48 protein-coding genes, 1 tRNA gene and 2 pseudogenes (2 of these 51 running past the window's edge) are annotated in these 56725 nt (G+C 70.7%); 31 read left to right on the forward strand and 20 right to left on the reverse strand.

The features are described 5' to 3' along the window. The 3 genes from OG568_RS32265 to OG568_RS32275 all read right to left on the reverse strand — a co-directional run. Positions 1-965, reverse strand: partial view of a heavy metal translocating P-type ATPase gene (locus OG568_RS32265; RefSeq protein WP_329534083.1) — the 5' end (the start) only. The gene continues 1318 nt to the left of window position 1, outside the view; 965 of the gene's 2283 nt are visible here — the first part of the coding sequence; its start codon is at positions 963-965; its stop codon lies off the left edge, out of view. 164 nt (positions 966-1129) lie between these two features. Then, positions 1130-1369 (reverse strand): heavy-metal-associated domain-containing protein, encoded by a 240-nt coding sequence (locus OG568_RS32270; protein WP_266582571.1) that lies wholly within the window; start codon positions 1367-1369, stop codon positions 1130-1132. 64 nt (positions 1370-1433) lie between these two features. After that, positions 1434-2384, reverse strand: a complete 951-nt coding sequence (locus OG568_RS32275) for a PrsW family intramembrane metalloprotease (RefSeq protein WP_329534084.1) — start codon at positions 2382-2384, stop codon at positions 1434-1436. A 226-nt stretch (positions 2385-2610) separates the two neighbouring features. Here OG568_RS32275 and OG568_RS32280 point away from each other — a divergent pair, with 226 nt between their 5' ends. Further along, positions 2611-3645, forward strand: coding sequence for a zinc-dependent alcohol dehydrogenase family protein (locus tag OG568_RS32280; RefSeq protein ID WP_329534085.1), 1035 nt, complete (start codon positions 2611-2613; stop codon positions 3643-3645). Positions 3646-3718: 73 nt separating this feature from the next. Here the strand turns inward: OG568_RS32280 and OG568_RS32285 are convergent, their stop codons facing one another. Together OG568_RS32285 and OG568_RS32290 are read right to left on the reverse strand one after the other, a co-directional pair. Further along, positions 3719-3916, reverse strand: a complete 198-nt coding sequence (locus tag OG568_RS32285) for a helix-turn-helix transcriptional regulator (RefSeq protein ID WP_266413799.1) — start codon at positions 3914-3916, stop codon at positions 3719-3721. A 531-nt stretch (positions 3917-4447) separates the two neighbouring features. After that, positions 4448-5377 (reverse strand): sugar phosphate isomerase/epimerase family protein, encoded by a 930-nt coding sequence (locus OG568_RS32290; protein ID WP_329534086.1) that lies wholly within the window; start codon positions 5375-5377, stop codon positions 4448-4450. Positions 5378-5500: 123 nt separating this feature from the next. On the opposite strand from OG568_RS32290, the gene iolC reads away from it, so the two are divergent. From iolC to mmsA, 5 genes are read left to right on the forward strand one after another with little or no spacing between them, the layout of a single operon-like run. Then, entirely contained in the window at positions 5501-6514 is a 1014-nt protein-coding gene (gene iolC, locus OG568_RS32295) for a 5-dehydro-2-deoxygluconokinase (RefSeq protein ID WP_329534087.1), read from the forward strand. Further along, on the forward strand, positions 6511-7458 hold the full coding sequence (locus tag OG568_RS32300; protein ID WP_329534088.1) for a Cgl0159 family (beta/alpha)8-fold protein: 948 nt from the start codon (positions 6511-6513) through the stop codon (positions 7456-7458). The genes iolC and OG568_RS32300 overlap by 4 nt, the downstream gene beginning before the upstream one ends. A 7-nt stretch (positions 7459-7465) precedes the next feature. Then, positions 7466-8326 (forward strand): 5-deoxy-glucuronate isomerase, encoded by an 861-nt coding sequence (iolB, locus tag OG568_RS32305; RefSeq protein ID WP_329534089.1) that lies wholly within the window; start codon positions 7466-7468, stop codon positions 8324-8326. Next, positions 8323-10206: a 3D-(3,5/4)-trihydroxycyclohexane-1,2-dione acylhydrolase (decyclizing) gene (gene iolD, locus OG568_RS32310; RefSeq protein WP_329534090.1), complete on the forward strand. Its 1884-nt coding sequence runs from the start codon at positions 8323-8325 to the stop codon at positions 10204-10206. Before iolB ends, iolD begins: the two co-directional genes overlap by 4 nt. A 14-nt stretch (positions 10207-10220) precedes the next feature. Then, positions 10221-11723 carry a CoA-acylating methylmalonate-semialdehyde dehydrogenase gene (gene mmsA / locus OG568_RS32315; protein WP_266582563.1) on the forward strand — a complete coding sequence of 501 codons (1503 nt, stop codon included), beginning with the start codon at positions 10221-10223 and terminating at the stop codon, positions 11721-11723. Positions 11724-11781: 58 nt separating this feature from the next. Here the strand turns inward: mmsA and OG568_RS32320 are convergent, their stop codons facing one another. Continuing rightward, the gene (locus OG568_RS32320; protein WP_329534091.1) at positions 11782-12753 is read right to left on the reverse strand and encodes a hypothetical protein; all 972 of its coding nucleotides are present in this window, start codon (positions 12751-12753) and stop codon (positions 11782-11784) included. A 314-nt stretch (positions 12754-13067) separates the two neighbouring features. Between OG568_RS32320 and OG568_RS32325 the strand changes: the two genes are divergently transcribed. From OG568_RS32325 to OG568_RS32340, 4 genes are all read left to right on the forward strand, one after another. Beyond that, positions 13068-14477 (forward strand): APC family permease, encoded by a 1410-nt coding sequence (locus tag OG568_RS32325; protein WP_266582562.1) that lies wholly within the window; start codon positions 13068-13070, stop codon positions 14475-14477. Positions 14478-14650: 173 nt separating this feature from the next. Further along, a complete protein-coding gene (locus tag OG568_RS32330) occupies positions 14651-17308 on the forward strand; it encodes an alpha/beta fold hydrolase (RefSeq protein WP_329534092.1) in 2658 nt (885 codons plus the stop codon). Then, positions 17305-18168, forward strand: coding sequence for an ABC transporter permease (locus OG568_RS32335; protein WP_329534093.1), 864 nt, complete (start codon positions 17305-17307; stop codon positions 18166-18168). Before OG568_RS32330 ends, OG568_RS32335 begins: the two co-directional genes overlap by 4 nt. 163 nt (positions 18169-18331) lie before the next feature. Continuing rightward, the gene (locus OG568_RS32340; protein WP_329534094.1) at positions 18332-19927 is read left to right on the forward strand and encodes a vWA domain-containing protein; all 1596 of its coding nucleotides are present in this window, start codon (positions 18332-18334) and stop codon (positions 19925-19927) included. Between the two features lie 178 nt (positions 19928-20105). Here the strand turns inward: OG568_RS32340 and OG568_RS32345 are convergent, their stop codons facing one another. Together OG568_RS32345 and OG568_RS32350 are read right to left on the reverse strand one after the other, a co-directional pair. After that, the gene (locus OG568_RS32345; protein ID WP_266413815.1) at positions 20106-20513 is read right to left on the reverse strand and encodes a rodlin; all 408 of its coding nucleotides are present in this window, start codon (positions 20511-20513) and stop codon (positions 20106-20108) included. A 251-nt stretch (positions 20514-20764) separates the two neighbouring features. Then, on the reverse strand, positions 20765-21175 hold the full coding sequence (locus tag OG568_RS32350; RefSeq protein ID WP_266413816.1) for a rodlin: 411 nt from the start codon (positions 21173-21175) through the stop codon (positions 20765-20767). Positions 21176-21574: 399 nt separating this feature from the next. On the opposite strand from OG568_RS32350, the gene OG568_RS32355 reads away from it, so the two are divergent. The 4 genes from OG568_RS32355 (at position 21575) to OG568_RS32370 (ending at position 24390) form a co-directional block, all read left to right on the forward strand. Then, a complete protein-coding gene (locus tag OG568_RS32355; protein WP_443075286.1) occupies positions 21575-21832 on the forward strand; it encodes a chaplin in 258 nt (85 codons plus the stop codon). A gap of 136 nt (positions 21833-21968) precedes the next feature. Next, positions 21969-22799: a chaplin family protein gene (locus OG568_RS32360; RefSeq protein WP_443077798.1), complete on the forward strand. Its 831-nt coding sequence runs from the start codon at positions 21969-21971 to the stop codon at positions 22797-22799. A 494-nt stretch (positions 22800-23293) separates the two neighbouring features. Continuing rightward, positions 23294-23533: a chaplin gene (locus tag OG568_RS32365; protein ID WP_266413818.1), complete on the forward strand. Its 240-nt coding sequence runs from the start codon at positions 23294-23296 to the stop codon at positions 23531-23533. A 554-nt stretch (positions 23534-24087) separates the two neighbouring features. After that, positions 24088-24390, forward strand: a complete 303-nt coding sequence (locus OG568_RS32370) for a hypothetical protein (protein ID WP_266582558.1) — start codon at positions 24088-24090, stop codon at positions 24388-24390. 46 nt (positions 24391-24436) lie between these two features. Here OG568_RS32370 and OG568_RS32375 read toward each other — a convergent pair. After that, positions 24437-24541: pseudogene (locus OG568_RS32375) on the reverse strand (IS5/IS1182 family transposase); the annotation flags it as partial. Between the two features lie 41 nt (positions 24542-24582). Here OG568_RS32375 and OG568_RS61505 point away from each other — a divergent pair. From OG568_RS61505 to OG568_RS32410, 8 genes are all read left to right on the forward strand, one after another. Next, entirely contained in the window at positions 24583-24798 is a 216-nt protein-coding gene (locus OG568_RS61505; RefSeq protein ID WP_443077799.1) for a chaplin family protein, read from the forward strand. Positions 24799-24841: 43 nt separating this feature from the next. Beyond that, positions 24842-25339, forward strand: a complete 498-nt coding sequence (locus OG568_RS32380; RefSeq protein WP_266582557.1) for a DUF5949 family protein — start codon at positions 24842-24844, stop codon at positions 25337-25339. Further along, a complete protein-coding gene (locus tag OG568_RS32385) occupies positions 25339-25950 on the forward strand; it encodes a vitamin K epoxide reductase family protein (RefSeq protein WP_329534095.1) in 612 nt (203 codons plus the stop codon). Before OG568_RS32380 ends, OG568_RS32385 begins: the two co-directional genes overlap by 1 nt. Positions 25951-26051: 101 nt before the next feature. Beyond that, positions 26052-26570: a hypothetical protein gene (locus tag OG568_RS32390; protein ID WP_329534096.1), complete on the forward strand. Its 519-nt coding sequence runs from the start codon at positions 26052-26054 to the stop codon at positions 26568-26570. A 262-nt stretch (positions 26571-26832) separates the two neighbouring features. Then, entirely contained in the window at positions 26833-27420 is a 588-nt protein-coding gene (locus OG568_RS32395) for a hypothetical protein (protein WP_329534097.1), read from the forward strand. A gap of 30 nt (positions 27421-27450) precedes the next feature. Next, positions 27451-28209 carry a YcnI family copper-binding membrane protein gene (locus tag OG568_RS32400; protein WP_266413826.1) on the forward strand — a complete coding sequence of 253 codons (759 nt, stop codon included), beginning with the start codon at positions 27451-27453 and terminating at the stop codon, positions 28207-28209. A gap of 233 nt (positions 28210-28442) precedes the next feature. Further along, the gene (locus tag OG568_RS32405; protein WP_329534098.1) at positions 28443-29138 is read left to right on the forward strand and encodes a hypothetical protein; all 696 of its coding nucleotides are present in this window, start codon (positions 28443-28445) and stop codon (positions 29136-29138) included. Between the two features lie 119 nt (positions 29139-29257). After that, positions 29258-29848, forward strand: a complete 591-nt coding sequence (locus OG568_RS32410) for a sigma-70 family RNA polymerase sigma factor (RefSeq protein ID WP_266413829.1) — start codon at positions 29258-29260, stop codon at positions 29846-29848. A 124-nt stretch (positions 29849-29972) separates the two neighbouring features. Here OG568_RS32410 and OG568_RS32415 read toward each other — a convergent pair whose 3' ends face one another. The 4 genes from OG568_RS32415 to OG568_RS32430 form a co-directional block, all read right to left on the reverse strand. Next, positions 29973-31382, reverse strand: coding sequence for a Cys-Gln thioester bond-forming surface protein (locus OG568_RS32415; RefSeq protein WP_329534099.1), 1410 nt, complete (start codon positions 31380-31382; stop codon positions 29973-29975). Between the two features lie 274 nt (positions 31383-31656). Then, positions 31657-32124, reverse strand: coding sequence for a single-stranded DNA-binding protein (locus OG568_RS32420; RefSeq protein ID WP_266687370.1), 468 nt, complete (start codon positions 32122-32124; stop codon positions 31657-31659). Between the two features lie 195 nt (positions 32125-32319). After that, entirely contained in the window at positions 32320-34545 is a 2226-nt protein-coding gene (locus tag OG568_RS32425) for a YfjP family GTPase (protein ID WP_329534100.1), read from the reverse strand. A 5-nt stretch (positions 34546-34550) separates the two neighbouring features. Then, positions 34551-36158, reverse strand: a complete 1608-nt coding sequence (locus tag OG568_RS32430) for a dynamin family protein (RefSeq protein ID WP_329534101.1) — start codon at positions 36156-36158, stop codon at positions 34551-34553. A gap of 310 nt (positions 36159-36468) precedes the next feature. Between OG568_RS32430 and OG568_RS32435 the strand changes: the two genes are divergently transcribed. After that, positions 36469-36544 (forward strand) — tRNA-Arg (locus tag OG568_RS32435). Between the two features lie 423 nt (positions 36545-36967). On the opposite strand, the gene OG568_RS32445 is transcribed toward OG568_RS32435, so the two are convergent. From OG568_RS32445 to OG568_RS32460, 4 genes are all read right to left on the reverse strand, one after another. Beyond that, positions 36968-38044 carry a zinc-dependent alcohol dehydrogenase family protein gene (locus tag OG568_RS32445; protein ID WP_329534102.1) on the reverse strand — a complete coding sequence of 359 codons (1077 nt, stop codon included), beginning with the start codon at positions 38042-38044 and terminating at the stop codon, positions 36968-36970. Positions 38045-38772: 728 nt separating this feature from the next. Continuing rightward, positions 38773-39585, reverse strand: a complete 813-nt coding sequence (locus OG568_RS32450; protein WP_329534103.1) for a class I SAM-dependent methyltransferase — start codon at positions 39583-39585, stop codon at positions 38773-38775. Positions 39586-39760: 175 nt separating this feature from the next. Beyond that, complete coding sequence (locus tag OG568_RS32455) at positions 39761-40585, reverse strand: WecB/TagA/CpsF family glycosyltransferase (protein WP_329534104.1); 825 nt, start codon at positions 40583-40585, stop codon at positions 39761-39763. A gap of 17 nt (positions 40586-40602) precedes the next feature. After that, positions 40603-41619, reverse strand: coding sequence for a glycosyltransferase family 4 protein (locus OG568_RS32460; protein WP_329534105.1), 1017 nt, complete (start codon positions 41617-41619; stop codon positions 40603-40605). 398 nt (positions 41620-42017) lie between these two features. On the opposite strand from OG568_RS32460, the gene OG568_RS32465 reads away from it, so the two are divergent. The 5 genes from OG568_RS32465 (at position 42018) to OG568_RS32485 (ending at position 48156) form a co-directional block, all read left to right on the forward strand. After that, positions 42018-43307: an O-antigen ligase family protein gene (locus OG568_RS32465; RefSeq protein ID WP_329534106.1), complete on the forward strand. Its 1290-nt coding sequence runs from the start codon at positions 42018-42020 to the stop codon at positions 43305-43307. 225 nt (positions 43308-43532) lie between these two features. Next, on the forward strand, positions 43533-44579 hold the full coding sequence (gene gmd, locus OG568_RS32470; protein WP_329534107.1) for a GDP-mannose 4,6-dehydratase: 1047 nt from the start codon (positions 43533-43535) through the stop codon (positions 44577-44579). A 12-nt stretch (positions 44580-44591) separates the two neighbouring features. Further along, complete coding sequence (locus OG568_RS32475; RefSeq protein WP_329534108.1) at positions 44592-45983, forward strand: lipopolysaccharide biosynthesis protein; 1392 nt, start codon at positions 44592-44594, stop codon at positions 45981-45983. A gap of 53 nt (positions 45984-46036) precedes the next feature. Next, positions 46037-47200 carry a DegT/DnrJ/EryC1/StrS family aminotransferase gene (locus OG568_RS32480; protein ID WP_329534109.1) on the forward strand — a complete coding sequence of 388 codons (1164 nt, stop codon included), beginning with the start codon at positions 46037-46039 and terminating at the stop codon, positions 47198-47200. Between the two features lie 8 nt (positions 47201-47208). Continuing rightward, positions 47209-48156, forward strand: a complete 948-nt coding sequence (locus OG568_RS32485; protein ID WP_329536520.1) for a GDP-L-fucose synthase family protein — start codon at positions 47209-47211, stop codon at positions 48154-48156. Here OG568_RS32485 and OG568_RS32490 read toward each other — a convergent pair. Then, positions 48153-48977: a glycosyltransferase gene (locus OG568_RS32490; protein WP_329534110.1), complete on the reverse strand. Its 825-nt coding sequence runs from the start codon at positions 48975-48977 to the stop codon at positions 48153-48155. The genes OG568_RS32485 and OG568_RS32490 overlap by 4 nt on opposite strands. A 253-nt stretch (positions 48978-49230) precedes the next feature. Here OG568_RS32490 and wecC point away from each other — a divergent pair. Then, a pseudogene (wecC, locus tag OG568_RS32495) lies at positions 49231-50409 on the forward strand (UDP-N-acetyl-D-mannosamine dehydrogenase); the annotation flags it as partial. Here the strand turns inward: wecC and wecB are convergent. Continuing rightward, positions 50311-51639 carry a non-hydrolyzing UDP-N-acetylglucosamine 2-epimerase gene (gene wecB, locus OG568_RS32500; RefSeq protein ID WP_443077800.1) on the reverse strand — a complete coding sequence of 443 codons (1329 nt, stop codon included), beginning with the start codon at positions 51637-51639 and terminating at the stop codon, positions 50311-50313. The pseudogene wecC and the gene wecB sit on opposite strands and share 99 nt — an antisense overlap. Before the next feature lie 263 nt (positions 51640-51902). Between wecB and OG568_RS32505 the strand changes: the two genes are divergently transcribed. Both OG568_RS32505 and asnB read left to right on the forward strand, forming a co-directional pair. Then, the gene (locus OG568_RS32505; RefSeq protein ID WP_329534112.1) at positions 51903-54200 is read left to right on the forward strand and encodes a bi-domain-containing oxidoreductase; all 2298 of its coding nucleotides are present in this window, start codon (positions 51903-51905) and stop codon (positions 54198-54200) included. After that, complete coding sequence (gene asnB / locus OG568_RS32510) at positions 54200-56116, forward strand: asparagine synthase (glutamine-hydrolyzing) (RefSeq protein ID WP_329534113.1); 1917 nt, start codon at positions 54200-54202, stop codon at positions 56114-56116. The genes OG568_RS32505 and asnB overlap by 1 nt, the downstream gene beginning before the upstream one ends. Here asnB and OG568_RS32515 read toward each other — a convergent pair. Next, positions 56092-56725, reverse strand: the 3' portion of a protein-coding gene (locus OG568_RS32515; RefSeq protein WP_329534114.1) for a hypothetical protein. Its footprint extends 629 nt past the window's final position; the window shows 634 of its 1263 coding nt (coding positions 630-1263); its start codon lies beyond the right edge, outside the window; it ends in the stop codon at positions 56092-56094. The genes asnB and OG568_RS32515 overlap by 25 nt on opposite strands.

Consider the following 56725-nt stretch of genomic DNA (forward strand, 5'->3'; position numbering starts at 1 on the left):
ACCGTCACGTCCACCGGCACCGACTCGCCCGTCAGCATGGAGGCGTCGACGGCGGAGGAACCCTCCACCACCGTTCCGTCGGTGGCGATCTTCTCGCCGGGCCGTACGACGAAACGGTCGCCCGTCGCCAGCCTCGAGACCGGGATACGGACCTCGCGGCCGCCCCGTAGCACCACGACGTCCTTGGCCCCCAGCTCCATCAGCGCCCGCAGCGCGGCTCCGGCCCGCCGCTTGGAGCGGGCCTCCAGGTAGCGGCCGAGGAGGATGAACGCGACGACACCCGCGGCGACTTCGAGATAGATCGTCGAGGACCCCTCCGTACGCGAGACGGTGAGGTCGAAGCCGTGCCGCATGCCCGGCATGCCCGCGTGTCCCCAGAACAGCGCCCACAGCGACCAGCCGAAGGCGGCGAGCGTGCCGACCGAGACGAGGGTGTCCATGGTGGCCGCGCCGTGCCGCGCGTTGGTGAACGCGGCCCGGTGGAAGGGCAGCGCGCCCCAGACCACGACGGGCGCGGCGAGCGTCAGCGAGAGCCACTGCCAGTTGTCGAACTGCAGCGCCGGGACCATCGACATCAGGACGACGGGGAGGGCGAGCAGGGCCGAGACGACGAGCCGTTCGCGCAGGGAGACGAGTTCGGGGTCCACGCCGGCGTCGGCATCGGTGGCCGCTTCGGGTGTCTCGGGGCGCGGCGGCGGGGGTTCCGCGGCCGTGTATCCCGTCTTCACCACGGTGGCGATGAGGTCGGCGACCTGTACCCCCACCGGGTAGGAGACCTTGGCCTTCTCCGTCGCGAAGTTGACCGTGGCGGTGACGCCGTCCATGCGGTTGAGCTTCTTCTCGACGCGGGCCGCACAGGAGGCGCAGGTCATTCCGCCGATGGTGAGTTCCACCTCGGACGGGGCGGCTGTCGCGGTGGCCGGGCTCGTCTCGGCTATGGCCTGCTCGGGTACTGCGATGGTCATGGTCGGGCTCCAGGGAATGAGCCGGGCCGTACGGAGCCAGTATCAGCTGGTCGGTACGGCCCGGTGTGGAGAGCTGCGTGAAGCGCTGGGTGGCGCGGGGCGAACGGGTGGCGCGGGGAACTGGAAGGCGTGGGAGAACGACTGGTGAGTGTGAGGCCGGTGACTCAGGCCTTGCCGGCGAGCTCGAAGCCCGCCTCGTCGACGGCGGCGCGCACGGCCTCCTCGTCGAGCGGTGCCGCGGAGACCACGGTCACCTCGCCGGTGGCGGCGACGGCCTTCACCGAGGTGACACCGGCGATCTCGGAGATCTCGCCGGAGACGGAGCCCTCACAGTGCCCGCAGCTCATTCCGCTCACCTGGTAGACGGTCGTGACGGAAGCCGGGATGTCGGTCTGCGCGGTCATGGCGTACTCCTCGTCGAGGCGTGTGGGGTCTGGGTGACTCTCTCAGATACCCAACACTATACCCCTAGGGGGTATTTCTCCAAGCGAAGTCGCGGCGTGTCAGCGAACGCACCCAGCCGACCCCCGCGAGCGCGACAAGGACCAGGCCACCCACCGAGAACAGCGTGAAGAGATGTTTCTGCTCGTCGGTGGGCCCCGGCAGGTACCCCAGTCCGAACAGCGTCCGGTCGAGCCCCGTCGTGGTCAGCCGCGCGACCAACCAGAGCGCGATGCCGTGTGTCGAGTCCCACAGGGCGTGCAGCATCGACACGCCGAGGTAGGCGCCCGCCACCGGGCCGGCGTACTGGAAGCGTCCGTGCGGGGAGCGGTGTGCGAGCAGCACCGCTCCCGTGATCGCCGTCCACAGGCTGTGCCCGAAGGGCGCGAGCGGCCCGCGCAGGATCTCCGTCTCCAGCAGTGCGCGCAGATCCAGTCCCCTGAGGGAGGCGGCGGCGTTGAACGCGTACCCCGCGCTCTCCAGCGCCGCGAAGCCGAAGCCGACGCTCGCGCCGAGCACGAGACCGGCCCGCAGTCCGCGGATGCGGGGGTGGCGGCGCAGGACGAACACCAGCGCGGCCAGCTTCGCCGCCTCCTCGATCAGCCCGACGCCGACGCACCTCGACAGTGAGGGGTGGAGCAGGTGGTTCTCCATCGCCGAGGCGCCCAGCGCCCCGAGGGTCCCGCCGGCCAGGAAGCAGCCGAGGATCACCTGGACGCCGAGGTCGCGGCCGTGGCGCTCGTATGCCCAGAGCGTGAAGACGACGGGCGCGAGGAAGCTGCCGAGCAGGATCAGGGTGGGCAACGGCGTGGTGTTCCTCGTCGTGTACGTGACGATCGCCGTCAGCGTCCAGAGCGCGAGCCCGCCGCCCAGGCAGCGTCGCCACAGTCCGGTGCGGATCTGGGGGTACGACGGCGGGGGCTGCTGGGGTCCGGGAATGCGGGCCCGGGGCGCGCCGGGCGGCTGATTCTGGGTCACGGCTTGCCCCTTGGGCTCGGTCTGATTTAACCGAACCTTATGGCAAATGTCCGTAATGTCGCAGTATGGCGTACCCCGCCCCGGCCGGAGTGTGCCGGCCGCGCTCGATGGTCGGGGCGCCGTGTGTGGTCGGGGGGCGGAAGATCGCGATCGGGACCGGAACGACGTCGGCGCGCGGATAGCGTTCGTTCCGGAAGGGCGATCTTCGGGCGGAGGGGCGGGACGGATGCGAGCAGTGGTGTTCGAGCGGTACGAGGAGCCGGCCGAGGTGCGCGAGGTGGCGGACCCGGTGCCCGAGGAGCACGGGGTGGTGGTGCGGGTCGAGGCCACCGGGCTGTGCCGCAGCGACTGGCACGGCTGGATGGGGCACGACCCGGACATCACACTGCCGCATGTGCCGGGCCATGAACTCGCGGGGACCGTGGAGGCGGTCGGCGCGCGGGTGACCGGATGGCGCCCCGGCGACCGGGTCACCGTCCCGTTCGTCTGCGCCTGCGGAACCTGTCCCTCCTGCGCGGCGGGTGACCAGCAGGTGTGCGAGCGTCAGACCCAGCCAGGGTTCACCCACTGGGGGTCCTTCGCCCAGTACGTGGCGCTCGACCACGCCGAGGTGAACCTGGTGGCGGTGCCGGACGGGCTGTCCTTCGCGACGGCGGCGTCGCTGGGGTGCCGGTTCGCCACGGCGTTCCGCGCGGTGGTCGCGCAGGGCCGGGTGGCGGCGGGGGAGTGGGTCGCGGTGCACGGCTGCGGAGGCGTGGGGCTGTCGGCGGTGATGATCGCGGCGGCGGCCGGGGCGCGGGTCGTGGCCGTGGACCTCTCGCCCCGGGCCCTGGACCTGGCACGGAAGTTCGGCGCGGCGGAGGTCGTGGACGCCTCGCGGGTCGGGGACACGGCGGCGGCCGTCCGGGAGCTGACCGGCGGCGGCGCCCACCTCTCCCTCGACGCGCTCGGTTCCCCGGTCACCTGCGCGGCCTCGGTGAACGGTCTGCGCCGCCGGGGGCGCCACGTCCAGGTCGGTCTGCTGCCCCAGGATCCCGCCGTTCCGATGGCCCGTGTGATCGGACTCGAACTCGAACTCCTGGGCAGCCACGGCATGCAGGCGCACGCCTACCGCCGCATGCTCGAACTGGTCCGCGCCGGGGTGCTCCGCCCCGACCTCCTGGTCACCTCCGCCATCCCGCTGGACGCGGCCCCGGCGGCCCTGGCGGCGATGGGGACGGCACCGGGGTCAGGGGTGACGGTCATCGAACCGTGGAGTTGAGCCCGGACGGGGACCTGTGCCCCGCACCCGAGGGGCGGGGCGCAGCTCGTGGCCCCGGCGGCCGGGACAGGCCCTACTCTCTTCGGCCGCGGTTTCCCGGACGGGAGGCGACCCAGGCGCGGACGGTGTCCGCGTACCAGTAGGGCTTTCCGCTCTCCACGTGGTCGGGCGGGGGCAGCAGTCCGTGCTTGCGGTACGACCGCACGGTGTCCGGCTGCACCTTGATGTGCGCCGCGATCTCCTTGTACGACCAGAGCCTACGGTCGGTCATGAGTGCACCTCCCTGCGCGCACCGCGGCGGCGGCCGGGGGGTGGCCGTCGGGGGAGCCGGGCGCTGCGCTGGCGATCACAAAGCCTGCGTCCGTTGAACGACGCAGAGTGATCGCGGGACAGGGGCTGTTGGCGAGGTGTGACGCAAGAACCGCGTGCACGAGACATGTGTGACAGGGCGGTGGTTTTTGTGACACGCGTGACGCATTCGTGCCGGGGGACCGCGGTGACCCGTTCGGGGTCGGGGGGCTGCCGTGACTCAGAAGATGCCCGCCGGCCGCCCCTCGTGTTCGCCGACGGCCGCGACGGCCCACGCGGGTGATGCGCAGGGGCTGTTCGAAGGCCGGCGACAGGGTCGCCGCGCCGGAAGGCCCGCCGAGCCCCGGGCTCTCGACGGGCCCCACGGCCCCCCGCGGAGGGTCAGGCTCCGCGGGACATCAGGAAGCGGTCACGTTCTACAGGGCCTCGGCGAGTGGTCATGCTCCGCAGGGCCTCAACAAGCGGTCGCGCTCCGCAGGATCTCGATGAGCGGTCAGGCTCCGCAGGACCTCAAAAACGCCCGGGTGCGCTGGGCGATCGGCAGTGGCTTGTCCGGCGGGCACGGGTACATGTCCTGCTCGACGATGGCGAAGAGCTCGACGTCGAGCTTCTGGGCGGCGGCGAGGACGGGCTCCAACGCCGGTACGCCGGACGGCGGTTCGCACATCACGCCCTTGGCCACGGCGGGCCCGAACGGCACCTCGTTCGCCCGCACCTCGGCCAGGATCAGCGGATCCACCTGCTTGAGGTGGAGGTAGCCGATGCGCTCCCCGTAGGTCTCGATGAGCTTGACGTTGTCGCCGCCGCAGTACGCGTAGTGGCCGGTGTCCAGGCACAGCGACACCAGCGAGGAGTCGGTGGCGTCGAGGAAGCGCGTGACGTTCTCCTCGCTGTCGATGTGCGTGTCGGCGTGCGGGTGGACGACGATCTTCAGTCCGTAGCGCTCCCGCACCTCATGGGCGAGGCGCTCGGTCTGAGCGGTCAGATTGCGCCACTGCGTCGGCGTCAGCGTGCTGTCCTCCAGGACCGCGCCCGTCTTGTCGTCCCGCCAGAACGCCGGGATGACGACCAGGTGCTCGGCGCCCATCGCCTGGGTGAGCGTGGCGATGTCCGAGACGTGTGCCCAGGTGGCGTCCCACACCTCGGGACCCCGGTGCAGCCCGGTGAAGACGGTGCCGGCCGACACGTTGAGCCCGCGTCGCGCGGTCTCCGCCTCGAGCACGGCCGGATCCGTGGGCAGATAACCGTAGGGGCCCAGCTCGATCCACTCGTACCCGGACCGGGAGACCTCGTCGAGGAAGCGCTGCCAGGGCACCTGCTGAGGGTCGTCGGGAAACCAGACGCCCCACGAGTCAGGAGCCGAACCGATCCGGATGCGGGACAGTGAGGGCTGAGGTGATGTCTGCGGTGACAACGACGTCATGGGCGTCAGCTTCCGGCCGACGCGCGGGAGGTGTCAAGGCCTGGTCCGAATGTCCGGACAAACTGTTGACAGGGCTCCCCGCGCGGCGCTAGACCTTGGGGGAGCCGAAGCGAAGGGAACTCGATGGCGTACGACCTGATCACCATGGGGCGGATCGGTGTGGACCTCTACCCGTTGCAGACGGGGGTCCCGCTGGCCCAGGTGACGTCCTTCGGGAAGTTCCTGGGCGGCTCGGCGACGAACGTCGCGGTGGCCGCGTCCCGGCTGGGACGGCGTACGGCGGTGATCACGCGCACCGGTGACGACCCCTTCGGCGCGTACATCCACGAGGCACTGCGCGGCTTCGGCGTGGACGACCGCTGGGTCACCCCGGTCGCCGGGCTGCCCACCCCGGTGACGTTCTGCGAGATCTTCCCGCCCGACGACTTCCCGCTGTACTTCTACCGGCAGCCCAAGGCCCCGGACCTGGAGATCGACGCGCACGACCTCGACCTGGACGCGGTCCGCGAGGCGCGCGTCTTCTGGGTGACCGGGACCGGCCTGAGCGAGGAGCCCAGCCGGACGGCGACGCTCGCCGCGCTCGCCCACCGCGCCAAGTCCGCGACGACGGTCTTCGACCTCGACTGGCGGCCCATGTTCTGGAACAGCACAGCCTGGAACAGCACAGACCGGAAGGGCACAGCCGGGAAGGGCACAGCCCGGAAGTCTCCCGAGGACTCCGCCCGAGCCTTCTACGCCGAGGCCCTGCGCCACACCACCGTCGCCGTCGGCAACCTCGACGAGGTCGAGATCGCCACCGGTGTCCGCGAACCGCACGCGGCGGCCACGGCCCTCCTCGAGGCGGGCGTCGAACTCGCCGTCGTCAAGCAGGGCCCCAAGGGTGTCCTCGCCGTCCACCGCGACGGCACGTCGGCCGAGGTCCCGCCCCTCCCGGTGACGGTCCTCAACGGCCTCGGTGCCGGTGACGCCTTCGGCGGCTCCCTCTGCCACGGCCTGCTCGCCGGCTGGGACCTGGAACGGATCATGCGGCACGCCAACGCGGCCGGTGCCATCGTCGCCTCCCGGCTGGAGTGCTCCTCCGCGATGCCGACCCCCGAAGAGGTCGAGGACGCGCTCACGGCGGGAGCGGTCCGATGAGGGCGGGCCGCGTGGGACACGAGGGCGGCGACGCCGTCGTGACCCCGGCGCCCGCCCCGCCGCGGGCGGTCGACACGGGGGAGCTCGTCCGGCTCCGCACCCATCACCCCGAAGCCGTCGCCGAGGCCGCCGCGCGCCGCCCCCGCCGTCCCCTCGTGGGCGACAGCGGGCGGCTGATGATCGTCGCCGCGGACCATCCGGCCCGCGGAGCGCTCGCCGTCGGCGACCGCAAGTTCGCCATGGCGAACCGTGCCGACCTGCTGGAGAGGCTCTGCGTCGCGCTCTCCCGCCCCGGCGTCGACGGCGTCCTCGCGACCGCCGACATCCTCGACGACCTGCTGCTCCTGGGCGCCCTCGACCACAAGGTGGTCCTCGGCTCGATGAACCGCGGCGGCCTCCAGGGCGCGTCCTACGAGCTGGACGACCGTTTCACCGGCCACCGTCCGCAGGACATCGAACGGCTCGGCTTCGACGCGGGCAAGCTGCTGCTGCGCATCGACTACGACGATCCGGGCTCGCTCGACACCCTCGAGTCCACGGCCCGCGCGATCGACGCGATGGCGGAGCGTCACCTCCCGGTCTTCGTCGAGCCGTTCCTCAGCCGCCGCACCCCCGAGGGCCGGCTGGTCAACGACCTGAGTGCCGAGGCCGTCATCAAGTCCATCGCCATCGCCAGTGGTCTGGGCGGCAGTTCGGCCTACACCTGGCTGAAGGTTCCCGTCACCGACAACCCGGACGACATGGCCCGGGTCATGGAGACCTCCACCCTGCCGGCCGTACTGCTCGGCGGCGATGTCGGCGAGGACCAGGAGAGCGCGTACGAGAAGTGGCGCGGCGCGCTCCAACTGCCCACCGTGCAGGGGCTGGTCGTCGGCCGCTCGCTGCTCTACCCGGCCGACGGGGACGTGACCGCCGCGGTGGACACCGCCGTAGGACTGCTGTGAGGACCCGATGACGGACCCCAGGACGCACTCGGCGACGGACGCGACCCGGAGCGAGGGCCTGTACGTGCCCAAGGGCGCCACCGCGGGCGGGCTGTACGCCGTCGACATCGACCCCAAGCGGGCCGGCTGGACCCACAGCAGCCTGCGCGTGGTCGAACTCGGACCGGGCGGCACACACACCTTCACGACCGGCGACAGCGAGTGGATCGTGCTTCCGCTCAACGGCGCCTGTACCGTGCGCATAGAGGACGAAGAGTTCCAAATCCTGGGCAGGGAAAGCGTGTTCGCGGGAGTCTCCGACTTCGCGTACGTGCCCCGTGACGCCCGGGCCCAGATCGCCTCCGGTGCGGGAGGCCGCTTCGCCCTGGCAGGAGCGAAGTGCGAGCGCCAACTCCCCGCCCGCTACGGCCCCGCGCCGGAGGTCCCCGTCGAAGACCGAGGCAGTGGCAACTGCGCACGTCAGGTGCGCAATTTCGCCTCCGCCGACGCCTTCGAGTGCGACAAGCTCATCGCCGTCGAGGTCATCACCCCCGGCGGCAACTGGTCCTCGTACCCGCCGCACAAGCACGACGAGCACCGTCCCGGTGTCGAGTCGCAGCTGGAGGAGATCTACTACTTCGAGATCGACGGCCCGAACGGATTCGGCTATCAGCGCGTATTCCCTTCGCGCGAGGGCGGATCCGACGTCCTCGCCGAGGTCCGCACCGGCGATGCCGTCCTCGTCCCCGACGGATGGCACGGCCCGTCCATCGCCCAGCCCGGCCACACCATGTACTACCTGAACGTGATGGCCGGACCGGGCGAGGACAGGGAGTGGCGGATCTGCTTCCACCCGGGACACCTAGAAAGCACAGAGGGATACCGATGACCTCAACGACGAGGCTGACGGTCGCACAGGCGCTGGTGCGCTTCCTGGCCGCCCAGTACACGGAGCGGGACGGTGAGCGGCGGCGGCTGATCGGCGCGACCTGGGGCATTTTCGGTCACGGCAACGTCGCCGGACTCGGCCAGGCACTGATCGAGTACGCCGACGAGATGCCGTACCACCAGGGCCGTAACGAGCAGTCGATGGTGCACGCGGCGGTCGGCTACGCACGCCAGTCCAACCGGCTGTCGGCGCACGCCGTGACCACTTCCATCGGACCCGGCGCCACCAACCTCGTCACCGGCGCGGCGCTCGCGACGATCAACCACCTCCCGGTGCTCCTGCTGCCCGGTGACATCTTCGCGACCCGCCCCGCCGACCCGGTCCTGCAGCAGCTCGAAGTCCCCTACGCGGGCGATGTGTCGGTCAACGACTGTCTGCGCCCGGTGTCGAAGTACTTCGACCGGGTCACCCGGCCCGAGGCGCTCATCCCGGCCGCCCTGCAGGCCATGCGTGTGCTGACCGACCCGGTCGAGACCGGCGCCGTCACGCTCGCGCTGCCGCAGGACGTGCAGGCGGAGGCCTACGACTGGCCGGAGGAGTTCTTCCGGGAGCGGACCTGGACCGTGCGCCGCCCGGCGGCCGACGCCTCCGAGCTGGCCGCCGCCGTCACGGCGATCCGCGAGGCCCGGCGCCCGCTGATCGTCGCCGGCGGCGGGGTGCACCACAGCCGTGCCGAGGACGTGCTCGCCGAACTCGCCACCGCCACCGGCATCCCCGTCGCCTCCACGCAGGCGGGCAAGGGATCACTGAAGTGGGACCACCCGCAGGACGTCGGCGGCGTGGGCCACACCGGCACGGCGACCGCGGACGAGCTCGCCCGCACCGCCGACCTGGTGATCGGCGTCGGTACCCGCTACACCGACTTCACCACCGCCTCCGGCACCCTCTTCACCGCCTCGAACGTCCGCTTCCTGAACCTCAACATCGCGCCGTACGACGGTCACAAGCTGTCGGGGATCCCGCTGATCGCGGACGCGCGGGCCGGCCTGGAGGCACTCACCGAGGCGCTGCTGCTGCACGGGCACCGCGTGGAACCCGCGTACGCCACCGAGTACACGGACGACAAGGAGCGCTGGGAGTACCGCGTCGACGCGGCGTACGAGGCCGAGGACATCGACATCCGGCCCACCCAGCCGCAGGTCCTCGGCGTCCTCGACGAGCTCGTCACCGAGGACGACATCCTGATCAACGCGGCCGGCTCGCTCCCCGGTGACCTGCACAAACTGTGGCGGGCCCGGTCGCGCGACCAGTACCACGTCGAGTACGGCTACTCGTGCATGGGCTACGAGATCCCGGCCGCGATCGGCGTCCGGATGGCGGCCCCCGACCGGCCCGTGTGGGCGCTGGTCGGCGACGGCACCTACCTGATGATGCCGACCGAGATCGTCACCGCCGTACAGGAGGGCGTCGCGATCAAGGTCCTCATACTCCAGAACCACGGATACGCCTCCATCGGCGGCCTCTCCGAGTCGGTGGGCGGCGAGCGGTACGGCACCGCGTACCGCTACCGCTCCGAGGACGGTGCGTACACGGGGGCGCCGCTGCCCGTCGATCTCGCCGCCAACGCGGCCAGCCTCGGCATGCGGGTGCTGCGCGCGAAGACCGTCCGTGACCTGCGGGCGGCCCTTGCCGAGGCGCGCGCCGCGGACACTCCCACATGTGTCTACGTGGAGACCGAAACGGCAGACACTGTGTCGGGCGCGCCCCCGGCCCAAGCCTGGTGGGATGTACCTGTGGCCGAGACCGCGACCCGATCGTCGGCGGTCAAAGCACGTGAGGAGTACGACCGGCACGTCGCCGCCCGACGCCGCCATCTGTGAAGGAGTTTTTGGCCATGACGAAGACCGTCAACCACTGGATCGGTGGCAAGACCGTCGAGGGTGCGTCGGGTACGTACGGGCCGGTCACCGACCCGGCGACCGGCGCCGTGACCACACAGGTCGCCTTCGCGACCGTCGACGAGGTGGACGCCGCGGTCGCCGCGGCCAAGGACGCGTACGCGACCTGGGGCCAGTCCTCGCTGGCCAAGCGGTCCACGATCCTCTTCAAGTTCCGGGCGCTGCTCGACGCGAACCGGGACGCGATCGCCGAGCTGATCACCGCCGAGCACGGCAAGGTGCACTCGGACGCGCTCGGTGAGGTGGCGCGCGGTCTGGAGATCGTCGACCTGGCGTGCGGGATCACCGTGCAGCTGAAGGGCGAGCTGTCGACCGAGGTGGCCTCCAAGGTCGACGTGGCCTCGATCCGGCAGCCGCTGGGCGTCGTCGCGGGCATCACGCCGTTCAACTTCCCGGCCATGGTGCCGATGTGGATGTTCCCCATCGCCATCGCGTGCGGCAACACCTTCGTGCTGAAGCCGTCCGAGAAGGACCCGTCGGCCGCCATGAAGGTCGCCGAGCTGCTCGCCGAGGCCGGTCTGCCCGACGGTGTCTTCAACGTCGTCCACGGTGACAAGGTGGCCGTGGACCGCCTCCTGGAGCACCCGGACGTCAAGGCGGTGTCCTTCGTCGGCTCGACCCCGATCGCCCGCTACATCCACACCACGGCCTCCGCGAACGGCAAGCGCGTGCAGGCCCTCGGCGGCGCCAAGAACCACATGCTGGTCCTCCCGGACGCCGACCTGGACGCGGCCGCCGACGCCGCCGTGTCGGCCGCCTACGGTTCCGCCGGCGAGCGCTGCATGGCGATCTCCGCCGTCGTCGCGGTCGGCTCGGTCGGCGACGTGCTGGTGGAGAAGATCCGCGAGCGCGCCGAGAAGATCAAGATCGGCCCCGGCAACGACCCGACCTCCGAGATGGGTCCGCTGATCACGGCCGTGCACCGCGACAAGGTGGCGTCCTACGTCAAGGGCGCGGCGGCGCAGGGCTCCGAGGTCGTCCTGGACGGCACCGGGTACACGGTCGAGGGGTACGAGGACGGCCACTGGATCGGCCTCTCGCTGCTCGACAGGGTGCCGGTGACCTCGGACGCGTACAAGGACGAGATCTTCGGCCCGGTGCTGTGCGTGCTGCGCGTGGACACCTACGAGGAGGGTGTCGCCCTCATCAACGCCTCGCCCTTCGGCAACGGCACCGCGATCTTCACCCGGGACGGCGGCGCGGCCCGCCGCTTCCAGCTGGAGATCGAGGCGGGCATGGTCGGCGTGAACGTGCCGATCCCGGTGCCCGTCGGCTATCACTCCTTCGGCGGCTGGAAGGACTCCCTCTTCGGGGACCACCACATCTACGGCAACGACGGCACGCACTTCTACACCCGCGGCAAGGTCGTCACCACCCGCTGGCCGGACCCGGCCGACGCCCCGACGGGCGTGGACCTGGGCTTCCCGCGCAACCACTGAGCGATCCGCCGGTGCCCCGCCCTCCGTCCGGGGGCGGGGCACCGCCGTGTTCGCGTGCTCAGCTCCCCTGCCGGGCGGCGGCCGTCAGCTCCCGGGTCATGTCACCGGTCCGCGCGGCGGGCGGAGCCTCGACCTCGGCCGTGGCGCCGAACTTCGCGAAGTCCATGGTGACCCTCATGTCGCTGATCTTCTGCGCCAGCCGGACCGGCAGGCCCTCGGCGTCGACCCAGACGTCCGTGGTGATCGAGTCCGCCATGACGAAGAACGCGCCCAGAACGGCGTTCTCGCTGGCGAAGGCCTTCTCGAACCTGCCCTTGTGCGCCCGGTCGATCACGGCGGTGTAGTGGGTGGCGCTCCGCCCGTTCACGGGCGCCCGGCCGAGGTCCCTCACGTCGGTGGCGTACCTGAACGCCTGGAGGGAGGCCGTCGGGCTGCTGCCGCCGTGGTGCCCGCTGAACTTGGCGGAGCCCTTCTCGCCGAACACCGCCGGCCCGTCGACCTTCATCCACTCCTTGCCCTTGAGCGGGCCGGAGGGCTGCGGGTCGACGTCGTAGTAGTAGGCGCCGTCGACGAACATCATGCGGACGGTCGCGGACGCCGTCAGATCCTGCAGGTCGACGGCCTCGGCGGCCGTCACGACGTCGAAGGCGTAGCCATCGCGCCAGGAGTAGGTGCCTGTCATGGTGACGGGAGTGCTGCCCGGGCCCATGTCCATGGTCATCTTCACCTCGGCCGAGCCGAGCCGCTCGGTCCGGTCGGTAGCCCGGGTCAGCGCCGCCCGGACCGTCTCGGCGTGGCTGACCGCCCCGGTGGTCTTCTCCGTGGCCCCCGCGCCGCATCCGGTCATCCCGGCGGTCCCGGCCAGCGTCGCGGCGACCGCTCCCGCCCAGATCGCGATACGTCTGTGCCGCATCTTTCCCCACCCCTGGCTGTGCTTGTGCTGTGAGGCGGGACTCTCCTGTTCGGCGGGAGCCCCGGAGCGCGGACCAATCTTGGCGAATTTCGGAGCCTCGACTGCGGTTCTCGTCATGAGGTGATGAAACGGATGGCGGAGGCAGTTTGCGGTTACTGCCTTCGAAAGCAAGGTCACAGTCCGTTGAGTCTTGGTGATTGCAATATAGGGGCGCCAGGGCCTGGGAAAGTAGTGTGACCTGCGTCGCTCGGGCGGTGCGGATTCCGTAGGTAAACGGCCATTGACGCAACGGTTTCCGTCAAGGTTCCATCAGCGCGTCGGGAGCGGACGAAGAGATGAACGACGCGAACCGCCGGAGGCGATAGCGCTCCCGACCTCATCACCTGACGCACGAGTCGTCTTCTGACGCATGAGTCGATCGGAACCGCTTCATGACCGACACGCTCCGCCCTGTCGAGGCCGCCGCCCCGGAAGCCGACCCCACGGCCTCCGGAAGCCCCCAAAAGCTCAAGCGTTCCATCGGCATCGTGGGCGGGACCCTGCTGACGCTCTCGTGCGTGACGCCCGCCTCCACGCTCTTCGTGGTCGTGCCCGACCTGTTCTCGTCCCTCGGCACGGCGACCGCGCTCACCATCGCGATCGGCTCGCTGCTCTGTATCGCCGTGGCGTTCTGCTACTCGGAGCTGGGCACCCTCATCCCCAGCGCGGGCGGCGAGTACGCCATGGTGTCGACGATGGCCGGACGACTCGCGGGCTGGCTGGTCTTCGTGCTCTCCCTCCTCGTCGTCATGATCGTGCCGCCGGTGATCGCGATGGGCACCGCGGACTACCTGGCGCCGATCGTGCACCTCGACTCGTCGATGGCGGGCGCGGGCGTGATGCTCCTGGCCACCCTCGCGGGCCTGCTCGACCTGCGGGCCAACGCCTGGATCACCGGCGTCTTCCTGGTCCTGGAGGTCATCGCGGCGGCCGTCGTGGCGGTCCTGGGCTTCGCGCATAGCCAGCGCGGCGTCGGCAGCCTCACCTCGATGCAGGTGGCCGGCTCCGGGGGCCACACGGACACCGTGACGGCCATGCTGGTGGTCTCCGGGCTCGCGATCGCCCTCTTCGTCACCCAGGGCTTCTCGACCGCGGTCTACCTCTCCGAGGAACTGGAGAACCCGCGCCGCAACGTCGCCCGTACGGTCCTGGCCACCCTCGCCATCTCGACCGTGATCATCCTGGTCCCGGTCGTCGCGATCACCATGGGCGCCTCGGACCTGTCCACCCTCACCGGCGGCGACATCAGCGCCATGGTCACCGCCTGGTCCAACTCCGCCGTCGGCACCTTCGTCAGCCTCTGCGTCGCCCTCGCGATCATCAACGCGGGCATCGTCATGGTCATCCAGAACTCCCGGGTGCTGTTCGCCTCCGCCCGCGACAAGGCCTGGCCCGAGCCGGTCAACCGGGGCCTCTCCCGCCTCGGCCGCTTCGGCTCCCCGTGGGTCGCCACCCTCCTGGTGGGCGTCCCCGGCGCCCTCCTGTGCTTCGTCAACCTGGACACCCTCTACGGCGTCACGGGCGTCTCGGTGACCGCCATGTACCTGCTCGTCGCGGTCGCCGCCCTGCTCGCCCGGCGCGGCCAGCACCGCCACACCCCGGCCTGGCGCATGCCGCTGTGGCCCGCGATGCCGGTGCTCCTGATCGCGGTCCTCGCCTACATCCTGAGCCAGCAGGAGGCGACGTACCTGCTCTGGACCGGCGGCATCACAGCCGTCGCCACCCTCTACTGGGCCTTCTACCTCCGCCCGCGCCGCGAGACCCGCTGGCTGGTGTCGATCCCGGAGGACGCCCAGGTCTGAGCCCTACGGGGGGGCACGCGAGGGCTCACATCAGCACCGCGCACGTGAAGACGCCGGGGGGAGTACGTACCACGGGCGCGGTATGCGGGAGGGGCCTCGTACGCCCGGAGGAGGGGCGCGGGTTCAGACCGGTGGCTGCCTTCGTCGTCGGTGGCGGCCCGTACCGTTGACGCATGGATCTTCGACTGCCCCGACTGCGCGGGCCCGCACGGCGAGGGCCCCGACGGTGGTTCGCCGCCGCGGCCGCCGTCGTCGTGCTCGCCGGCGCCGGTACGTGGACCGCTGTCGCCTCGGACGACGGGCCGGCCGTCCACCGCAGCGACCGCGTGATGACCACGGGCGCCGGGGTGAACATCGACACGTCGTACTTCACCGCGGGCTCCGGCCGCCGCCCCGCCGTACTTCTCGCGCACGGCTTCGGCGGCAGCAAGGACGACATGCGGCGGCAGGCGGAGCAGCTCGCCCGCGACGGGTACGCGGTGCTGACCTGGTCGGCGCGCGGCTTCGGCCGGTCCACCGGCAAGATCGGGCTGAACGACCCCAAGGGCGAGGTCGCCGACGTCTCCAGGCTCATCGACTGGTTGGCGAAACGGCCCGAGGTCCGGCTCGACAAGAGCGGCGACCCGCGTGTGGGCCTCGCCGGAGGCTCGTACGGCGGGGCGATCTCCCTGCTGGCCGCCGGGTACGACAAGAGGGTCGACGCGATCGCCCCCTCGATCACGTACTGGAACCTGGCGGACGCGCTCTTCCCGAACGACGTGTTCAAGAAGCTCTGGGCCGGCATCTTCATCAACTCCGGCGGCGGCTGCGGCCACTTCGAGACGCAGCTGTGCGCGATGTACAACCGGGTGGCGGAGTCGGGGAAGCCGGACGCCCAGGCGCGCGCTCTGCTGGAGGAGCGCTCGCCGTCCGCCGTCGGCGACCGCATCAAGGTGCCCACACTCATCCTGCAGGGCCAGACCGACTCCCTCTTCCCGCTCGGCCAGGCCGACGCGATGGCCAAGACGATCCGTGCCAACGGCGCACCCGTGGACGTCGACTGGATCGCCGGCGGGCACGACGGCGGCGACCCGGAGACGAGCCGTGTCGAGGCGCGCGTCGGCTCCTGGTTCGACCGCTACCTGAAGGACGACAAGAACGCCGACACCGGGCCCGCCTTCCGCGTCACCCGCACCGGCGGCATCGACTCCACCGACGGCGCCGCACAGCTGCGGGGCGCGAGCGCGGACACCTACCCCGGCCTGGAGAGCGGCGAGCACACCATCGCGCTGGGCGACGGCCGGCGCGAGCAGACCTTCCAGAACCCCGCGGGCGGGAGTCCGCCCGCGATCTCCGCCCTCCCCGGAATCGGCGGCACCGGCGGCCTGTCCCGGCTGTCCGCGCTCGGGCTCGGGGTGTCCCTCGACTTCCCGGGCCAGTACGCGCAGTTCGACTCCTCGGCACTCCGCGGCGACCTGCGGATCACCGGGTCGCCGACCGTGACCGTCCACGTCCGGTCGAGCACCGACGAGGCGGTCCTCTTCGGGAAGGTGTACGACGTCGGGCCGGGCGGCACCCAGCAGGTACTGCCCTCGCAGCTGGTGGCGCCGGTGCGGGTGACCGGCGCGAAGGCGGGCAAGGACGTCACGATCGCGCTGCCCGCGATCGACCACGACGTCCGCAAGGGGCACCGGCTGCGCCTGGTCCTCGCCTCGACGGACCTCGGCTACGCCTCACCGGCGGCCCCGGCGACGTACACGGTCTCCCTGAAGAGCGACCTGCACGTCCCCACCGCCCCCGGTGTGAAGACCGCCGCCGCCGCGCTGCCCTCGTGGGTGTGGTGGCTGCCCCTGGCCGGAGCCCTGGCCGCCGCCGCACTCCTGCTGACCGGCCGTCGTCGTACGGCTCCGGTCGCGCCCGACCCCGAGCTCGCCGAAGTCCCGCTCCAGATCACCGACCTGAGCAAGCGCTACGCGAAGTCGGCGGACCGGTACGCGGTACGTGACCTGTCGTTCCGCGTGGAGAAGGGCCAGGTCCTGGGCCTGCTCGGGCCCAACGGCGCGGGCAAGACGACCACGCTGCGCATGCTGATGGGCCTCATCAAGCCCGACGGCGGCGAGATCCGCGTCTTCGGGCACGCGATCCGGCCGGGCGCCCCGGTGCTCTCCCGGGTCGGGGCCTTCGTCGAGGGCGCGGGCTTCCTGCCGCACCTCTCGGGCCGCGAGAACCTGGAGCTGTACTGGCAGGCGACGGGCCGTCCGCCCGAGGACGCCCACATGGAGGAGGCGCTGGAGATCGCGGGCCTGGGCGACGCGCTGGCCCGCGCGGTCCGCACCTACTCCCAGGGCATGCGCCAGCGCCTGGCCATCGCCCAGGCGATGCTGGGACTCCCGGACCTCCTCATCCTCGACGAGCCGACCAACGGTCTCGACCCGCCCCAGATCCGCGAGATGCGCGAGGTCATGATCCGCTACGCCGCCGCGGGTCGTACGGTCATCGTCTCCAGCCACCTCCTGGCCGAGGTCGAGCAGTCCTGCACCCACCTGGTGGTCATGGACCGCGGCCGGCTCATCCAGGCCGGCCCGGTGAGCGAGATCGTCGGCTCCGGCGACACCCTCCTCGTCGGTACGAGCACGCCCGTGGAGGGGCCGGTCGTCGAGAAGGTCGGCGCGCTGCCCGGCGTGGCCTCGGCCGTCGCCGCCGAGGGCGGACTGCTGGTCCGCCTCGACGAGGGCGGCAGCGCCGAGCGCCTGCTCGTGGAGCTCGTACGACTGGAAGTCCCCGTGCGGTCGGTGGGCCCCCACCGACGGCTGGAAGACGCGTTCCTCACCCTGATCGGAGGTGCCGCATGAGCACGCTCGTCGAACGGGCCGAGACGGCGGACGGGTACCGGGCACGGCACACGCTGCCGCTCCGCGTCGAGCTGCTGCGGCAGTTGAAGCGGCGCCGCACGCTCGTCATGGGCGCGATCCTCGCGGTGCTGCCCTTCGTGCTCGTCGTCGCGTTCGCGATCGGCGGTGACCCGGGCTCGCGGGGCGGGCAGGTCACCCTGATGGACACGGCGACCGCGTCGGGCGCCAACTTCGCCGCGGTGAACCTCTTCGTCTCCGCGGGCTTCCTCCTCGTCATCCCCGTCGCCCTGTTCTGCGGGGACACGATCGCCTCCGAGGCGAGCTGGTCCTCACTGCGCTATCTGCTCGCGGCCCCGGTGCCGAGGGCCCGGCTGCTGTGGTCCAAGCTCGTCGTCGCGCTGGGCCTCAGCCTCGCCGCGATGGTGCTGCTGCCGGTCGTCGCGATCGCGGTGGGCACGGCGGCGTACGGCTGGGGTCCGCTGGAGATCCCCACCGGCGGCGTGCTCTCCGCGGGCACCGCGGCCCAGCGCCTCCTCGTGGTCATCGCGTACGTCTTCGTGTCCCAACTGGTCACCGCGGGGCTCGCGTTCTGGCTGTCCACCAAGACGGACGCACCCCTGGGCGCGGTCGGCGGAGCGGTCGGCCTGACGATCGTGGGGAACGTCCTGGACGCGGTCACCGCCCTCGGCCACTGGCGCGACTTCCTGCCCGCGCACTGGCAGTTCGCCTGGGCCGACGCCATCCAGCCCGACGCGGAGTGGGGCGGCATGATCCAGGGCACCGCGATTTCGATAACGTACGCCCTCGTCCTGTTCGCCCTGGCCTTCCGGGGTTTCCGGCGCAAGGACATCGTTTCGTAGATCTCCGGAGCGTCACCTACCGGTCTCGGCGGCCGCCTTTCGTGGCCGCTTCGAGATCCATCCGCAACGCTCCGTAGCGCACATCCGGGCCCCTTCGGGCGTCACAGTCACAGACGTCGGCCCATGGACGTCGGCAGACAGACGACTCACCGAGGGGGCACGGATGACACGGACGGGGAACGACGACCACACAGGGCGACGGCGCCGGCAGTCGAGGATCGGGCGACCGGTCGCCACCCTGATCGGCCTGACGCTCGCGGGCGGCCTGCTCCTCACCGGCTGCGGCGCGGGCGACAGCAACGGCTCGTCGGCGGACGGTTCGAACAAGTCCAGCGGACGCGGATTCCCGCAGCCCGCCCCGAACGGGACCTCCGGTACCTCCCAGGGCGAGCAGCGAGACACACCCACGGGCGACGCGAACCGCGAGGTCGCGCCGTCCCCCGACTACCTCTCCACCTTCGCCCTCGACGTCGACACCGCCTCCTACGGCTACGCCCGCCGCGCCCTGGCCGACGGCCGGCTGCCCGACGCGTCGACCGTCCGCCCCGAGGAGTTCGTCAACAGCTTCCGGCAGGACTACCAGCGCCCCGACGGCAACGGCTTCTCGGTCACCGTCGACGGGGCCCGCACCCAGGAGAAGGGCTGGTCGCTGGTCCGCGTCGGCCTCGCCACCCGAGCGGCCACGGACAGCGCCGAACGCCCGCCCGCCGCCCTCACCTTCGTCATCGACATCTCCGGCTCCATGGGCGAGCCCGGCCGCCTCGACCTCGCCCAGGACGCCCTCGGCGTGATGACGGACCGGCTGCGCGACGACGACTCGGTCGCCCTGGTCACCTTCAGCGACGAGGCCGAGACCGTGCTCCCGATGACCCGCCTCGGCCACCACCGCGACCGCGTCCACGACGTGATCAGGGGGCTGGAGCCGACGGAGTCGACCAACCTCGGCGCGGGCGTGCGCACCGGGTACGCCACCGCCGTCAAGGGTCTGCGCGAGGGCGCCACCAACCGCGTCGTGCTGATCTCCGACGCCCTCGCCAACACCGGCGAGACCGACGCGGACGCCATCCTCGAGAACATCTCCACCGCCCGCCGCGAGCACGGCATCACCCTCTTCGGCGTCGGGGTGGGCAGCGAGTACGGCGACGCCCTCATGGAGCGCCTCGCAGACAAGGGCGACGGCCACACGACGTACGTCTCGACCCCCGAGGACGCCCGCAAGGTCTTCTGCGACCAGCTCCCGCAGAACATCGACCTCACGGCCCGCGACGCCAAGGCACAGGTCGCCTTCGACCCGCAGACCGTCCAGCAGTTCCGGCTGATCGGATACGACGACCGTCAGGTCGCCGACGACGACTTCCGCAACGACCGGGTGGACGGCGGCGAGGTCGGTCCCGGCCACACGGTCACGGCCCTCTACGCCGTCCGTACAAAGCCCGGCGCCTCCGGCCATCTCGCCACCGCCAGCGTCCGCTGGCTCGACCCCGACAGCCGCGCCCCGCACGAGGAGTCCGGCCAACTGGAGACCGGCTCCCTCGACGTGGACCTGTGGAACTCCTCCACCCGCCTCCAGGTCGACGCCGTGGCCGCGTACTTCGCCGACGACCTGCGCACGGGCGAGGACAGCGGGAGCCCGCTCCCCGGCGCCCTCCCGCTGGGCGAACTCGCCGACCGCGCCCACCGGGTGGCGTCCGCCGCGGAGGACAAGGCGGTGGACGACCTGGCGGACGCGGTGGAGCGGGCGAGCCGGCTCATGGGGTAGCGGCGGCGGTCGGTCCGAGGCGGTGTACGGGAAATGAGCGGCGAAGAGTGGTCCCCCGAGTACGCGAAGAGGGTCACCGAGTAAGCCAAGAGGGCCCCGAGTACGTGAAGAGGGCCACCGAGTACGCGAAAAGCGGGCCGCCGAGGTGCTCGGCGGCCCGCTTTTCGCGGTGCTGGGATCAGCTGTTGTTCGTGCCGTTGCCCGACAGGACCGGGATGTCGTCCAGGATGTGCGACAGCGGTTCGTCGCCCTTGGCCTGGGTGGAGTTCTCGACGCACTGCTGGTTCTGCGGGGCCGACAGGACGGGGACGTCCTGGACGGCGATCGGGACGACGCCGACGAGCGAGCCCACGTTGGCCTTCGCGGGCAGGCCGACGCAGGGCTTGTTCAGCGAGCCCTGGATGAGCGCCATCTGCGGGCTCATGCTCCCGTAGGTCGCCGAGTTGCCGAACGACTGCGTGGCGCCGTAGCCGCTGACGGACGTGGTGCCACCGTCGTCGCCGATCGCCAGAGCCTGGGGGGCGGCCGTGGCCGAGATACCGGCGACGGAAGCGGCGATAGCCGCGGTTGCCCACAGCTTCTTCATGTTCATTCCCTTCGGAAAGCGGACTCCTGTTGGGGAGCTGCATGATCATCAACTGGGCAGACCGCCCAAGGGTTGCGGGTAGTGCCCCATTTGGCCCAACGTGGCGGATCGCTCGGCAGGGGTGCTGTCGAGTTTCCGCGGATAGGGCGGGAGCCTTCTCTTCGGCGCGTGACTCGGCACATGAATTGTCACGTAAAGAAGGCGGGCCGGCGGGCCGCCGAGAATTCCGCGGCCCGCCGACGGGAAAAGTGCTACTTGTTGCCGACACCGTTGCCGGACAGGACCGGGATGTCGTCCAGGATGTGCGACAGCGGTTCGTCGCCCTTGGCCTGGGTGGAGTTCTCGACGCACTGCTGGTTCTGCGGGGCCGACAGGACCGGGACGTCCTGGACGGCGATCGGGACGACGCCGACGAGCGAGCCCACGTTGGCCTTCGCGGGCAGGCCGACGCAGGGCTTGTTCAGCGAGCCCTGGATGAGCGCCATCTGCGGGCTCATGTCGCCCGTGGTCGCCGAGTTGCCGAACGACTGCGTGGCACCGACGCCGCTGCTGGACGTCGTGCCACCGTCGTTCCCGGTCGCCAGCGCCTGCGGCGCGGCAGCAGCGGAAGCGCCGACGGCGCAAACGGCGACCGCGGCGGCGGTCATGAACTTCTTGATCACTGGCTGGTTCCATTCTGAAGAAACCCCGTCCACCGGAGCGTTTTGGTTCAACCGCCGCGGACGCCCTTGGTTGCTCCGATTCATCCTGATGGCCCATGGGGCCGATCGGGTGAATCACCGAAACCGTTCCAGGATCACCGGGTTGATACGAGAGTAGGAACATGTGTCTTCATGGAGAAAGGAACCCCGCGCTCTTCTGGGCATTCAAGGGAACCGTTTCTTCTCGCATGGGTGTTCGTGTGCGTCTCGGTGTCCATTCGAAGGCAGGGCGATTCGAGTGAATTCCCAAGCGGCGCACGTTCTTTAGTTTCTTCGGACGGTCCTCCCTCGTTTACAGGCTGCAGGTCGTGGTGCGAGCAGCTCAAGGTGTGCTCGCTCGGTTTCGGCCGTCATAGGGCCATGACTGCAGAGAAAGGAAAACACGTGAAGCACAAGAAGAGCGCTGTTGTTGTCGCCGGCGCGATCATGGCCTTGGGGATGGGCGCCCCGGCCTTCGCGGACGCCGGTGCCGAGGGTGCCGCCGTCGGCTCGCCGGGTGTCCTCTCGGGCAATGTGATCCAGGTTCCCATTCACGTCCCCGTCAACGCGTGCGGCAACACGGTCGACGTCATCGCCCTGCTGAACCCGGCGTTCGGCAACAGCTGCACCAACGGCTGACGCGACAGCACCAGCCTTTCCGGCTGCGTCACGGTCGGCCTTGGGCCACTCTTTCGGCTCCAAGGCCGGCTTTCCTCACTTCGTTTCAAGCAGGAAGACAACGAGATTGCGACAGAACCTGAGTAGGGGAATCGTCATGGCCGCGGCCACGACGAGCATCCTGTCCCTGTACGGCACCCCCGTGTTCGCGGACTCGCACGCGGACGCCAGCGCTACGGACTCGCCCGGCGTCGCGTCGGGCAACAGCGTTCAGGTTCCGGTGCACGTGCCGGTGAACGCCTGCGGCAACACTGTCAACGTGATCGGCGCGCTCAACCCGACCTTCGGGAACTCCTGCATCAACGGCTCGGGTTCGCAGGGCCGCATCTCCGGCTCCACGGCGTCCGGCAGGACCCAGGGCTCGCCCGGCGTTCTGTCGGGCAACCTCGTCCAGGCCCCGGTGGACGTTCCGGTGAACGCGTGCGGCAACACGGTCGACGTCGTCGCCCTGCTGAACCCGGCGTTCGGCAACAGGTGCGGGAACGTGACCGGGGGCACCGTCAACACCCCGCCGGTGACGCCTCCGACCGTCCCGCCGGTGACGCCGCCGGTGACGCCTCCGACACTTCCGCCGGTGACGCCGCCGACTGTTCCTCCGGTGACCCCGCCGACCGTCCCGCCGGTGACGCCTCCGACACTTCCGCCGGTGACGCCGCCGACTGTTCCTCCGGTGACCCCGCCGACCGTCCCGCCGGTGACGCCGCCGACCGTTCCGCCGGTGACGCCTCCCGGCACGACGCCGACGACACCCGCCACCCCCTCGCGGACCGTCCGGGACACGATCGTGCCCGTCTCTCCCTCCGAGAATCCGCCCACCCTGGCGCACACCGGCAGTGAGAACGTGCTCGGGGCCTCGGTCGCCGGCGCCGCGCTGCTGATCGGCGGAGCCATCCTGTACCGACGAGGTCGAGTCGCCTCCCGCCGGTAGTCACGACACTCTGGGTGCCGGACGCTTCGCCGCGACCGGCACCCAATTGTGCTGTCTCCGTTGTCTTCTGCTCCTTGATGTCGGCCTGTACGCGTATGGCCGCGTCCCGCCCGTGCCGATCCCCGGGCGCTGGGACCCGCTCGCCGCCCGGCTCCGCGTGCGGCCGCCGCCGTAACCCTCGTACGAGCGTGGCCGCCATGAAGCGGCCCGGCGCCGAGGACCCGAAGTCCCGGTCGGCGTCCCGAGAACCCGGGGGCTGCGATGAGGTGTTCGGAGTCTGATTCCGGCATCCCCTGGCAAGGAGCCTCGGGCGGCTTTCGACTCCAGGCGCTGACCCACGTTTATCGGTTAAACGTCCTGAATGTATCGGAATGGTGGAGTTCGTGACGATGAGATCACTCCTTTGGAGCCGCAACTCGTGCGTGTGCCGCGCGTTGATTCCAGCACTGGGCATCTCGCCCGGTTGTTGTGACGATTCCAAGGAGCACTTCTTCATGTCGCGTATCGCGAAGGGCCTGGCCCTGACCACCGTTGCCGCCGCTGCCGTGGCGGGCGCCGCCGGTATCGCTGCCGCCGACAGCGGCGCAACCGGCTCGGCCGCCCAGTCCCCTGGCGTCCTGTCGGGCAACGTCGTGCAGGTTCCCATCCACGTTCCGGTCAACGTCTGCGGGAACACCGTGAACGTCGTCGGTCTGCTGAACCCCGCGTTCGGCAACACCTGCGCCAACGGCTGACGCCAGCGCACACCCTTCTACCGGCCGTCTTCCCCAACGGGAGGGCGGCCGGTCCGCGTTGCCCCGATCGAGGGAAGCGGACCCGTTCCCGGCGCGGAGGCGCTCCTGGCGCAGGTGACGTCGTGGGCCGGCACCGGCGGCATCCTCGCCGCGGTCATTGACCTCGCCGACGGTGCCGGGGTCCTGGGCGGTGACCCTGTCCTCCCGGGCGCGGGGAGCGGCGCCTGAGGCGAAGCGGTCGCCGGCGCACCGGAGCGGGTCATTGGTCTGCCGGTACGAACGCACCCAGGCTCATCACCGCCATGAGATCCGCATCGCCCTGGTCGCCACCCGCTGTCGTGCCGGCCATTTCCGGTCGGCGCGACAGCTGCCTTATAGGGGAATGTGACCCGCTGGTCATCGCGGGGTAGGCGTTCGGGCGGGATGCGGAAATCGTCCGGGTGGGGTGCGGGAATCGTCTGTACAGGGTTTCCTTCACGTCCGGGTCTCGTTAGTCAGTCCGGAAAAAGCGGAAATTCCCTCCGGTGGCACGAGTCGCCGAAGAAAGGAGCACGATGAAGTCCCTGAAGGCCGCCGCTGTCGTTGCCGGATCCATGGTCATCGCGGGTGCCGCCGCGCCCGCCTTTGCCGCCGAGGCCTCCGACCTCACGCCCACCAGTCTCAACAGTGCTCTAGAGACCGTCACGAACCACCACTCGCTCAGCCTGAAGGACGTGCAGCCCCTGCAGCATCAGTCCGACGCGCTCGACACAGAGAACAAGAGTTCGGTGCTCAATACCGTGAGCGGCACGACGAAGGCGCTCAACGCGGCCGGTGGCCCTGCGCGGCTCCTCGGTGGACTTCCCCTCCGGAACTGATCGGCTCCCTCCGGAGCCAGTCGGTCTCCTGTGACTGCTCGGCGACGGCGGCGAACTTTGAGATCCCGAACATCGGGGCGAACCGCCGCAGAGTCAGGTTCGTCCGTCGGTACGTGGCGACCGGCAGCACCCGGTCCTCCAGCGGCAGGCTCACAATGAAGCCGAAGTGGGGGAACTCCTGCGTCGGCGCGGATGCCTGCGTCCAGGCCTCGCCGGTCAATTCCCCCCGGCGTCGCCTCCGGTAACGTCATTCTGGTACCCGTGGTCGTTCCGGTGAACGCCTGTGGCCTCAGCGTCGCACGCGGACTGAAAGGGCCGATTCCGTGCCTGCGGAGTCGGCCCTTCGCGTTGTTCGAAGAGCGTCCCTCATTCGTGTGGTCGCCCGTCGGCTGTCGTCCATTCGGGTGAGAAATAGGGCGGGTCCGTTCGGGTGCGTCGATAAGGTTCCGCGGTGACCTCAACCTCAAGCCAAACGCGCCCTTTTCGGGCCGCAGATCTCGGCACGCTCGCCGTCATTGCCTTCAGCGGTGAGGTGCCCGACGGCGACATGCCCTATCTCCTCGCCTACTCCCTGGGCGACGGCGAAGGCGGGCCGGAGGCCGCCACGGTCGCCATCGAGCAACTGCTGCGGAACAACGGTCTGCCCGTCGGCGACTCGCTGCTCGACGCGACCCAGCAGCCGAACCTGCCGCTCACCCTCCTTGTCGAGGCGGGCCAGGCCGTCGTCAAGATGCCGTACCTCAACGCCCAGTGCGTCGTGCCGCCCGAATGGCTCACGGCGGTCGGCGAACGGGGCTACGCCTACTTCCTGTTCGCCACCCACGTCTGGCCCGAGGCCAAGCCCGGCCAGCCGGTCCAGCCGGAGAGCCTGGCCGCCTTCGCGGGTAACGAGGAGATCCTGCTCAGCGCGGCCCACGTACTTCTGCCCGCGCACAGTTTGCGCGGCTGATGACACGGACCGCGGGCGGCGCCGCGAGGGTGCGGACCGCGGGTGGCAGCCGGGCGTTCGCCGTGCTGCTGGTGATCACCGGTGCGGCCGGTCTGCTCGCCGCGTGGGTCATCACGATCGACAAGTTCAAGCTGCTGGAGAACCCGAACTTCGTGCCGGGGTGCAGCCTGAACCCGGTCGTCTCCTGCGGCAACATCATGAAGAGCAAGCAGGCCGCGGCCTTCGGGTTCCCCAATCCGATGCTCGGTCTCGTCGCGTACGGCATCGTGATCTGCGTCGGGATGAGCCTGCTCGCGCGGGCCACCTACCCGCGCTGGTACTGGCTGACCTTCAACGCCGGCACCCTCTTCGGGGTCGGATTCTGCACCTGGCTGCAGTTCCAGTCGCTGTACCGCATCAACGCGCTGTGCCTGTGGTGCTGTCTGGCGTGGGCCGCCACGATCGTCATGTTCTGGTACGTGACGTCATTCAACGTACGGCAGGCATTTCTGCCCGCACCTGGCTGGTTGCGGGGATTCCTCGACGAGTTCACCTGGGTTCTGCCGGTCATGCACATCGGAATCATCGGGATGCTGATCCTGACCCGCTGGTGGAGTTTCTGGATGAGCTGACTATTGGGTCCGTCAGGGGAATCTTGAACTGAAGGCGTTCTCAGGATCGTTACCCGGTACGGACGCAGATCCACCGAATCCTGAAAGGGACCGTACCTGAGATGAAGTCGACCACTCGAGGAACTCTCGCCGCCGTCGTCACCGGCGTCGCGGCTGCGATGGGTGCCGCCGCCGCGACCCCGGCCGTCGCGGCCGAAAGGGTTCCCGTCCCCGTACCTCTGGACGGCGTGGGACGCGCCCTCAACCTGCGGACGCCCGAGATCGCCGGGGAGCTTCCGGTGCCCATGCCGGGCGGACCCGAGGAACCGCGGTACGTCGAGGGCCGACTGCTCCCCGACCAGGCGGTCCCGCGACTGCCGGTCGACGCCGGACTGCCCGGGGCGGGTTTGCGCACGCCCCTTCCGCACCTCCTCGGGGACGGCTTTGATCACCTCGGGGCGGACGCGCCCGCGGCCGATCTGACCACGCTGACGCCCGGGCTGGCCATGGACACCCCGCTCAGCGCACCCAACCCCGACCACTACGGACTGCCGGACCTGAAGTTCCCTCAGGCCGCCGTCCTCGGACCGCTGCTCAAGTCGGCGCCCGGGGCGAACGTCGGCATGGGAGCGGGGGCTTAGTACTCCAGTTGTGCTTCTCCACTTGGCCTGGTCAGCGTGCCCGTCTCGAATCCGGTGGGCCGACGTCCACCAGGGCGATGATGGTGCGGGTTGCGGGCGGTCCGGGGTTTGCAGGTCAGCCGACGGGCGCGCGACCTCCACGTCGTCCGCCACTGCCGGACCCCGCCGAGCGGCGTTTCGAGGCCTCCGGGCGGCCTCGGAGGAAGCGGCTGCTCCGGAAGCCGCGACGGCCGTTCACCCGCCATGGCAGTATCTGGGCTCCATGAGTGCGTCCCCAGAGGTACGGAGCCTGCGCGCGGCGGTGTTCGCCGTGCTGTGCGTGCTGCTTGCCGCCGGGGGGCACTGGCTCGCCACCGGGCAGGCGCCGCCGCTGTGGGCGGACAGTGCCGGGCTTCTCGCCGTCTTCTCGGTCGGCTGGCCGCTGAGTGGACGCGAACGCTCACTCGTCGGGATCGGCGGCGGGATGCTGGCCGCCCAGGCCGGACTGCACCTCGCCTTCGAGGCGGCCGGCCCGCGGATGGCGATGGACATGCACGGCGCGCACATGGCGAACCCACCGGGGCATGCCATCACACCGCACGCCACCGCCGCCCACGTGGTGGCCGCCCTCCTCGCGACCTGGTGGCTGCGGCGCGGTGAAGCCGCCTTCTGGTCCCTGCTGCGACGGGCCGCGACACTCGTACTGGGGCTCGCCGCCTGGTGGCGGGTGCGCGCGGGATGGTCCGCCGTACCGGCCCGGTCGGCCGTCGTACGCCGGACCGCGCGGGAACCCCGGCCGGTTCGGCAGCTGCTGCTGCGCCACGCGGTCTCTCGTCGGGGACCGCCGGCAGGGCTCTCGTACACGCCCTGACCGCATCCACACCAGTACGGAGTTCCTCTGATGTCCCCGATTCGCACCACCCTGCGCCGTGCCGGCGTTGTCGCCGCCCTCACCACGGCCGGTGTCCTGACCGCCGCGAGTGCCGCCTTCGCGCATGTGACGGTCCACCCCGAGAGCTACGCCAAGGGAGCCACGGACGGTGTTCTCACCTTCCGCGTCCCCAACGAGGAGGACACCGCCAGCACCACCAAGGTGCAGGTCTTCCTGCCGACGGACCACCCGGTCCTCGGCGTGCTCGTCACCCCCCAGGAGGGCTGGACGGCGCAGGTGACGACCACGAAGCTCAAGACCCCCGTCAAGACCGACGACGGCACCATCACCGAGGCCGTCTCGGAGATCACCTGGACCGGCGGCCGGATCAGGCACGGCCAGTACCAGGACTTCAACGTCGCCTTCGGTCAGCTGCCCGACGACACCGACCAGTTGAGCTTCAAGACCCTGCAGACCTACTCGGACGGCAATGTCGCCCGCTGGATCGAGGAGGCGAAGAAGGGCGCGGAGGAGCCGGAGAACCCGGCGCCGGTGCTCACCCTGACCGCCGAGGACGCGGAGACCGGTTCCGACGGGACCTCGGACTCGGCGTCGGGCTCCGCCTCGTCCTCGTCCTCGAGCCCGGTCCCGGCCGCCGCGTCCGACTCGACCTCGAGCAGTGACTCCACGGCCCGTGGTCTGGGCATCGCCGGGCTGGTCGTGGGCGTCCTCGGCCTGGCCGCGGCCGGCTTCGCCCTCGCGCGCGGCCGGAACGCCCGCTCCGAGTAAGCGAGCCGCCTCTCACCGCCTCTCACCGGCTTTCACCGGCCGGTGATCAGCCGGTGAGCGGTCGCCGTCCCGCCGACCTCATCCTCCGTCGGCGGGACGGACCGACGCTCCGACCGCCGAACTCCTCGAACACCGCGTGTCCGATGCGAGCTGAGCCCGTCCATGAGCGGGGCGTGAGAAATTTCCGTACCCTCCCATGACGCCTGTTGCCCGGATGCGAGGATGAGCCCGCCATGACTGCTGGGTGGTGTTCTCGCACGCTACGGGCCGCGGTGTTCGCGGTCGTCTGTGTGCTGCTCGCCGCCCTGGGACACGTGACGATGTCCGGCGGCATGGTGCCCTGGTGGGCCCTGGGCGCCTCGGGCGCGGCGATCGGCGGCGCGGGCTGGTGTCTGGCCGGCCGGGAACGCGGACTGCCGCTGATCGTGTCCGCCGTGGTCGGGGCGCAGGCGGTGCTCCACTCGGTGTTCTCGCTCGCGCAGTCGTCGGGTTCGTTGGGAGTGTGGGGCGCGACAGCCGCGGCCTTCACCGGCCACGACATGAGCTCCATGCCCACGGGCCCCATGTCCATGAGTTCCATGCCGATGGACTCGACACGCATGGACGCCATGGACATGGGCTCCTTGGACCACATGGGGCACGCGGCGGACGGCACGTCGTCCTCACTCGGCATGCTCGCCGTCCACCTGCTGGCCGCCCTGCTGTGCGGCCTCTGGCTCGGGCACGGAGAGCGTGCCGCCTTCCGCATCCTGAGGGCTCTCGCCGGCCTGCTGGCCGCCCCGCTGCGGCTGCCGCTCGCGCTGCCCGCGCCGGCAACCCGCCCGCGTCCACGCATCCGCCGCGACCGCACCGCCCGCGTGCCGCGGCAGCTCCTTCTCGTCCACGCGATCACTTCTCGGGGTCCGCCCGCCGGGACCGCTGTCGTCTGAAGACAGCCGGTTCCCCGAGGCCGCCCCAGTGCGCCCCGGGCCTCGGCCGTACGTCCTCGTGCGGCCGTTTCGCTCACCGGACCCTCGGCCCGTCCTCGTGCGCCGGGTCCGGATCCCGGATGACCCGAGAAGGACACCAGGTGACCACTCCTGCCCCGCCCACCTCACGTGACGCGTCGCTGACGGCCTGGGCGCTGGCCGCCCGCGCCGGTGACCGCGACGCCGTCGACCGGTTCGTGCGCGCCCTCCACCGTGACGTACGCCGTTACGTCACCTATCTCGGCGCGGACCCGCAGAGCGCCGACGACCTGGCCCAGGACACCTTCCTGCGCGCCCTCGGCAGCCTGCACCGCTTCGAGGGCCGCTCCTCGGCCCGTACCTGGCTGCTGGCCATCGCGCGCCGGGCCGTCATCGACAGCTTCCGCACCGCGGCGGCCCGGCCCCGGCTGGCCGACTCCGCCGACTGGCAGCTCGCCGCCGAACGCGCACAGCCGCGGGGTCTGCCGGGCTTCGACGACGGCATCGCGCTCGACGAACTGCTGGCCGAACTGCCCGAGGAGCGCCGCGAGGCCTTCGTGCTGACCCAGCTCCTCGGACTGCCGTACGCGGAGGCGGCCCTGGTGAGCGACTGCCCCATAGGCACGGTCCGCTCACGCGTGGCCCGTGCCCGTACCGCTCTGATCGCCTCGCTGTCCGACGCGATGGTCTGACGGGCGCGGCCCGGAAAGGACCGCGGCCCCGGCCGCCCGGGAGGGCGGGCCGGGGCCGCGGCTCACGGAGCCACCGGCTTGCGGTCACTCACTGTTGAGTTGCCAAGGTGCGGTGCTGCTGTGCTCAGTTCTGCGCCGGTGCCTTCTTCTCGCGGAGGAGGAGCATCACCACGCCGCCGATCACGACCAGGCCGACGGCGATGCCCGCGATGACAGAGGTCGCCCCGGAGCCACCGGTCTCGGCGAGGTTGGTGTCCCCGGTGGAGGCGGCGCTCGTCAGGGCCGGGCTCGGCTCACCGACCGTCTGGGTCGTGATGTCGCCGGCGCTGCCCTGTGTCTTGCAGTCGAGCATGCCGGTGAAGTGCTTCTCGAAACCGTTCGGACCCGCGAGCGTGAAGTCGTACGCCTGGTCCTCCTTCAGCGGGACCGTCACCGTCAGGGACTTGCCCGCCGCGACGGTGTGTTCGGCCCCCATCAGCAAGAAGGTGAACGGCGCGTCGCCCGAGACGGCCGCCGTGACGTCCACTCCGCCCTTGGCGCAGTTCGTCGTGGCGGACAGCGCCGGTATCGCACCCTGCTTGGCCCAGATCGCGGTCGCCGTCGCCGAGACCGTCGACTCGCTGGAGCCCGCGAGGATCTGCGTCTGGCTGCGGGTTCCCGAGACGAAGGCCCGGCCGACCGGCACGGTCGTCGACGCCTGCACGGTCAGCGCCGCCGAGCCGTCCGTGGCGTCCTTCGGCACGTCGAAGTAGAGCCGGCTGCCGTTGGTCGCCGAGGTGATCGCCTTGCCGTCCTTGCCGACGACCTTCACCCCGCTGGCGGCCGCGTCCGCGGGCGGCGTCACCGTCACACTGTCCGCGTCGGTGTGCACCGTGATCGGGCCGAGCCGCTCGCCGGCGTGACCGGAGACCGCGGGCGGGTCGAGGGTCAGCGAGGCCTTGGGCTCCGCCATGTTCCGCGCGTTCTTCTGCAGGTAGTCGGCGAGCTTCTCCGCCTGCGGGTCCACGGCGTCCACGTCGGCGCCGTCCGAGTACCGCCAGATGGCCACCTGGGTGCCGGCCGCCGCGTCCTGCTCGGTGAGGCCATGCGCACCGGCCATGTCGGACAGCGCCGCGAGGTCGTTCACCTGCGGGTAGGAGTGCTGCAGGATCCAGCGGATCTTGCCGGCGTCCTTGTTGCCGTTCAGCGAGGTGCCGCTCCAGGAGGCCTCCTGGTACTGGGCGTCGCGCTGGGTCGGGTTGTGGAGGTCGATGCAGTACGTCTGCAGCATGCCGCCGCCGTCGACGGACATCTCGAACAGACCGGCGGACACCTGCTGGTCCACGCCGTTGTCGTGGACCACCGCGGCCCCGTAGGTCTTCAGACCGCCGATGGTCGCGGTCGCGCCGCCCTGACTCTGCGGTGCCTCGTCGGCGACGGCCGCACCGGCGCCGGCCAGCGTCCCCGCGGCGACCAGCCCCGACACCAACGCCGCGGCGGCGAGGCGAGCGGCCCCTCGCCCGCGCGCGGACCACGCAGAGAACGAAGAAAACACAGAATTCCCCTTCGAGCAGGACCCGTTGACATGGGGGGACGGTCCCGCCAGCAGAATCAGAAGCCCCGTGAGCTATGCCCGGCATCCTAAGGACGCGGGCGCACCGCGCTTCCCGGTCCTGCCGTCGGATAACCGATCCGAATCGGAATCGTTATCGGTCGGCGAGCCCATGAGCTGCGCTTATCGACAAATCAATGGGGACTGTCCGGAACGCATTTGTCGATAAGCCGCAGTTCGGTCAGGTCGCCAGGTCAGGGCGATTCCGTACCTGACATCAGGTCACTCCGGCGGGCTCCGGGAGCTGTTGGGAGGCGTCCGGAGTCCGACTTTCCGGCTCCGTCTCCCAGTTGGGCTCGGGCCGGGAGACCGCAGTCGTGTCCCCCTCCTTGCTCGGGCGCCGGAAGGCCGAGGTGCCGCGCGAGAGGTCGTGGCCGATGGCCACCGCGTCGATGTCCGCCGACGTCCAACTCTGTCCTTCGCGCACCTCGGTGCGCACCTTCAACCTGCCCTGGACGACGACCGGATCGCCCACCGACAGCGATGCCCCCACGTTGGTGGCGAGCGCACGGTTCGCCCACACGGTGAAGAAGTTGGTGTGCCCGTCCGTCCAGGCACTCTTCTCGCGGTCCCAGTACCGCGCGGTCACCGCCAGGCGGAACCTCGCCGACGCGCCGTTCGCCAACTCCCGGTACACCGGCTGCGTCGCGACGTTCCCCACCGCGCACACCATCGTCTCGTTCATGTCCGACCCCTCTCTCGTACGAATGCGTCTGCCGCGGCGAGCGCACGCTCCGCGTTCGCATGCGCTGCGATCGCCGCGAGTTCAGACTGCCTTCGTCGGGCCGAGCCCGCTGAGCCCTGTGGGGTACCGGCCGGTTGTGGACAACCGCGTCACCCGATGGGGTGGAGACACATCAGCCCATGGAGTGGTTCCGCGTCATGCGACCGGCGCCGACGCCCCCGTGACCCGCCCGTACTGCTCCCGTACCTCTCGATACCGCAGCAGCTCCGCCGCCACCGGATCGAGTACCCGCGCCCTCCCGCACCCGGCGGCGGCCTCGCGCAGCCGCCGTTCCGCTTCGAGCCCGTACCGTCTGGCTGGTCCGCGCGCCGCCATTCTGCTGCCCCACTCGACGCCCGGGCCTCCGATGATGCCCGCCAGCATCAACAGCACCGGCACCCCGAGGTTCGGCGCCATGAACCCGATGATCTGCCCCAGAAGCCACAGTCCGCCGATGATCTGAAGAATCGTCATCGAGGCCTGGGCGAGCACGGCGGCCGGCCACCAGCCCGGCCGCGGCGGCCGTCCCGCCGGCGTCGTGGCGCGCGTCGCCATCTCGTCCAGCGCCTCCGGCAGCCCCTGCGCACCGCGCACGGCCGCCTCGCGCACCGCCAGCGCCCAGGGCGCTGGCAGATCGCGGGCCGCCCGGTCCGCCACCGTACGCACGGCCTGCTCGACGCGCTGCCGGGCCGTGGCCTCCTCGTCCGCGGGTGCCCGCACCGGCAGCCGGCCCGTCGTCGAGTCCCCCCGGTCCTGGACCCAGCGCCACAGCCGCAGCCAGGGGGTGCCGCACGCGCGGTTGGCGTTGCGGCGCCACGCGCGCTCCGCCGCCTGGCCGGCCGCGGTGGCGCCCACCGCGTCCGCGAGCCGGTCCGCGAACTCGTCGCGTGCCTCCTCGCTGAGCCCCGTGCGCTGCCCGGTCGAGTAGACGGGCCGCAGCCGCATGGCGGCCGCGTCGAGATCGGCCGAAATTCGTCGGCCGGCGGCGCCCCGCTCGGCCAGGAACTGGCTGAGCGACTCGCGCAGTTCGCCGATGCCGTCCCCGGTGAGCGCGGACAGCGCGAGCACGGTCGCGCCCGGTTCGCCGTACTCGCCCAGCGCGATCCCGTCCTCGTCGAGCAGCCGCCGCAGATCGTCGAGGACCTGCTCGGCGGCTTCGCCGGGCAACCGGTCGACCTGGTTGAGGACCACGAAGGTGATCTCCGCGTGGCCCGCCATGGGCCGCAGATAGCGCTCGTGGAGCATGGCGTCCGCGTACTTCTCGGGGTCGACGACCCAGATGACCGCGTCGACGAGCGCCAGGACGCGGTCCACCTGTTCGCGGTGCTGGACGGCCGCGGAGTCGTGGTCGGGCAGGTCCACCAGGACGAGGCCGCGCAGTTGTGCCTCCGCCTCGGGGCTCTGCAGCGGACGCCTGCGCAACCGTCCCGGGATGCCGAGCCGGTCGATGAGGGGCGCCGCGCCGTCGCTCCAGCTGCACGCGATGGGGGCCGCGGTGGTGGGCCTGCGCACGCCCGTCTCCGAAATGGCCACCCCGGCGAGTGCGTTGAAGAGCTGCGACTTGCCGCTGCCGGTGGCCCCGGCGATGGCGACGACGGTGTGCTCACCGGACAGCTTGCGGCGCGCCGCCGCCTCGTCTAGGACCCGGCTGGCTTCGGCGAGCGTCCCGCTGTCCAGCCGGGCGCGCGACAACCCCACCAGCTCACGGAGCGCGTCCAGCCGTGACCTCAGGGGCCCGTCGTACGCGAGCGGTGGCGGCGGGGCCTGTACGACGGCCTTGGTCTCGAGGACCAGGGACGGGGCCGGTGCCTCATGGCCGATGATCGACTCGGACACGCGCCGGGCGATCAGCCCGTCGTCCCAGGCGGTCTCCGGCTCGGTACGGGCGGAGGCGTCGTCGGTCTTCACGCGTGCGTGCCCGGTGTCGTCCTTCACGTGCGCGCGCACGCCGCCGAGCAGGGCGTCGAAGGTGACCTCCTGGGCCGTCTCTGCGCCCTCCGACTCCGACTCCGACTCCGACTCCGTCCCCGCCTCCGGTTCTGCCTCCGCCGCCGTCTTCGCCTCCGCCTCCGGTTCTGCCTCGGCTTCCACCTCGGGCGCCGCCTTCGTCACGTACTCCATAGGAGCCTCCCTGGCGGTGGGCTCGCCGTCCGCGGCGTTCGTGGCGAAGGCCTCTGGAGGGTCGGCCTCGGAACGTGCGCCTTCAGGGCGGCCGTTTTCGGGACTTCCCTGGTCGGACGTGCCGTGGTCGGACGCGCTGTGACTGGACGCGTTGTGACCGGGCACGTCCTGATCGGACTGTCCGGGATCGGACGTGCCGTCTTCGGGTGACTCGTCTCCGGTGTGGTCGGCGTGATCCGTGCGGTCTGTGACGGCAGTCACCGTGGTCACCTCTCCTTCTGCAGTACGGACAGCGCGGCGATGAGTTCGGCCTGGTGCTCTGGATGTACGTCGAGGGCGTCGAGCGGGGCGAGACGGCGCTCGCGCTCGGTGTGCAGGGCCCTGTCGAGGTACTCGGTGAGGAGGCGTCCGCCCCGCTCGCGCAGCCGCAGGGCGCCGTGCGCCCCGAGCCGCTCGGCGAGCCCCTCGCCCGCGTTCCGTGCCCTGTGGCCGCCCAGAAGCGTGGTGGCCACCAGCGCGGCCGCGACCTGGGCGTCCGGCGCCATGCTCTTGTCGAGGCGGCCGACCTCGTCCTCGGCGTACTCCTCGAGGACCCGCCGCCAACGTCTTACGGTCACCCCGATCCGGTGCTCGGCGCTCTCCAGCGTCGGATCGCGGTCCGTCAGCCCAGGCGCCCCCGAGGCCGGTTCGCGCCGCCAGGCGTCGTCCACGCGTTCGTCGGCGGCCGTGACGGCGCACAACAGAAGAGCGGCCAGGCTCTCGACGAGCGAGTCGAGCAGTTCACCCGCCGTGCAGTCGAGCGGGTAGGCGCGCCACCGTTTGAGCGCGTCCCCGGAGAGCACGGCGCCGGTTTGCAGACGCCCCTTCACGCGCGCGTGCTCGCTGTCGTACGCCCCGTCGACGGCGGCGGTGAGCCGCAGCGCGGCCGCGTACTGCGCGGCGGACGCACTGGCCAGCTCCGGCATCCGGGACTTCAGCGAGTCGAGGACTCCTTGGGCCGTACGGGCCATCGCCTCGTGCCGGGCCCCGGGGTCCTGCGTCTGGTGGACGAGCCAGGTGCGCAGTGGCGCGACGGCGGTCGCCGGCAGCAGGCCACCGCCCCACGCGGACTCGGGCAGCTCCGGCACCGTGAAGCGGGGCAAACTGCCCAGCCCGGCCTTGGTGAGCAGGGCGCCGTACTGCCGCGAGACCTCGGACACGACCTGGTGGGGCACCCGGTCGAGAACGGTGACCAGGGTCGCCTTGTGCTCCTTGGCGGTACGCAGCAGATGCCACGGCACGGCGTCGGCGTACCGCGCGGCCGTGGTCACCATGACCCAGATGTCGGCGGCGCAGATCAGTTCGGCGGCGAGTACGCGGTTGTCGGCGACCAGGGAGTCGATGTCGGGCGCGTCGAGGAGGGCGAGACCCCGGGGGAGGGTGTCGGCGGTTTCGATGCGCAGCACCTGTTCCCCGCGTTCCATGAGGGCCTGCAGGTCGTCGCCGGGTTCCTGATGGGGCACCCACGCGCGCGTGAGGTCGGGCAGCACCCGCATTCCGCTGAACCAGTGATGGTCCTCCGGATGGCACACCAGTACCGGTGTCCGGGTCGTCGGCCGCAACACGCCGGCCTCGCTGACCCGGCGTCCCACGAGGGAGTTGACGAGAGTGGACTTCCCCGCCCCCGTCGACCCGCCGATCACGGCGAGAAGCGGTGCTTCGGGTTCCCTCAACCGGGGCACCAAATAGTCGTCTAGTTGTGCGAGCAGTTCGTCGCGGTTGGCACGCGCGCGTGGAGCCCCCGCCAGGGGCAGCGGGAAGCGTGCGGCGGCGACACGGTCGCGCAGGGCGGAGAGTGCGTCGAGCAGCTGAGGCCGTACGTCCAAGGTCACCACATGTGAAGAATGCCCAACTTTGGAGGCTTTCTGAAGCATATGACTATGTCTGCGCGCCGACAGGACACACGGGGCGGAAGGGACGACTGGGGCGCAGGCATAACGAGTGCACAACACCCGATGCGCGAGACGCCAAAAGCGGTGCACGATTCGTACCTGCCTGCGATTATCAGGACCGCTTCACCGAACCTCCACATTGAGCCACGGAGGCGAAGCGCCAGGGACGAGGACCTGGGAGCCCTATCCTTGTCCCCGGCAAGGCCACGGATCAGCCCACGCCCGGGCACCACGACACCGGCCACCACACCCGGCCCCCGTAGCTCAGTGGATAGAGCAGGCGCCTTCTAAGCGCTTGGCCGCAGGTTCGAGTCCTGCCGGGGGCGCCACTGAGAGCCCTCCCATCGGGAGGGCTTTTTGCTGGTCAGGGCGGGTGCCACTCGACACGGAGAAGCCCCGGGCGCTCCCTCGAGGATCAAGGAAAAGCTCCGGGGCTGTCCGGCTGTCACCGGGTTTTCGCGGGTGGCCGTGTCGTACACCCGCCTCCCTGTGGGCGACGTCGAAGACGTGCGGGGGCCCCGGCGCGGTGCGCGTCTCGGCCTCGGCGCGGCCCTTCAGGTCGCGTTCCTCGTGGGTCTCTCCGGTGTCGGTCCACTGCTTGCCGACCTCCGGGGGCGCCGTGTGGATCGGCAGCTCACGCCATTGGTCCCCAGTGTCGGGGCGGGAAGCGTCACGTCTGCCACTCGCATGGCCACGGCTTCCTCCGGTCGCGGATCGCGATCGCCACGCGCGGCGAAGACGTGTACCGCGTCCTACCTGTCGTCTTCGGCCAGGCCGTCCTCGAAGACGAAGAGCGGTTTTGCGCCATGTGCGGGTGCTTCGGCGAACGAGATGGCTTCAGCGAAGCGTTCGAGCGGGAACGGCTCGCCTTGGGGGATGCTCAGCACTTCATCGGCGACGAGACTGCGAACCTCGGACAGTGCGCGCAGCGCATCCGCAGGTGAGGCGGTGCCGAACCAGCGGTTCAGCCAGAAGCCACGGACTGCTTTGGTCTCGTAGATGACCGAGCGTGCCTGCAGCGGGATCGTCAGCGCTGCCGGGTCGGTCTGCCGATGGGTGGAGAGCGCGCCGTAGACCACGACCTCTCCCCCCGGAGCCAACGCCTGGGACACCTGGGCGCCCACATGGCCCGCGACGCAGTCGATGGCCTTGCGCACGCCGGCCGGTCCTGCGATCTCGGCCACACGCTGCAACAGGTCCTCGTCCTCGGTGCAGATGACCTCGTCACCACCAAGCGCCTTGATCTCCTCGACGGCATCGCGCCGCCGCACGACATTGATCGTGCGAATTCCCAGATGTCTGGCCAGCTGAATGACGAGCCGGCCGACGGTGGAGCCCGCGGCCGTCTGCAACAGCCATTCACCCGGCTGTACGTCGAGTTCGCGCGTCACGAGGAGCAGCGCGGTCAACGGGTTGACGGCGAGTTGGCAGGCGCTGGAGTCGCTCAGATGATCGGGGACCGGCAGGAGCCTTCGTGTATCGGCGACAAGGTATTCCTGCCAAGTGCCGGCCACGTGTGGCCCGGGTACCGCCGGGACGGCAACGGCCACCACGCGCTCGCCGATCTTCAGTCCCTCGGTATCCGGGCCCAGGGCCTCGATACGGCCCACGCATTCCATGTGGCCGCCGACAGTGGGGAATTCGGCGGAGAAACCGTAGCGGCCGCGCAGCACGTGCAGATCGCTGGCGTGAATCGGAGTCGCCTTCACGCGGATCAACGCCTGACCGGCCGCTGGTGTGGGAACGGGACGGGATTCCAGCCGCAGGACATCGGCCGGTTCGCCGACCTTTCCGGCTACGAGCGCGCGCATGGATTGTGGCATGGGCATGAGATCTCTCCTTTAGTCGCGCTCGGTGTCGCCTTGTCAGTCATTTTCCAGCCGTTCCAGTAGGTATTCACCTTCTGTGAGCGGCCCCAACGAGCCTGATGAAATAACCGTAGCACGTTCACCTATGTCCCTCCTTGGCTTTGCGGCGATTGCCGTATGTTTGTTCGAGTTGCTGCGTGCGGCTTGCTGCGCCAAGCGATCGTTGCCGTGCCGGTTCCGTGCCGGTTCCGTGCCGGAACGAGGGGATCGCGGACGAGCAACTACCGGCAGGGTGGACCCTGGAGGAGATCCGCGACGTCTCCGGCGACCGGGAGGCCTTGAGGAGTAGCTGGCCAATGCCGGTCAAGAGCTATCGGACGCTCCTGTAAATCGCCGACGCAGGATTGGAGCCGGGGTGAGCTATTCATCACCCTTCCGTTTCCCGTGTTCATGCTTCCCGCGCCGGTGATGGAGGGGCTGTACTGGGGGACTTGGGCGACATTCGAAACGCCGGCACGACGGTGGTTGACCCGCCGTCCGGGCGGGAAGGGCGAGGGGCCACTGCGCGTCCTGAACGGCGGCGACCAGCCACCGAAGCGCCCCCGTCGGCGCCGCCGAGCCGTACGGACGCAGGTCTCCGAACGTTCCTGAAGGATGCGCCGCGTTCGTGACCTTGTCGCGCACCGGGGCCCCGATCCTCCCGCCTCGGAGCCGTTGGACGCGGGGCCGTCCCTCGAGCCGAACGCCGATCAGCGGCGGTTGCGTGCGAAGAGCCCGAATGTGGTGGCAGGAGCGAATCGTTCTCCCAGCGCCTGCAGCACTCCTGACTGCGTCGACCAGTAACGTTGCAGCTCCACATCGTGGAACACCGGTGCCAGGAGTCCCTGCAGGGCCACCTCGTCCACTCCCTGTCGGACGACGTGGTACTCCGACATGTCCGCCTCGTTCGTCTCGTCGTACCGGCCGCGCAGGCGGCGCACCCTGGTGGCCAGGCCGCGGCGCAGTTCGCCCTGACCGAGCCTCCAAAGAAGATAAGCGCCCTGATCCAGATTCATGGAGAGTCCCGACCTGCGTGGGTACCACAAGGGGTCCTGAATGCTGAAGAAAACACCGCCGGGAGCAATACGCTGAATGAGATGTTCGACGGCACCCAGATAGTCCGGGATGTGGTGCAGTACAGAGATGCACACCACGGCGTCGAGCGGCTCCGGGCGGAAGATTTCCTTTCCTTCAGGGTCATGAATGACGGTGACGTGCGGATTGTTCCGGAAACGGTGCCGAAGAACTGCCGCGCTGGGGGCGCTCATCTCCGTCACCTCGACCTTGGCCCCGGCCGCCACCAGATGGTCGGTGAAGGTTCCGTGTCCCGCGCCGACCTCGAGGACCCGGCACCGGCCATTCCGTTCGATGACCTTACCGACCAGGTTGTGCACGCCCGAGATCACTCGCTCGCGGATATGGTGATGGCGAATATGCGGAGAGCCTTTCACATAATCATGGCCATCGCCGTGGGCGCGTTCTTGAAGGTGCCCGATGGTTGGCCTGTTCAAGATTTCCGTCATACGGCGACACTATTCCGGAGGTCTCCTTCATGGCCGGGCCCACGGTGTCCGGGCAGCGCGGTTCACACATCCGGCCGCACGTATTTGGACAACTCGTCCGCGGCACTGGAGGCTCGTGCGGGAGGTCATGAAAAGATCGGCCTTGTACGCCTCGTCACCAGTGCGGGCCGTCGGTCTACGCGTCGCCTCCGCGGCGGGTCGACAGCCGCGCCCAGTACGCGGCGGTGATGGCCACGAACCGGGTGTTGCCCACCGCGTAGCGCAGGAACATGCGGCGCGGCTCCTGGACCAGCCGGTGGAACCATTCGAGGCCGGCACGCCGCATCCACCGTGGTGCCCTGCTGCGGAGTCCCGCCACCACGTCGAAGGATCCGCCGACACCGACCACCAGGGCACAGCCCAGCTCCTCCTGGCGGCGGGCGAGGAAGTACTCCTTGCGTGGACTCGGCACGGCGAGGAACAGGATGTCCGGGCAGGCCTCACGGACGGCGGCCACCACCCGCGCCTCCTCGCTCTCGTTCCAGTAGCCGTCCCGGTGGCCGACGACCTCGACGCCCTGCGCGGCGGCGATGCGCGCGGTCTCCTCGACCACCTTGGCCTCGGCACCCAGGAGGTACACGCGGTATGCGTTGCGTGCGGCGCTGCGCCACAGTGCCAGCATGAAGTCGATGCCCGCCACCCGCTCGGGCAGGGGGCTTCCGAGGAGACGGCCGGCCCACACGACCGACTGCCCGTCCGAGTTGACGAGCGAGCACGAGCGGATGATGCGCGCCAGTTCCGGGTCGTCGTGCGCCTGGACGACCTTGGCGGCGTTCAGCACGACGTGCTGGTGAGGGCCGCCGTCCGCGATCAGCGCCTCGGCGGCCGCCACCGACTCCTTCAGGGTGAGCGGGTGGACGGGCAGTCCGCACACCGTGACCGGCCGGCCCGGCCCTCCCGGCCCTCCCGGCCCTCCCGGTCCGCCCGGCGCGTTCCCGTTCCGCGACGAGGTCGTCCGCATGTCGCACCTCCGTTCCGTCATTGCTGCCGTTCCAGACCCAGGTTCTGCCAGAACCGCACGAACTCCTCCTCGATGCGGTCGGATTCGTACCGCGGCCGCAGTGCGTCCCAGGCCTTCTGCTGACGCTGCCGGATTCCCTCCAGGTCGTCCCCGCACGCCGCGAGGAATCCGGCCACCGAGGCGACCGAAGCCTCGACGGGCTCCACGCACCCCTCACCGAAGAGCTCGGCGCTCCCCGGTGACGGCGTCGCCGCCACGGCGCAGCCCGCCTGGAGCCCTTCCAGCAGGACGAAGGGGAGCCCCTCGACCCAGCGGGCCGGAAGGATGAACGCGTCGACCCCCGACCAGAACGCCAGGACGTCCGACAGGTCGAGGACCCCGAGGTCCTCGTCCACGCACGCCATCCGGGTGAGCGGTACGTCGTGGCGCATCCCTGCGACACGGAACTCGACACCGACGCCCTGCCGCTTCAGCGTCTCGACCGCACCGCAGACGATGTCGAATCCCTTGACCCTGCTCATCGTTCCGATCCAGCCGACGCGCAGCACACGGGAGGAGACCGGCTTCTGCGGGGACGGGACCGCTCGGGGCACCGGATTCCTGAGCACGGTGACCGACGCCGTACGGCAGCCGCTGACGCGCAGCTCGTGCGCGACCGCGTCGCTCAGCACGATCCAGTGGGCTCCGCCCAGCAAGGTCCGCAGCGCGCGGTTCCCGGCGAGCCGGGCGGGCAACTGCGCGCCGTGCAGATGCAGCACCGCGGTGCAGTTGACGACTTTGGCGAGGACGATCAGGAAGACATCACGGAGCAGGGGCAGTCCCCACTGCGAGACCGGCAGATAGACGGCCCTCGGGGCCGTCCCGATCAGCAGATACGCGCCCTTGCTCAGGGCCGCGAGGGTGGCCCAGGCCTTGGCGGGCCAGGACGCCGCGAACCGGTCGGAGCCGACCCGGCTCGCGGAGAGGGAGATGACCGCCGGCACGTGGCAGCGACGCGTCAGCACAGGCGTGAAGAACTCGGCTGCGCGGCCCATTCCGCCCAGACGCGGACTGTGCCTGAAAACAAGGACGGCCGGCGGGGCGGCCTGCCGCAGAAAACGTGGGCGGTTGGGAGGCATTCCCCATTCCTCCAACTGTGGGACGCGGAATTGAAAGATCCGGGAGGAAATTATGAGGAGCCATCGAAGCATTCGGTCGGCGGGGAGGTCCAATACAACACGTCTGGCTGCTCTCTTCATACGATATTCACAGCAGACCATTACGGGCGTGAGGCGCTGACAGAACGGTCGGTCGAGCCCGCGTGATATGAATCGAGTAAGGCGGCGAAAGGAAAGGTGTGAGCATTGGTGTGAGCATTTTCCACGATACTCCACAGTTTTATTCCGTCTTCGCCGCAGTATGTGCCGCAGCGGTTCTCCTGCTGGCCGTCTGTATGAGGGGCGCGGGCTGGCTGCTCTGGGGAACCTGCCTCGTACCGCTGTTCCTGCTGAGCAAGAGTTACGCGACGGTGGGCGTCTCGCCCTTCTACGTCATGGACGTCGTCGCTGTCTTCGCGCTGCTCGCGACCCTGCGGATGTGGGGGCCCCAGGCGTTCTCGGAGAGGCGGTTGCGCTGGTTTCGCGCCGTCGCGGTGGGCCTGGCGGTCATGACGGTCCAGGCGGTGTACCGCGGGGTCGCCGCCGGCTACCCCGACGCCATCAAGGGCGTGATCCTGGGCTTCTACCCGCTCCTCGGATGGTTCGCCGCGACCTGGGTCCTCACCCGGCCCGTCGAGGAAGCCGTCCGCCTGCGATGGGTGCTGTACGTGCCGACCGTCGGGGTCGTCGCGGAACTGTTCCTGGGTACCCCGCTGCCCGCCGCCGCCACGGGTCTCTATCTGGCGATCGCCGGCGCGTTCAGTGTGCAGATGAGGCACCTGGGAAACAGCCGACTGCTCCTGTGGACGCTGGCCGGAGCCGCCCTGATGACCGCCATCGCGAGCAAACGGGGCCCACTCCTGGCCGTTGTCGCGGCCATGGCCGCGACCGCCCTCGCCAGTCGGTCGAGCCGCCGGCGCACCGCCCGCTGGCCGGTGCTGTCCTGGAGCCTGGCCACCCTCGGAGTGATCGCCGTGCTGGGGTTCTCGCTCTCCGGCGATTCCGTCTCCGACATGCCCGTGGTCGGCGGGCTCGCGGCACGGGTGTCACGTTCCCACGACCCGAACACCGAGGCGGGCGCGAACGTCGAACTCCGGATGGAAATGTGGCAGGAGGCCCTGAGGGTGGTGCGGGAAGATCCGCTCCTGGGCGCCGGGGCGGCCCATCCCATCGACGTGATCGGACACGGGGAACACCTGAACGCGCCCCGGGCCGGCCCGCACAACTCGTTCATCGGATACATCTACTACCTGGGCTGGCCCGCGGGGATCGCCATGGCACTGCTGGTCGTCGCGACCCTGCGCCGGACCTGGCGGGCCCGACATCACCTGGCAGCCGCCTCCTGGTTCGGGGCGACGGTGGGCGTCGCCGTCACCGCCTGCACGAACGTCGCCTTCGAGACCACCTACATCGGACTGCCGTCATGGCTGGTGCTGGCCTGTGCCTACGCGTTGGTCGGCGTCCCGGAGGAACGGGAGGCCGCCGACGGGGCCCCGCCCGCGGCCTCGACCAGCCGGGCGGGACGCTCCGTCGTCGGCGCCGGGCGACCGCAGCGCACTTCTCCGATACTGCCCGCCCGTTCCTGATCGGCGAACACACCTCGGGCCGGCCCTCGGAATTCTTCACAAAAACGGTGTCCGCCCGTACCGAATCCCCTGAGCAATACGGCGGCATGAGGGACGCGCGGCCACGACCGTGGGTAATGGAGGGAAATTTTCCTACGCTGTGCTCGGGGGAGATGCGAACCGGCCGCGCGGAAAAGGCGAACGCGGCCCGTCGTCAAATTGCCCGCCTTACCACAGGGAGTGCATGTGACAGCCAGAACGGCGCTCATCACCGGAATCACCGGCCAGGACGGCTCCTATCTCGCCGAGTTGCTCCTGAACAAGGGCTACATCGTCCACGGAATCGTCCGGCGTGCCTCCACGTTCACCACCAGCCGTATCGAGCACCTCTACCAGGATCCGCACGATCCGCAGGCCCGGCTGTTCCTGCACTACGGCGATCTGACGGACGGCAGCAGGGTCACCGGTCTCCTGGAACGCGTACAGCCCGACGAGGTGTACCACCTGGCCGCCCAGTCGCATGTGCGGGTCTCCTTCGACGAGCCCCTGTACACCGCGGACACGACGGCGCTGGGCACCACCCGGCTCCTGGAGGCCGTCCGGACCACCGGTCTGCCCTGCCGCTTCTACCAGGCGTCCAGCTCGGAGATGTTCGGCGCGTCACCCCCGCCGCAGCATGAGGGAACCCCGTTCCACCCGCGCTCCCCGTACGGGGTGGCGAAGGTCTACGCGTACTGGATCACCCGCAACTACCGCGAGGCGTACGGGCTCTACGCGGTCAACGGCATCCTCTTCAACCACGAGTCGCCGCGCCGGGGTCCCACGTTCGTCACCCGCAAGGTCGCCATGGCCGCCGCGCGCATCAAGGCCGGCCTGCAGGACACGCTCTACCTCGGCAACCTCGACGCGCGACGTGACTGGGGCTATGCCGCGGAGTACGTCGAGGCGATGTGGCTGATGCTGCAACAGAAGGAGCCCGTCGACTACGTGATCGCCACGGGCAGCAGTTACAGCGTGCGCGACTTCGTCGAGTGCTCCTTCGCCCACGTCGGACTCGACTGGCGTGAGCACGTGCGCTTCGACGAGCGGTATCTGCGCCCCTCCGAGGTCGACGACCTGGTCGGCGACGCGTCGAAGGCGGCGCATGACCTCGGCTGGCGGCCCACCGTCCGGGCACCCGAGCTGGCACGGCTGATGACGGACGCCGAACTCGACGCGCTGCCGCGCGGCGACGGTGCCGCGGCGGCGACGGTACCCGCGCCGGCCCAGGCCCTGACCGCGCACGGGCGTTAGGCGGGACGGAAGGTGGCACTGCCGCACCCCTCGCACGACCTGAGCCCCGGCGGACAGCCGTCCCCGGTCGCGGCGACGGTTCCCCCGGCGCGCGCTCCCGGCGGACCGGGCGGCGGACCGCGGCCGCGCTTCCTCGGTGCCGTCACCCGGTCGGTCGGCGCGCGGGCGGTGACGCTCCCCGTCACCGCCGTGACCAACCTGGCCCTGGCCCACACCGTGGTCGGCGCGGTGGGGGTGCCCGGCTACGCGCAGTTCGCCCTGGTGGCCACCTTGCCGGCGGTGCTGCCCCTCACGGATCTGGGCGCGGGAGCCGCCATCACGGAGGCCGTGGCCCGCGACACCTCGCACGAACAGCGGCTGGTGCGCGGGACGGTCCTGTCGTCGGCGCGCAACCTGATGTGCGCGGGAGCGGTCATCGCCGTCACGGGGGTGACCCTGGCCCTGCTCGGGATGTGGGACGCGTTGCTGGGGGAGGCGGCGCAGCCGAGCTCCGACCTCACCGTGGCGGTCGCGTCGGTCCTGTTCGGATGCAGCATGCCGCTCGGGCTGAGCAGGTCCGTGCTGCTGGCCGTGAACCGCAACGACATCGCGTTCCTGCTGCAGGGTGCGGGCAGCGTCCTGTTGCTCGCCCTCGTGCTGATCGCCGCAAGCCTGGGCGCTCCCACGGGCGTGTTCGTCTCCGCCGTCTTCCTCTCGCAGTGCCTCGTGAACGCCGCCGGCGGGGTGCTCGCCGGCCGCGTCCTCGGTATGCCGCTGCTGCGCACGACCCTGGGCAGCGTCCGCGCGTCGGCGTGGCAGGACCGGGCGCCCATCGCGCGCCTCGCCCTCCCCATGACCGTCGTCACCGCGGCCACCGCCGTCGCCTACGCCACCGACCGGCTGGTCCTCAGCCACACGGCCGACGCGGCCGCGGTGGCCGGGTATTCGGCCGGTGCCCAGTTCTTCGCGCCGGCGAGCAGCCTGCTGGGCGCGGCCGGGCTGCCGTTGTGGGCCGTGTTCGCCCGGCGGAGGCGCTCGCCCGGCGCACCCAGGCGCGAACTCGCGCGGTTCACCGGCTGCTTCGCGGCGGGCGGCCTCGTCGTGGGCGCCGGCATCGTGGTGCTCGGACCCCTCGCGGGCACCTGGATGATGCACGGGCGGATCCAGGTGGGGACCGGCCTCATGGCCGCGTTCGCCGCGCTGCTGTTCGTGCAGGCGGTCGCCTGCCCGGCCACCATGTGGTCGACGGACGCGGCGGGACTGCGCTTCCAGGCGATCACCTTCAGTCTCATGGCCGCGGTGAACCTCGCCGTGTCCATCCCCCTGGCGCGTCTGGGAGCCGAGGGGCCCGTCATCGGCTCGGTCGCCTCCTACGCCGCGTTCGTGCTCGTACCCACTCTGTTCAGAGCCTTCCGCCCGACATGACGGCGACGCCGTCGGTGAGAAGGCATGAGCGCGCGTTGTCGCGGAGGTTTCCCATGATCAAGCTGATCAAGTCCACCTTTCACCACGAGGCGGAGACCAGGCGTGCCCTGGCCGACTTCATCCTCCAGCAGGACCTGCTGAGCATGAACGGACAGTGCCGCGCGTTCGAGGAGGCCTTCGCGGCCAGACAGGGGCGCCGACACGCTGTGTTCGTGGCCAACGGCAGCGTGGCCAACCTCTTGCTGATCCAGGTGCTGGTGAACCAGGGCCTGCTCCGGCGGGGCGACCGGGTCGGCGTCTCGGCCCTGACCTGGCCGACCAACGTCATGCCGCTGATCCAGCTCGGTCTGGAGCCCGTCGCGGTCGACTGCGCGCTCGACACCCTCAATGTCTCGCCGGAGAACCTGGGCAGGCACGTGTCCGGTCTGCGGGCGCTGTTCCTGACGAACGTCCTCGGGTTCTGCGACGACCTGCCCGCGCTGCGGGCCCTGTGCGAGGACCACGGCGTTCTGCTGCTCGAGGACAACTGCGAGGCCCTGGGTTCCGGCGTGGCGGGCGCCCTGCTCGGCAACTTCTCCCTCGCCTCGACGTTCTCGTTCTTCGTCGGCCACCACCTGTCCACCATCGAGGGCGGGATGGTCTGCACCGACGACGACGACCTGTACGAGCGGCTGGTGATCTCGCGGGCGCACGGCTGGGACCGCAACCTGGCACCGGACAGGCAGCGGAGGCTGCGCACCGAAGCCGCCGTGGACGACTTCCACGCCAAGTACACCTTCTACGACCTGGCGTCGAACTTCCGGCCCACCGAGATCAACGGGTTCATCGGCAACCGGCAGATCCGGTACTGGGACGAGATCGTGGACGCCCGCGCGGCTCACTTCGCACGCTTCCAGCAGGCCATGGCGGGCAACGGGGACTTCCACCAGTTCGACCTGAGCCACATGGACACCGTGTCCAACTTCGCCATGCCGGTGGTGTGCCGGACGCCCGAGCTGGCCGAGAAGTACCGCGCCGAGTTCGAGGCGGCCGGGGTGGAAATCCGTCCGGTCATCGCCGGCGACATCACGCGGCAGCCGTTCTACCGCAGGTACGTCCCCGAAAGCGGGGAACGCCCGGTGGCCCGTCTCGTCCACACGAACGGTTTCTACTTCGGGAACAACCCGGACCTCACCGAGGACGAACTGGCCACGCTGTGCGACCTGTTGGGCGGGTGAGGGGCGTGATGGACGAGCGAGCCCGGATCTACGTGGCCGGTCACACCGGCATGGTCGGTGCCGCCGTCGTCCGACGGCTGCGGAGCGCAGGGTACGACAACCTGGCGCTGCGGACCCGAGCCGAACTCGACCTCACCGATCAGGTGGCCGTACGGGAGTTCATGGCGAGGGAGCGGCCCGCGTACGTCGTCGACTGCGCGGCCAGGGTCGGCGGCATCAAGGCCAACATGACCTTTCCCGCGGAGTTCCTGTACGAGAACCTCCAGATCCAGAACAACCTCATCTGGTCGGCCAAGGAAGCGGAAGTGGGCACGTTCCTCTTTCTCGGCAGCTCGTGCATCTACCCGCGGGGATGCCCGCAGCCGATGCGGGAGGAGTTCTTCATGACGGGGCGTCCGGAACCGACCAACGAGGCGTACGCCTACGCGAAGATCGCCGGGATGAAGCTGTGCGAGTACATCCACGCCGAGTTCGGCAGGAACTTCGTCTCGTGCATGCCGACCAACATCTACGGGGAGGGTGACAACTTCGACCCGGGGACCTCCCATGTGATCCCGGCGCTGGTGCGGCGCATGCATGAGGCCCGCGAGGCCGGTGCGTCCGAGGTGGTGATCTGGGGGACCGGCGACAGCCGCCGGGAGTTCCTGCACGTCGACGACCTGGCCGACGCGGTCCTCTGGCTGCTCCGCCACCACCGCGGGAGCCGGTTCCTCAACGTCGGGACGGGCCAGGACATCTCCGTCCGGGAACTGGCCGAGCGGATCCGGCGCCTGGTCGGCTACGAGGGTTCCCTGGTCTTCGATGCCTCGAAGCCCGACGGCATGCCGAGAAAGCTGCTGGACGTCTCGGCGCTGAACGCGTCCGGTTGGCACCACCGCGTCGAGGTCGACGAGGGTCTGAGACGGACCTACGACTGGTACCTCACCCACGTCGCCCGCGTCCCGGCCAGCATCTAGGAGGAGCGTGCCTCGGTCCGCGGCGCGGTGGAGTCGCGGGCTGTCGTGCCGATCAGGCCCGACTTCGCCGTCGCGCCCCAGGCCTTGCTGACGCCCTGGGCGAGTGGCCACCAGTACGGCTCCAGGCGCAGCGTGGTGCGGCCCAGATAGCGGCGCATGACGCGGCGCCCCTCGTCGTCGGGGCACGGATTGGTCACCGTGAGGGAGGAGGGATGGACCCGGAAGCACCCGAGGACCCGCGGCAGGTACACCATGCCCCCGCCCTGCCGCAGCCGCAGATGCAGGTCGAAGTCCATGGCGTACCGCAACGCCGGATCGAGCATGCCCACCCGCTGGACGGCACTGCGGCGATAGAGGGAACCCGGCTGGCCCACGAAGTTCTGGCCGTACCGGAAGAGCCAGGACGCGAAGGTTCCCGGACGCAGGGTGTAGAGGGTCCGGTCGTCGGCGTCGATGACCGTCAGCCGTCCGTAGGCCATGGCGGCCCCGGGAACCCGGTCCAGCGCCTCGCGGGCCGTGCTCAGGCTGCCCTCGGTGAGCAGGTCGTCGTCGCCCAGCCATGTCAGGTACTCCGTGGTGGCCCCCCGCCACCCCTGGTTGACCGCGTTGCTGAGCCCCCGTTCGTCCTCCACGAGAAACCCGCACCCGTGGCGCTCCGCAGCCCCGCGCAGGGCGTCGGCCGCCCGGGCGGGTCCGACGACGACGGCCTCGACGGGTTCACGCTGGCGCCTGACGGACGCCAGGCACTGTTCCAGGTATTCCGGGCGCTCCCCGTTCGTCGGCACCACCAGCCGGACACTCGGAAAGGTTCGAGAACTCATCGCCTGTGTGCCTCTTCCGCTCGCCCCGCTGCCGATACGCATATGTAGAGCTACACCGGATCGGGCACCTGGCGCCGCCGACACGGCCGGCGCCCGGCAAAACGCCTTCGGTCGGAACAGCGACGGCGTGCTTGCGCCGGAAAGGTGTTACGCCGGTCCATCCTGTCTGGTGCCTTTTCGTTTCCCCGTGAAAAACCCTCGGCCACCTTCACCTGCGGCACGCCCAGGAATTACGGAGAGGATTCCCCCCCTCGTGTTCTCCACTGTCTGCGTCGTCGGCCTCGGCTATATCGGCCTCCCCACCGCCGCCGCCCTCGCCACCCACGGCATCGACGTCGTCGGTGTCGACGTCAACCCCGTCACCGTCGAACTCATCAACGCCGGCCGTGCCCCCTTCGTCGAACCGGATCTGGCGGTGGCCGTCAGTGGGGCCGTGGCCATGGGCCGGCTGCGGGCGACCGGCGCGCCCGAGCCCGCCGACGCCTTCATCATCGCCGTCCCCACCCCGCTCCAGGAGGACCGCACGGCGGACCTGTCGTACGTGCGCGGCGCCGCGGCCTCGGTGGCCGAGGTGCTCAAAGCCGGTGACCTCGTCATCCTCGAGTCGACCTCGCCACCCGGCACCACCGTTGAACTGTCCCGGTGGCTGGGCAAGCATCGGCCCGACCTGACCTTCCCGCACGACGGGGGCGACGCGCCCGACGTGCGGGTCGCCCACTGCCCCGAACGCGTCCTGCCGGGCCGGACGATGATCGAGATCGTGACGAACGACCGTGTCGTCGGCGGCGTGGGCGAAGGCTGCGCCGACCGGGCGCGCACGCTCTACGAGGTGTTCACCAAGGGGGAGTGCCTGCTCACCGACGCCACCACGGCGGAGATGGCGAAGCTCAGCGAGAACGCGTTCCGAGACGTCAACATCGCCTTCGCGAACGAACTGTCCATGGTCTGCGACCACCTCGGCATCGACGCGGGCGACGTCATCGCCCTGGCCAACCGCCACCCGCGGGTCGACATCCTGCGCCCGGGGCCGGGCGTCGGCGGGCACTGCATCGCCATTGATCCCTGGTTCATCGTCGGTACCGCGCCCCGGCAGTCGCGTCTCATCCGACTCGCCCGCGAGGTCAACGACGAGCGGCCCGACTATGTGCTCGGCGAGGTCGTCCGGACGGCCGGCCGGTTCAAGGACCCGGTGATCGCCTGCCTCGGTCTGGCCTTCAAGGCGAACATCGACGACCTCCGGGAGAGCCCCGCCCTGCACATCGTCACACAGCTGGCCGAGCGTCAGCTGGGCCGGCTGCTGGTCGCGGAACCGCACATCAGGGAACTACCGGAGTCACTGGCGCGAACGGGCGTGGCCGAACTCGTCGACGTCACCACCGCGGTGCGGGACGCCGATGTCGTCGTACTGCTCGTGGACCACGATGCCTTCCGCGGTGTCAAACGCACCGCGCTGCGCGGCAAGGCCGTCTTCGACACCCGCGGCATCTGGAGCTGACGCCAGGTCACCCGCGGAGTTTGGCGCGTCGCCGAACTCCGCGGGGCGCCCACACAGGCCCATCCAGTGCCCGATCGCCCGTACGGTACGGTCCGCGGCGCGCCCGTCGCCGTACGGGTTCACCGCCTTCGCCATGGCCGCGTAGGCCCCACGGTCGTGCAGCAGCAGCCGCACCTGCTTCACGATGTGCTCGCGGTCGGTTCCCACCAGGCGGCTGGTTCCGGCCCGGAGGGCCTCCGGACGCTCCGTGGTGTCCCGTATGACCAGCACGGGCTTGCCGAGGCCCGGCCCCTCCTCCTGGACGCCCCCGCTGTCGGTCAGGATGATGTGCGCACGGTTCATCAGCCGGGCGAACGCCCCGTAGGCCAGCGGTTCCGTCAGGCGGATGCTGCCGATGTGGGCGACCTGGGGCAGGATCGCCGCCCGTACGACCGGATTGGGGTGCAGCGGGAGCACGATGAGGAGGTCGGGCTCGGCACGCGCCAGATCGGCGAGGGCACCGCCGATGGACTCCATTCCGCCTCCCCACGACTCCCGGCGATGGGCCGTCACCAGTAAGACCCGGCGGGCCGTGTCGTCGAGGTCGGCCAGGGCCGGGTCCCCGTAGTGCGCCTTGCGCCCGACCGCCCAGAGCAGGGCGTCGATGACCGTGTTCCCGGTGACCACGACGGACGACGGGGGGACGCCGTCCCGCAGCAGGTTGTCCCGCGCGTGAGGGGTGGGCGCCAGATGCAGGGATGCCAGCTGGGTCGCGAGCCGGCGGTTGATCTCCTCGGGGAAGGGCGAGTACCGGTCGCCGGTGCGCAGTCCCGCCTCCAGGTGGACCACGGGGACCTGGCTGTAGAAGGCGGCGAGGGCCCCGGCGAACGCGGTCGTGGTGTCCCCCTGGACCAGCACCGCCTCCGGGCGCTCCCGCCGCAGCAGCGGACACAGCCCGTCGAGGACACGCACGGTGATGTCGGCGAGGGACTGGCGCTCGCTGAGGATGTCCAGATCGTGGTCGGCTCGGACGCCGAACAACGCGTGGACCTGGTCGAGCAGACCGCGGTGCTGGGCGGTCACGGTCACCGTCGGCCGGAATATCGGGGACCGGTGGAGTGCCTCGATGACCGGGGCCATTTTGATGGCCTCCGGTCTCGTTCCGTAGACGACCATCAGTCGCTTCACTCGAATTCTCCTTCCGAGCGGGCACCCGACCGTTGCCGGGGCGGTACCCACCGGTGGCCGTGGTTCCCCGGAGCGAAAGAAGCGCTCGCCGGGCACCAGGGAATCGGTATTGCGCGACAACGCCCATCATGCCGGTGGCATGTTCACCCGGCCGTATGGAGATGTTCGTCCGTCTGGTCCGTTCGGCGGGAGAAGCGCATGTGCCGGTGATTTGCCCTCCCTACAGTGCGCTGGGCCGCGATCCCTCCCCGTAAAGGCAGGAAATGAAAACAGTCCTCCTGTCCCCGCGCACCGGCGCCATCACGGTGGGAGAAATTCCCGCCCCCGAAGCAGCCGCCGGTGTGGTGGTGATCCGCAACGACTGGTCGCTCATCAGCGCGGGTACGGAACGGGCCACCGTCTCGACCGGCGCGCAGAGCCTGCTCGGCAAGGCGCGGCAGCGGCCCGAGCAGGTGGCGCAGGTGCTCGACAGCGTGAAGCGAACGGGCCTCATGGAGACCTACCGGACGGTCCAGGACCGCCTGGACCGTCCGGTGCAGCTCGGGTACTCCTGCGCGGGCACGGTCCTGCGGACGGGCGAGGGCGTCGACGACATCCGCCCCGGGATGCGGGTGGCCGCCGCCGGGGCCCGCTACGCGTCGCACGCGGAGATCGTCGCCGTGCCCCGCAACCTCGTCGTCCCCGTGCCGGACGGCGTGGACACCCAATGGGCCGCCTTCGCCACGGTCGGCGCGATCGCGCTTCAGGGCATCCACCAGGCCGAGGTGGTGCCGGGCTCACGGATCGCCGTCATCGGCCTCGGCCTGGTCGGCCAGATCACGCTCCAACTGCTGCGCGCCTACGGATACGACGGGGTGGGCATCGATCCCGACCCCGCCATGGTGGCGCTCGCCGCGTCGGCGGGTCTCGTGGCCTTCCCGCGGGAGGCGGACGGCCTGCCCGGCGCCGTCTCCCGGCACTGGGCGGGCGCCGACGCGGACGCGGTGCTCATCACCGCCGCCACGTCCAGCTCCGACCCCGTCGAGTTCGCCGGCCTCCTCGCCCGTGACCGCGCCACCGTGGTGGTCGTCGGTGACGTCAACGTCGCACCGCCGCGGTCGTCGTACTACCACAAGGAACTGACGATCCGTTATGCGCGGTCCTATGGCCCCGGCCGGTACGACGCCCGCTTCGAAGAGGACGGCCACCCGTACCCGGAGGGCTATGTCCCATGGACGGAACGGCGCAACCTCGCCGAGGTGCTGCGGCTCCTGGCGACGGGCGCGGTGGACTTCGCCCGGCTCCAACCGCGGGTCTTCCCCGTCGAGGACGCCGCCGGCGCGTACGAGGCGCTGAAGCCGTCGCCCGCCGGACGCAGCGTCGCCCTGCTGCTGCGCTACTCCGCGACCGCGCAGCTCCCGTCCCGGCCGGCTCCGGAGGCGGGCTCCCACACCTGGACCGCCCCCCGCGGCACCTTGCGGCTCGCGGCGATCGGCGCGGGCAACTTCGCCACGAGGACGCTCTTCCCCGAGCTGGAACGGGAACCCGGCGTCGCGTTCTCGTGGGTCGCCGGCGGACGGGGGCTGTCCGCCGCGCACCAGGGCCGGCGGTGGGGTTTTCGCGCCGTGGCCGAGAGCGTCGACAGCGGCCTCGCCTCGGGCGACGCGGACTGCGTGATGGTGCTCAGCCGCCATGACAGCCACGGCCAGTACGCGGCGCGGGTGCTGCGCGGAGGTGCCGCCCTGTACTGCGAGAAACCGCTGGGCCTGACGGAGACGGAGCTGGAGGACGTCGCGGACGCGTGGCTCATCTCCGGCGCCCCGGCGATGGCGGGGTTCAACCGGCGGTTCGCCCCCTCGGTGCGGGACCTTCGCGCCGTGCTCCCCGCCGGCGCGCCGCTCCAGGTCGTCCACCGCGTGTTCGCGGGCCGCCTCCCGGCCGGGCACTGGTACTTCGACCCCCGACAGGGTGGCCGACTGCTCGGCGAGGTGTGCCACTTCATCGATACCGCGGGCTTCCTGATCCCCGGCAGGCCGGTCGACGTGCGGACGGTCGGCGTGGATACGCGGGACCCGGCCGCCGCCCAGAGCTTCACCCTCCAGATCACCTACGACGACGGGTCGGCCGCCTCCATCGTGTACGGGGGGCTGACGCCGCCCGGCGCTCCCAAGGAACTCCTGGAAGTGGCCACCGACCGGGTGGCGGCCAGGATCGACGACTTCCGCTCGCTCACCGTGTGGAAGGACGGCCGGGCGGTCACGACGAAGTACCGAGGCGGGCCGAAGGGGCACGCGGCCGAGATGCACGCCCTCGTCCGCCTCGTCCGGGGCGAGTCCCTCGGCAAGGAGACCACCGCCGCCGCCGACTTCGCCTCGGCGCTGTGGAGTTCCCTCGTCGCCTGCCGCGCGGTCCGCTCGCTCACGGAGGACGACGTCGTGGCGACCGCCCCCCGCACACCGGCTCTGGCCAGGGCACTGGGATGTCCGCAGCCCGGTCCCGGCGCTGTGGGCACCGTACCGAAACCGGGTGGGCAGGCCGCCCACCCGGCCGGTGGTTCCCCCTCGACCGCGGCGGCGCGCTGATGTGCGGCTTCGTCGTCCTGCTGAACCACGCCGCGCGCCAGCTGCCGCCGTCGCAGGGGGACCCGTGCGCGGCGCTCGCGCACCGCGGCCCCGACGCGAGCGGACACCTGGACCTCGGCGGTGGCAGCTGGCACGCGGCGCTGCACTTCCGCCGCCTGGCTGTCGTGGACCTCGATCCGAGGAGCGACCAGCCCTTCGGCTCCCCGAAGCGGGGCGTGCTGGTCTACAACGGCGAGATCTACAACGCCGCACACCTGCGCGAGGTGCTGCGGAAGCGGCAGGTGACGTTCACGACCGAGGGCGACACCGAGGTCCTCTACGAACTGCTGCTGCAGCCGGACGCACCGCGCCTGCTCGACCAGGTGGACGGCATGTTCGCCTTCGCCCTCCTCCTGCCCGACGGCGAGCTGCGCTACGGGCGTGACCGACTGGGCGTCAAACCGCTGTACGTGGCGGTGGACGCGGCGGGCCGCATGGTCGCGCTCGCCAGTGAGATCGAACCGCTGCGCGCCGCCGGACTGACCGGCGGCGCCGACCCGGTCGCGGTGGCGCAGGGCGCCATGTTCCTGTGGACGCCGCCGCCGCGGACCGGCTGGCAGCGCGTGCGTGCCGTACCGGCCGGGACGGTGCTGTCCCGGCGCGCTCCCGTCTATGACACGGCGTCACCCTGGTGGCGGGCCGGTGCCGCGGTGCCCGCCGAGGACATCGGTGCCGCGGTCCGCGCGTCGGTCGCCCGGCAGGTGCGCGCGGACGTGACGGTCGGGCTGTTGCTGAGCGGAGGGCTGGACAGCACCTGGCTGGGTGTGGAGATGAGCAGACAGGGCTTCGCCGGACCCGCCTTCGCCGCCAGGGCGCGCACCACGGCGACCACCTCGGAGCCGTTCGAGGACGACGCCCCCTACGCCGCCCGGGTCGCCCGACGGCTGGGCCTGCCGTTGACGTGGGTCGATCTGGACGTCGATGTGCTGCGCCGGATCCCGGAGCTGGTCACCACCATGGAGCTCCCGTTCGGGGACCCGGCCGCCGTCACCCTCATGCAGCTCTCCCGTGCCGCGTGCGGTGAGGCGACCGTGCTGCTGTCGGGGCTCGGCGTCGAGGAACTGTTCCTCGGCTATGAGCGCTACCAGGCCGTGCTGCTGCTGCAACGGCTTCCCGCGTGGGCACGCCCCGCCCTCGGCGCCACCACCGTGGTCCCCGGCCCCCGGCGCTACCGGGGCCGTGCGGACAAGTTCGGGCGGCTGCTCCAGCTCGGCCCCCGCGACTGGTCGTGGGCGTCTCAGGCGTACTACTCGGGGCGGGAGTGGGCGGCGCTGTCGCCGCTCGTCGGACTGGAGGCGGTCACCGAGCGGCATCGTGAGGTGGCGGGCGGCGTGCTGGACGCGGGCGGGACGCCGCTCTCCGCGCTGGCGGAGTGCGACCGGCGCTTGTTTCTGCCGGGGCTGAACCTGCTGTACGGCGACCGTGCGTCGATGCGGGCGAGCGTCGAGCTGCGGGTGCCGTTCCTGGGGGAGCCGGTGGTGGCCGCCGCCCTCGGCGCCGTCGTGGAGGAGCAGTTGCGGCTGGGCGACGGCAAGGCGCGCTTCCGCGCGGCGGCGGTGGCGTCCGGTGTGCCGGAGTTCGTCGCCAGGCGCCCCAAGACGGGGTTCGGGGCGCCGGTGCGATCGCTGCTGCGTGAACACGGTGGCCGTCTGTGGGCCGAGGTACGGCGCTCCCCGCTGTTCGACGACGTCTTCGACCGGCGGACCGCCGACCGCCTCGTCGCCGCACATGTCCGGGGCCGACGCGACCGGGGGCTCGCCGTGTTCGGGCTGTTCTGCGCGGCCGTGTGGTGGGAGCGAAACGCGACGGGAGGGGCGGGAGGCGCGGGGCGGACCGCGGACGTCCTGTCGGGTTACGAGGCGGCCGTCGTCGGCTGAGCGGCGGCCGGGGCGGCGGGGTGCGGGCCGCCCGGCAGGACGGCGTGGAGGGCGGTCAGCGCGTCCAGGAGGGGAGCGGCGCTCCACCGGGGCGACTCCCACAGGGACCTGTTGCGCGGGGAGCCGCCTGCCCGGGTGTCCGTGCCGAGACCGGGGTAGCGATGCACGACGGCGGCCAGTACGGCCCGGGAGAAGCCGGCCCGGACGAAGCCGTGCTGGGTCGCCCACGCCGTCATCCGTACCGCGGTCGCGTCGTTGTTCGGGTCCCGTCTGCTCCGGCCGTCCGCGAAGTAGCGGGGCAGGGGGCCGTCGAACAGGTGCCGCAGGTAGTGGGCCACTCCCCGTTCGAGGGGGCGTCGGACGTCGACGCCGAGCAGCGTTCCCGCCTGTTCGAGGCGCAGCAGCACGTACCCCGTGTGGAAGCCGTCCACCCAGCCCAGCCGTGGGCCCCGTCCGTAGGGCCACGAGCCGTCGGGGCGCTGCCCGTCCAGGCTCACCTCGACGGCACCGTGGGCGGCGTCGGTCAGGCGGTTCGCCAGCGCGGCGGGCAGCGTCCCGGTGTGGGCCAGGCGGGCGGCGAGCGCGGCACCCATGAGGTTGGCGTTGTGG

It is taken from the genome of Streptomyces sp. NBC_01450 (assembly GCF_036227505.1).
Classification (GTDB): Bacteria; Actinomycetota; Actinomycetes; order Streptomycetales; family Streptomycetaceae; genus Streptomyces.

Excerpts from the sequence above, each read along its gene's own strand:
- OG568_RS32270 (WP_266582571.1), bottom strand. The coding sequence starts at position 1,369 with ATGACCGCGCAGACCGACATCCCGGCTTCCGTCACGACCGTCTACCAG.
- OG568_RS32280 (WP_329534085.1), top strand. The coding sequence starts at position 2,611 with ATGCGAGCAGTGGTGTTCGAGCGGTACGAGGAGCCGGCCGAGGTGCGC.
- OG568_RS32285 (WP_266413799.1), bottom strand. The coding sequence starts at position 3,916 with ATGACCGACCGTAGGCTCTGGTCGTACAAGGAGATCGCGGCGCACATC.
- OG568_RS32290 (WP_329534086.1), bottom strand. The coding sequence starts at position 5,377 with ATGACGTCGTTGTCACCGCAGACATCACCTCAGCCCTCACTGTCCCGC.
- iolC (WP_329534087.1), top strand. The coding sequence starts at position 5,501 with ATGGCGTACGACCTGATCACCATGGGGCGGATCGGTGTGGACCTCTAC.
- OG568_RS32300 (WP_329534088.1), top strand. The coding sequence starts at position 6,511 with ATGAGGGCGGGCCGCGTGGGACACGAGGGCGGCGACGCCGTCGTGACC.
- iolB (WP_329534089.1), top strand. The coding sequence starts at position 7,466 with ATGACGGACCCCAGGACGCACTCGGCGACGGACGCGACCCGGAGCGAG.
- iolD (WP_329534090.1), top strand. The coding sequence starts at position 8,323 with ATGACCTCAACGACGAGGCTGACGGTCGCACAGGCGCTGGTGCGCTTC.
- mmsA (WP_266582563.1), top strand. The coding sequence starts at position 10,221 with ATGACGAAGACCGTCAACCACTGGATCGGTGGCAAGACCGTCGAGGGT.
- OG568_RS32320 (WP_329534091.1), bottom strand. The coding sequence starts at position 12,753 with ATGACGAGAACCGCAGTCGAGGCTCCGAAATTCGCCAAGATTGGTCCG.
- OG568_RS32325 (WP_266582562.1), top strand. The coding sequence starts at position 13,068 with ATGACCGACACGCTCCGCCCTGTCGAGGCCGCCGCCCCGGAAGCCGAC.
- OG568_RS32330 (WP_329534092.1), top strand. The coding sequence starts at position 14,651 with ATGGATCTTCGACTGCCCCGACTGCGCGGGCCCGCACGGCGAGGGCCC.
- OG568_RS32335 (WP_329534093.1), top strand. The coding sequence starts at position 17,305 with ATGAGCACGCTCGTCGAACGGGCCGAGACGGCGGACGGGTACCGGGCA.
- OG568_RS32340 (WP_329534094.1), top strand. The coding sequence starts at position 18,332 with ATGACACGGACGGGGAACGACGACCACACAGGGCGACGGCGCCGGCAG.
- OG568_RS32345 (WP_266413815.1), bottom strand. The coding sequence starts at position 20,513 with ATGAAGAAGCTGTGGGCAACCGCGGCTATCGCCGCTTCCGTCGCCGGT.
- OG568_RS32355 (WP_443075286.1), top strand. The coding sequence starts at position 21,575 with ATGACTGCAGAGAAAGGAAAACACGTGAAGCACAAGAAGAGCGCTGTT.
- OG568_RS32360 (WP_443077798.1), top strand. The coding sequence starts at position 21,969 with ATGGCCGCGGCCACGACGAGCATCCTGTCCCTGTACGGCACCCCCGTG.
- OG568_RS32365 (WP_266413818.1), top strand. The coding sequence starts at position 23,294 with ATGTCGCGTATCGCGAAGGGCCTGGCCCTGACCACCGTTGCCGCCGCT.
- OG568_RS32370 (WP_266582558.1), top strand. The coding sequence starts at position 24,088 with ATGAAGTCCCTGAAGGCCGCCGCTGTCGTTGCCGGATCCATGGTCATC.
- OG568_RS61505 (WP_443077799.1), top strand. The coding sequence starts at position 24,583 with ATGCCTGCGTCCAGGCCTCGCCGGTCAATTCCCCCCGGCGTCGCCTCC.
- OG568_RS32385 (WP_329534095.1), top strand. The coding sequence starts at position 25,339 with ATGACACGGACCGCGGGCGGCGCCGCGAGGGTGCGGACCGCGGGTGGC.
- OG568_RS32390 (WP_329534096.1), top strand. The coding sequence starts at position 26,052 with ATGAAGTCGACCACTCGAGGAACTCTCGCCGCCGTCGTCACCGGCGTC.
- OG568_RS32395 (WP_329534097.1), top strand. The coding sequence starts at position 26,833 with ATGAGTGCGTCCCCAGAGGTACGGAGCCTGCGCGCGGCGGTGTTCGCC.
- OG568_RS32400 (WP_266413826.1), top strand. The coding sequence starts at position 27,451 with ATGTCCCCGATTCGCACCACCCTGCGCCGTGCCGGCGTTGTCGCCGCC.
- OG568_RS32405 (WP_329534098.1), top strand. The coding sequence starts at position 28,443 with ATGACTGCTGGGTGGTGTTCTCGCACGCTACGGGCCGCGGTGTTCGCG.
- OG568_RS32410 (WP_266413829.1), top strand. The coding sequence starts at position 29,258 with ATGACCCGAGAAGGACACCAGGTGACCACTCCTGCCCCGCCCACCTCA.
- OG568_RS32420 (WP_266687370.1), bottom strand. The coding sequence starts at position 32,124 with ATGAACGAGACGATGGTGTGCGCGGTGGGGAACGTCGCGACGCAGCCG.
- OG568_RS32445 (WP_329534102.1), bottom strand. The coding sequence starts at position 38,044 with ATGCCCATGCCACAATCCATGCGCGCGCTCGTAGCCGGAAAGGTCGGC.
- OG568_RS32450 (WP_329534103.1), bottom strand. The coding sequence starts at position 39,585 with ATGACGGAAATCTTGAACAGGCCAACCATCGGGCACCTTCAAGAACGC.
- OG568_RS32455 (WP_329534104.1), bottom strand. The coding sequence starts at position 40,585 with ATGCGGACGACCTCGTCGCGGAACGGGAACGCGCCGGGCGGACCGGGA.
- OG568_RS32460 (WP_329534105.1), bottom strand. The coding sequence starts at position 41,619 with ATGGGCCGCGCAGCCGAGTTCTTCACGCCTGTGCTGACGCGTCGCTGC.
- OG568_RS32465 (WP_329534106.1), top strand. The coding sequence starts at position 42,018 with ATGAGGGGCGCGGGCTGGCTGCTCTGGGGAACCTGCCTCGTACCGCTG.
- OG568_RS32480 (WP_329534109.1), top strand. The coding sequence starts at position 46,037 with ATGATCAAGCTGATCAAGTCCACCTTTCACCACGAGGCGGAGACCAGG.
- OG568_RS32485 (WP_329536520.1), top strand. The coding sequence starts at position 47,209 with ATGGACGAGCGAGCCCGGATCTACGTGGCCGGTCACACCGGCATGGTC.
- OG568_RS32490 (WP_329534110.1), bottom strand. The coding sequence starts at position 48,977 with ATGAGTTCTCGAACCTTTCCGAGTGTCCGGCTGGTGGTGCCGACGAAC.
- OG568_RS32505 (WP_329534112.1), top strand. The coding sequence starts at position 51,903 with ATGAAAACAGTCCTCCTGTCCCCGCGCACCGGCGCCATCACGGTGGGA.
- asnB (WP_329534113.1), top strand. The coding sequence starts at position 54,200 with ATGTGCGGCTTCGTCGTCCTGCTGAACCACGCCGCGCGCCAGCTGCCG.